Here is a 57671-nt window from a genome sequence, read left to right as displayed (position 1 = left end):
AGGCATCCCAGGGCTTGATGAGCAGGCTCCGGGGATCGGGAGAGGAAATGGCGGCCACCTGGTTGATGGGGGTGGGGCTGCCGTAGTAGTCCACAGTGATCTTATCCAGGACGGCGGCGTTGGCGCGACCGGCCCGGACGCTGGCGAAGTCGGAGATCACTACCTCCACGGTCTTCTGCATCTTTACGTCGTATTCCTTCAGGATCTCGTTCATCTCACTTCTCCTCCTTGACGATGGTGCCCACCTTCTCGCCCATGACCACCCGGTAAATGTTCTCGGGGTCCTTCAGGGCGAAGAGGATGACAGGGATCTTGTTATCCATGGACAGGGATGTGGCGGTGGAGTCCATCACCTCCAGGTGCTGGGCCAACACATCATCGTAGCTGATGCTGTCGTACTTTACCGCCGTGGGGTCCTTTCTGGGGTCGGCGCTGTACACGCCGTCGATGTTCTTGGCCAGCAGGATGGCGTCGGCATCGATCTCCGCCGCACGCAGCACTGCCGCGGTGTCAGTGGAGAAGAACGGATTGCCGGTGCCGCAGCCGAAGATGACTACCCGGCCCTTTTCCATATGGCGAATGGCCTTAGAGCGGATGTAGGGCTCGGCCACCGAGCGCATCTCGATGGCAGTCTGGACCCGGACATCCACGCCCTTCTGCTCCAGCACGTCGGCAATGGCCAGGGCGTTGATGGCGGTGGCCAGCATACCCATGTGGTCGGCCCGGGTGCGCTCCATCCGGTCGCCGCCGTCCTTCACGCCGCGCCAGAAGTTGCCGCCACCCACCACAATGCCCACCTGGACACCGGCTTCATTACATTTTTTGATCACGTCGCAGACTCTGCCGATGACGTCAAAGTCCAGCCCACGGCTGGCGTCTCCGGCCAGGGCCTCACCGCTGACTTTCAGCAGGATGCGCTTATACTGCGGTTCAGGCATAGAGAATATCCCCTTCCGTATCCTTATATTCCTGGGCCGCGTCCGGATTCGTCCCGGCACGGCGCAACAGCCCACGGACAGAGCCGCGGCGCAGTTTACTCAGTCGTACCTATTTTAATATAACTTTTCCCTTTTGCATAGGGGGGCAGTCAGATTTTTTAAAATTTATACACATATCAAATCTCTCTGCCATTTCCCTCTTTCCCACCGCTGCAATCTATATTATAATGGTCTTGGTCAAACCGTTCGTGTGCAGGAAAGGAGGCAAACTCTATGCTGATTGGTATCCCTATGGAAGTCAAGCCCCAGGAGTTCCGCGTCGCCCTCACCCCTGCCGGTACCGATGCCCTGGTACGGGCAGGCCATCGAGTGGTGGTCCAGAACAGTGCCGGTCTGGGCAGCGGCTTTACTGACGAGGAGTACATCGACGCCGGAGCCCAGATCTGCGACGACCCGGAGGAGATCTTCCGTATGGCTGACATGATCGTCAAGGTCAAAGAGCCCCAAGAGGAGGAGTATGCCCTTCTCCGTCCCGGACAAACGCTGTTTACCTACCTTCACCTGGCTCCAAATCGTGCACTGACCCGGGCCATGCTGGAAAGCCGGGTAACCGGCATCGCCTATGAGACTGTCCAACTCGCCGACGGCTCCCTGCCTCTTTTGGCCCCAATGAGCGAGGTTGCCGGGCGCATGTCCATTCAGGTTGGTGCCCGTCTGCTAGAGCAGACCACCGGCGGCCGGGGCGTGCTTCTGGGCGGCGTCCCCGGTGTGGAGAGCGCCCATGTGGCGGTCATCGGCGGCGGCACCGTAGGAACCAACGCTGTGAAGATGGCCGTGGGCCTAGGCGCTCAGGTAACGGTGGTAGACGTGTCCATCGAGCGGCTCACCTACCTGGATGACCTCTTCCAGGGCCGTGTTATCACTTTGGCCTCCAACCCCTACAACATCGCCAGAGCCACCCAATGGGCCGATCTGGTGGTGGGCGCGGTCCTCATTCCCGGCGGTGCCATCGCTCCCCGGCTCATTACCGAGGAGATGGTACGGCAGATGCGACCCGGCTCTGTCATCATCGACGTAGCCGTGGACCAGGGTGGCATCGTGGAGACCATCGACCACACCACCACCCACCAGGACCCAACCTACGTCAAGCATGGGGTCATTCACTACGCGGTGAGCAACATGCCTGGCGCTGTCCCCCGCACCTCCACCTTTGCCCTCACCAATGCCACCCTGCCCTACATCCGGTCCATCGCCGACCACGGCGCCGAAGAGACCATGCGGCTGGACCCCACCCTCCGCAAGGGCTTGAATACCTACATGGGCAAGCTGACGCTTCCATCCGTGGGAGAGATCCAGGGACTTCCCTCCATCCCCTCTGAAGCGCTGTTCTGAACAAAAATCCCCGTGTCGGGACACGAAAAGGGCCGGGCACCTGTGGTGCCCGGCCCTTTCACGCGCCGAACGGTGCGGACAGCCCACGGACAGGAACAGGAGGACTTCGCCGCAAGTGGTCTTCTTTATACAATAAGGCACCCGTCTGCCTAAGACAGACCAGTGCTTCTATATAGCAAAAGGGCTTTGGACGCCATCGCCCAAAGCCGACCCGCTGGTAATAAATTGTCTCTATCAGCAAAAAAGCCACACCTTCCGGTGCGGTTTTCTTGGTACAAGGCTTACCGCTCACTCACGGTCCGCTCCTCGCTGCCGCCAAAGATCAGATCATCCACATCCAGGGGCTTCACGCGAACATTTTCCACTGCACATACCTCCTTCCCGGTTGTTTGAAGTTAGTATAGCAGTCCGATGGTAAAAAAGCAAGAGAACTATGTGGATATTTCATAAATTTTATGTAAATAAATTGTTAATTATGCCGAATTTCATCAACCAACTCTGGAAAATCCCCTCTTGCAAAATATGAGTGCCCATGTTATAATAATAAAGTCCCTCTGAGATGCAGGTGTAGTTCAATGGCAGAACGTCAGCTTCCCAAGCTGAACACGAGGGTTCGATTCCCTTCACCTGCTCCATTCAAAAAATCCCGCAGCCGTAATGGCTGCGGGATTTTTTATTCCCAACGGTTTCATAACCTCAGCTTATCTGCATTTCCGTCTCCGCCAGAGATGACCCAGAGGTCAAGAAGACGGACAAATACACACGGATTACACTCAGAAAGTGCACAGCGGAATAATGCTGTATTTCGCCATGTCACAAAGACACCTCATCTCCCTTAGGTCTCCAAAAAATAAGGAGCCCAGGGTAATCATTACGATTACCTTGGACTCCTTCGAGTCATGATTGAGTGGTCAATAAGGCTAAGATGCAGGGGATGGCCTCAACAATTACTTGCCCAGCTGCTTGGCGATCTCCTCAGCGAAGTTCTCCTGCTTCTTCTCGATGCCCTCACCCTTCTCGAAGCGGACAGCATTCTTGAAGGTGATGGTGCCGCCCAGAGCCTTGGCGGAAGAAGCGATATACTGTTCCACGCTCATGCTGTTGTCCTTGACGAACTCCTGCTGCAGCAGGCAGTTCTCAGCGTAGAACTTGTTGAGCTTACCCATGACGATCTTCTCACGGACCTGCTCGGGCTTGGAGGCCATCTTGGGGTCGTTGGCCATCTGGACCATCATGATCTTCTTCTCCTCGTCCAGCACGTCCTGGGTGACCTGAGTCTTGTCCCAGAAGCGGGGATTCAGAGCGGCGATCTGCATGGCCACGTCCTTACCCACGGTCTCCACCTGCTCGGCAGAGAGGCTGGTCTCCAGGTTCACCAGCACGCCGATCTTGCCGCCGGCGTGGATGTAGGGCACGCACACACCCTCGGTGAAGAAAGCAAAGCGGCGGACCTTGATGTTCTCGCCGATGACCAGAACCATCTCCTGCTGCTGCTGAGTGACGGTGAGATCGGTGCCGGCATACTTGCACTCCATGAGGGCGTCCAGGTCGGCAGGCTTGTTGGCCACGACGGTGGCGGCCACACCCTTGACGAAGTCCACGAACTTCTCGTTCTTGGCCACGAAGTCGGTCTCGGCGTTGACCTCGACCACCACGCCCACACCGTCGATAACGGCGGCGTAAGCCATACCCTCGGCGGCGATACGGCCAGCCTTCTTCTGGGAAGCGGCCAGGCCCTTCTCACGCAGCAGCTCCACAGCCTTGTCCATGTTTCCGTCGGCCTCGGTGAGGGCCTTCTTGCAGTCCATCATACCCACGCCGGTCATCTCGCGCAGAGTCTGCACGTCTTTTGCAGTAAAAGCCATATCAATAACCTCCATATATTTCTTTTCTTCTGTAAAAAAGCGCCCGCCGCGCGCCGGCGGGCGCTAAAAGCCCAATGTCAGGATCTCGGATCAGGCGTTGGCGGTCTCCTCAGCCTTGGCAGCCTCATCAGCAGCGTTGTCCTCGCCCTGCTTGCCCTCCATGATGGCGTTGGCCATGACGGAAGAGATCAGGCGGATGGCGCGGATGGCGTCGTCGTTGCCGGGAATCACGTAGTCGATCTCATCGGGATCGCAGTTGGTGTCCACGATGGCCACGATGGGGATGTTCAGCTTGCGAGCCTCGTTGATGGCGTTGCGCTCCTTGCGGGGGTCGACCACGAACAGGGCGCCGGGGAGCTTCTTCATCTCGGTGACGCCGCCCAGGTACTTCTCCAGCTTGGCGATCTCGCCCAGGTGCTTCATGACTTCCTTCTTGGGGAGCATGTCGAAGGTGCCGTCCTCCTGCATCTTCTTGAGCTGGTTCAGACGGTCCACACGGCCGCGCATGGTCTTGAAGTTGGTGAGCATGCCGCCCAGCCAGCGGGCGTTCACATAGTAACCACCGCAGCGGGAAGCCTCTTCCTTGATGGCCTCCTGAGCCTGCTTCTTGGTGCCCACGAAGAGCAGGGTCTGACCACCGGCGGCCAGATCGCGGACGAAGTTGTAGGCCTCCTCCAGCTTTTTCACGGTCTTCTGCAGGTCGATGATGTAGATACCGTTACGCTCAGTGTAGATATAGGTGGCCATCTTGGGGTTCCAGCGGCGGGTCTGGTGACCGAAGTGGACACCGGCCTCCAGGAGCTGCTTCATAGATACGACTGCCATAGTTTTGTTTCCTCCTTTAATTGTTATTACCTCCACCCCGTTCATCTGCGGCACGTCCACCCCGAAGGGCACCGGACGCCGTATCCCGGACGGTGTGTGTAATACTGTGCCTTTTCGCACAGCTAGGGTATTTTATCACAGTTGCAGCTGAAATGCAACCATTTTTTCCTGTTTTTTACCATCCAGGTTCAGGCGTCCTCCGCCCCATCGATGGCGGCGGGGGACCCGCCCTCCACCAGGATGATATCCTCCCCGAACCGGCGTACCGACGACCAGGGAAAGACGTGGTCCTTCTCCCGGCCCAGCAGGCCGAAAAACCGCAGGCGCCCCGGCACCACCAGGGCCTTCACCTGCCCGGTCTCCAGGTCTACCTCCACGTCCCCCACATAGCCGAAGCGGCTGCCGCCGCTGATGTCGATGACCTCCTTGTCCCGCAGCTCCGAGACGGTGCTCTCCATCTCCGGCGCCCCCTTTCCCGCGGTGTGTTCCGCTCCCTGCCACCCTATGCGGAAAAAGGCATCGGTATGCCACCTTTATAGATCCCGACGGATCTGCTTGAGGGCGCTCTTCTCCAGTCGGGAGACTTGAGCCTGGGAGATGCCTACCTCGGCGGATACCTCCATCTGAGTCTTGCCCTGAAAGAAACGCAGATCCAGGATGTGCCGCTCCCGCTCGGAGAGCCGGGCGATAGCCTCCTTGAGGGCGATATGCTCCAGCCAGCTCTCATCGGTGTTCTTGGCGTCCTTCACCTGGTCCATGACGCAGATGGTGTCCCCCTCATGGTCGTACACTGGCTCGTAGAGGCTCACCGGGTCCACGATGGCGTCCAGGGCGGCCACCACCTCCTCCCGCTTCACCCCCATGGCGGAGGCGATCTCCTCCACGCTGGGCTCCCGCTGGTGCTCGGATAGAAACTTTTCCTTGGTCTGGAGCACTTTGTAGGCCGTATCCCGCATGGACCGGGACACCCGCATGGCGCTGTTGTCCCGGAGGTAGCGGCGGATCTCCCCGATAATCATGGGCACGCCATAGGTGGAAAAGCGCACGTCCAGGTCTACATTGAAATTATCGATGGCCTTGATAAGGCCGATACAGCCCACCTGAAAGAGGTCGTCGGCGTTCTCTCCCCGGTTGTGGAAGCGCTGGATCACCGAGAGCACCAGCCGCAGATTGCCGGCGATGAGCTCCTCCCGGGCCGCCATATCCCCCGCTTTGGTCCGCCGGAGCAGCTCCAAAGTCTCTTCATTTTTCAATACCTTCAGCTTGGCGGTGTTGACGCCGCAGATCTCTACTTTTCCCTGCAATCCGGCTGACCTCCCCGCACTTTACTGCTATCAGTATCTCCAGGCGGGAATGGTACATACCTCGGGGAGGCAGCCTATATTTTTTATCGTTGGACCGATTTCGATGGATTTTTGCCGTCCTGCATCACAACATCCGCAGGATCTCCTTTTTGAGCCGGGAGATGATCCGCTTCTCCAGGCGGGAGATGTAGGACTGGGAGATGCCCAGCAGGTCAGCCACCTCCTTCTGGGTCCGCTCCGGTCGGCCGTCTAGGCCGAAGCGGAGGGTAATAATCCGCCGCTCCCGGTCGGAGAGCTTCTCCAGTGCCAAGGAGAGGAGCTGACGGTCCACATCGTCCTCGATAGGCTTCATCACCAGGTCGTTGTCGGTGCCCAGGATGTCGGAGAGCAGCAGCTCATTGCCGTCCCAGTCGGTGTTCAGAGGCTCGTCAAAGGAGACCTCCGTCTTCTGGTTGGCGGTCTTACGCAGGTACATGAGGATCTCGTTTTCAATGCACCGGCTGGCGTAGGTGGCCAGCTTGATGTTCTTGGCCGGCTTATAGGTCCCCACCGCCTTGATGAGTCCAATGGTCCCAATGGAGATCAGATCCTCAATATTGATGCCCGTGTTCTCGAACCGCCGGGCGATATAGGCCACCAGCCGTAGATTGTGCTCGATGAGGATCTCCCGGGCCCCCTCTTCCCCCCGCTCCAGCCGCAGCAGGATGTCGGCCTCCTCCTCCCGATTCAGTGGGGCGGGCAGCGTGTCGCTCCCCCCGATATACATGATCTTCCCCGGCAGGCACAGCCCCAACCGGGCCAGCAGACGCCACAGGAGTATCCGCCCCCGCACCATCATCACCATCATTTTACCCATCGCTCCCTTCCCCCGTTCTGTCTATGACTCCATAGCGCCCACCAGGGCACTGTATGTACCGCCGTCGGAGAGCCGGGTGGGCGAGAGGGCGGCCAGCACCCCCTGGTACTTCCGGCCCCCTATCCTGGCCTCATCCAGCCGTACCGCCAGCAGCAGGCCACACTCCACCCCCACCGCCTGGTAGGGCAGGAGTCGGAAGCGGCCATCTCCCTCCATCCGGGACAGGGTGCCCACCGGGTCCCGGAGCTGAGCCTCCCCAAAAGGGCGGTCTAGGAGGGGCGCCGCCTTCTCGCCCTCCACCACCAGCACCCCCCGGCCGGTGGCCGGATCAGTGAGGGTGTTGCCCGTGTCCAGCAGGGCGGTGACTGTCACCTGCCGCCCTTCCAGGGTGAGCACCGCCTCCACCAGCTCCCGGGAGCCGTGGCCGGCGCTACGCCGGAAGACAAGAGAGGCCGCCGCGTAACATCCGGCAGAGGCCAGGAGGAGGACCCCCAGGTCCACATGTGGAGAGAGGACACCCCGCTCCAGGCCCACGCCCCGGGCACCCAGCAGGCTCAGCGCCAACACGCCGCCCCCCAGGGCGCAGGAGAGGGCCAGGAAGGCCAGAAAACTGCGGAGGAGCCGCCGTCCGCCACCGTAGGCGATGAGGGCCATAGCCACGGCTACGGCCAGCTCCACAGCGGGATGGGTCAGAAAGCCCAGCCCTGGCAGAAAGACAGCGCAGGCGTAAGCCGCCCCCAGAGCGGCCCCCAGGGCCAACCGTGGCCGGCAGAGTACCGCCCCGGACAGCCGTGCCGCCCCCAATAGTAGCAGATAGTCCACGATCAGATTGAGCAGAAACAGGGAGTCTATGTAAACGACGGTCACACCCAGCCCTCCTTCCCCAGTCCGGAAACCGGCAGAAATCATTATTATAATGTGTACCGAAAAAAGCTGAGTCCCTTGGAAATCAAGGTTTTTAAGGCCAATTGGCTTTGTTCAAGCGTAGGGGGTTTGGGGCAGTTCCGCCCCAAACTCCTGCACCTTCCACCGGAACATGTGAACATTCCAGCGGAAAAACGCATTACAATCTCTATTTCACAAAAAAGCGCACTTCGGCTGTTTTATGAGATTGTACGGCTCTGACCGAATGAATGGACCACTCGGCGATTCATTCAGCAGACATTATTATAGGGCTTGCCCGCCACAAAAAAGGTCAAACCGGGGCCGCAAATAGGAACCCCCTAGTCTAGCCTGAAAGCAAACCACAAATAAGAACGCCGCCCATGTTGTAACATGGGCGGCGCTGTGCTCATTCCGCAAAGGTCAGAGTGACCGGTCCGGTATACATCCGGTAGGGTACCTGGGTGGCGGGCAGTGTGGCGGTGCTTCCCAGCAGAACTACGGCGTTACCTGGCGTCTGGGAGAAGAGGCGACCAGTATCGTCCATCTCTACCACTGCGTCTCCACCAATCTGGAGGAAGCAGTCAGCATTGACCGTCTCGCTGCCACACCGGGTCCGACGAACCACCTGAAGGGCACCGCCTCCCTCCTGGCCGCTCTGGAAATCGGCCTCAGTCTGGACAGCCTCCGCTCCGGTCAGATAATAGGAGGCGTAGTCAGGATGGTCGGTGGTGATGCCGTGGTAGCCGTCATAGTACTTCTGCTCAAAGAGCTCATACTCGTCCACGGTCCAGGGGTGGATCAGGATGCCACGGTGCCGGGCTGCCCGGGTGAGGGCAGTGGTCTGGGCCTCCTGGGGACAGCTGTAAAAGGCGCACAGGGGGTCCAGCACCTCCGCCATGGCCTTCAGATTGGCGGCGGTATCCGCCCCGCTTTGGGTGCAGGCGGCCAGATAGCCCACCGCCGCCTCGGGCATCCGGGCCCGAATTCTCTGGAGCTGCTCTGTGCTGTAAGAGAGAAAGACCACCCGGTCAGTCATACCAGCAGTATACACCGTCTGGACCAGGGGTTCGATGATAGCCGGGTCCTCGCTCTTGATCTCCACCAGGAAGACGGTGTCCCGTCCCTGGACCGCCTGGAAGAGCTGGGCCAGGGTGGGCATCCGGTCCCCGGCCAGGGCCTTATCCCGGAATGTCAGGCTCTGGAGCTGGAGCCGGGTGGCGGCGGCGATCCACAGGTTCTGGTTCGTCAGGGCGCCGGTGGTGGAGTCGTGGTTCACCATCACCACCCCGTCGGCGGAGAGGTGGACGTCGCACTCAATGGCATCCGTCCCCGCCTCCGCCGCTAGGATGGCAGAGCGCTCCGTGTTCTCCGGTGCCGTCTCGTGAAGACCGCGGTGGGCGGTGATGACAGGGGTGCGGGTAAGAGTCCGTTGGCCTGCCGGGAAGGACTCTATGGCGTCCATGACCCCCTCCCAACCGTCGGTGACCAAGCCGTCTGCCCCGGAGAGAATGGCGGTATAATAGGCCGCCTCCCCACCGTCGGTGCGGACCCAGACCGCCACCCCTCTGGTCTGGATGGCCGCCACCGTCTCAGGCGAAGCGTCAGCCTGGTCCAGGACCACCACCCGAGCCCCCGCCCGACCAGCCAGGGCGGCGGCCGACCTGGGGTCTGCAAGGTCCATGTCGGAGCAGTCCAGGATGGCTCGGACCCCCGGTTTCCCGGCACAGGCCGTCTGGAGGACCTGGAGCTGGCTGGAAAAGACGTTTACGTCCACGATGCCGTTGACGGAAACGTATTGGGCAAAGGCAGCCGCGGTGGTCAGGTCCTCGATACGGAACCCCGCCAGCACCCGCTTGTCCAGCCGATCCACGTAGCTGTTCAAAGAGATTCTGGTACCGCGGTCTACTACGGTAAGGTCAGAGAAGACCTCCTTGATCAGCGTGGCCGGGCGCCGCTCTCCCGCCGCGATGTCAGAAGCGGACAGGCTGTCCCCTTCCGCCACAACCGTGGGAGACATGACCAGCCCCGTTTTGGGCTCATAGATCTGGGTATCATAGCCGTTGGCGGTGAGGGGCTCCTCCGTAGGAAGGTCGGGCAGCTGGTCGGTGACCGACAGGGAGAGGAGCTCCGCCGTGGCACCGTCAAAGGTGAAGGCCACCTGGCCATCTACTGTGGACTGGTCGGCCACGTCGGCCCGCAGCACCAGGGCTCCGTCCACATACTGGCAGACCACCCCGTTCTGATAGAGAATTGTGAGGGTATAGACCTGGCCCTCCTCCATAGCCGTGCTCAATGGAGCGGCACACTGGGTGCTCCAGGCCCCGCCGGGCAGCATCCGGGCGCATTCCACCCCGTTGGAGGCGGTGGGGTCCTGCCGCAGGGCCAGCTGCCAGAAGGAATATTTGGAGTTGGTATCCGTCCCGCCGGCAGCTTGGACGCCGAAGGCCAGGCCGCACCAGCGGCTGCCGCTCATGGCATCATTGATCCGGACCTCTGCCTGGATGCAGAAATCCCGACCGTAGTTCCAGATGGGAAAGACCACCGCCTCGTAGCCATTCCCCGCCACCCCCACAGTATTGAGGGTGCCACCAGCCACATAAACGTCGTCAGCGACGGCCAGCCGGATACCGCAGCGGTTCAGGAGCGCAGGGCTGTCAAAGGCCAGGTCCACCCGGCTGTTGAGGTAAAGGGGGGCCTCCAGTTCCTGGCCCTGGCGCTTGAGGGCCACATACCAGCAGCCCTCCTCTTCGTTCCAGCGGGCGGTCACCGTTGTCTTCTCGTCTCCAACCATGGCGGCTGCCTGGTTAGCGATGGACTCTGCCGTGATCTCCTCTGCCGTCTCAAAGGAGAAGTCCCCTGTCAGAATGGCTTTCAGCTGGTTTTCCAGCACCTCCTGGCCAGAGGCGTCCCGGCGGTAAATGCTTACCTTGGTGGGCAGGGTCACCATCTGTCCCTCGCCGGTGAGGGTAATGGAGAAGCCCTTCTGTTCCTCCCCCGTGACCCGGACCTTCCCGCCGGCAGCGGTGAAGCCGGAGGTGGCGATGCTCTTCTCCACCTGCTCCGCGATGGCGGTGCGAACGGCAAAGGCGGAGGCGTCCTTGGATACCGACACCGTTATCCGGTCGGGCACCAGAGACCGAGCCTCTTCCAGAGCCGAGACCACCTCCAGGGATACAGTACCCGTCCGGCCACCAGCCTCCAGGCTCAGGGCATAGTTCCCCACTGCCCCGCCCATCACGGGCAGCGCCGCCTCCCCCTTTTCAAACTCCAGGGTGATCTGGGTCTCGCCGTCGGCCTCCAGAACCTGTCCTCCTACCGTGAGGGCGGGGACCGTCCCATCCTCCTCCAGATAGCCGGAGACTGTTACAGTCTCAGCTCCATCTAGATTGCGGGTGCCGCCATCCAGCTCTAGCACCTGCTCCGCCCCCAGAGGAAGCCGGTCCGGCGCCTGGATCTCCAGCCGTCCCGCTGCCTGGGCTCCCACAGGCAAAAGAAGCAGGGCCAGACAGCTCCCGCACAGTAAATTTGTCAACGCTCTGACTTTAGACATGGGTATCCTTTCCGCGCTCACTCGCTTTTCCGACTTTTACGGATCTCTCTTAGCATGACCAGGTAAAAACAAAAAAACTCGCCGCAAGCCTTTTCACGCTTGCGGCGAGTTGGCGCAGAAGGAGGGATTTGAACCCTCGCGACGGTTTCCCGCCCTACTCCCTTAGCAGGGGAGCCCCTTCGGCCACTTGGGTACTTCTGCATGCCGAATCATTCTGTCCTGATTCACTTTTTAACCCCGCCGCGGGGGAAAAATATGGCGGAGAGAGTGGGATTCGAACCCACGGCTCTTGCGAGTCACCGGTTTTCAAGACCGGCTCCTTAAACCACTCGGACATCTCTCCACGACCCGAGCGCCACCATCATATCAAACGCGAGTGTTATCATATCACAACATACCGGGCTTGTCAACACCTTTGGAGAAAAAAACCGGGGCCCGCAGGCCCCGGTGGATTTCACTCAACTGAAGAAGGCGTGAGACCCGATGGTGGTCACATAAGTGCGGTTACGCTGGGCCCAACTGTTGGGAGATGTGGTGGGATTGACAAAGTAGAGGCTGCTACCGCCTACCCGGACGCCCTCCAGAATCAGCTTAGCCGCCACCACGCTCTCGGCGTTGGGCTCCCGATAGAGGCTGCCGCTGCTGGCGGGGGTAAACTGGTTGGGGGCAAAGATCACATCATAGATGGTGTTGGGGAACAGGGAACTGTCCACCCTGTTCATGATCACGGTACCCACGGCCAGCTTACCGTCAAGGGGCTGGTTTCCACTCTCCGCGTTGATGATGCGGGAGAGCCAGTAGAGGGATTCGCTGTCGTAGTAGCTATCGCCGGAGGCAATGGGACTCTCGCCGCTGTACACCTCCACCACGCCGCTCTCCTGGTTCCAACTCACCCAGCCGCCCATGGCCTGGGCGATGGTGCGGACGGGCACCAGCACGCGGCCACCGCCGTCGATGACACCGTTGAGGACGTACAGGCACCGGCCGTTGGCCTGGATATACTGGTCGCCCACCCGGGCCCGGATGTCCAGACCCTCGGCGGTGACCACCACGTACTCGCCCTCCCAGCCAATGACGGCGTCGGGCCGCAGGGCCAGCACCGCGTTGACCAGGGAGACATAGGTGATCCCGTTGTACACCGTGAGGCCAGGGTCCTCACAGGCATTGCCGTCCACCAGGAAGTAGCTGCCCGCGACGGGTTCCTCCGCCGCCAGAGCCCAACTCCCCATGGGAAGAATCGTCGCCAGACAGAGCATCAGGCACAGGATACGCATGCGCATGTCGTATGCTTCCTCCTCGCTGTTGTTGTAATCTTGTCGTTTCTTTTGTAACCAGATTGTAACCGATTTGAAGGAGAATTGCAAGACTTATTTTTTGACGAGGGCTGTCACATCTTCTGAACCCATTGGGGCGCAACGGTTTTGTCTATTCTGTCCGCTTTGACTTTTCGGAATTTTTGGATCACAAAAGCGATTACAAAGTCGCTCTCACCCACCGCTCTACGGGGACCAAAATCGGCATCCGGCCGGCATAAAAAAATCGGAGCAAGCGATAAACGCTTGCTCCGATTTTGGCGGAGAGAGAGGGATTCGAACCCTCGAGACGCTATTAACGCCTACACGATTTCCAATCGTGCGCCTTCGACCAGCTCAGCCATCTCTCCATGGCCGGGACAACGTTGCTTATTATAACCACTTTCCTCCCATTCGTCAAGAGGTAAAATGCAAAACTTTGAAAAAATTTGACATCGTTGCAATCCCACCACAACTGTGCTATAACAGTAACATCCTAAAGCTGTAATTTTATAAGGAGTGTTTGACCATGGAACTGACCCGCGCCCAGGCTTTGGAGCTGCTGAAAGAATATAATAAGGAGCCCTTCCACATCCGCCACGGCCTTACCGTGGGGGCAGTTATGGAGTGGTTCGCCAAAGAGCTGGGTTACGGCGACAACGCCGAATTCTGGTACCTCGTGGGCCTCCTCCACGACCTGGACTTTGAGCAGTGGCCCGAGGAGCACTGCATCAAATCCCAGGAGCTCATGCGCCAGGCTGGTCTGGATGAGGCCCTCATCCACGCCACCGCCAGCCACGGCTGGGGCGAGGTGTGCGACATCCAGCCCGAGCATGAGATGGAAAAGGTCCTCTTCGCCTGCGACGAGCTCACCGGCCTCATCGGCGCCGCCGCCCTCATGCGCCCCTCCAAGAGCTGCTCCGACATGGAGCTCAAGTCCCTGAAGAAGAAGTTCAAGGATAAGAAGTTCGCCGCCGGCTGCTCCCGGGAGATCATCCAGAAGGGCGCCGAGCTGCTGGGCTGGGACCTGGACAAGCTGCTGGACATGACCCTCCGTGCCATGCAGGCCACCGAGGCCGATATTGAGGCCCAGATAGCCTGACACCCACCACATCACCCAAAAGGAGTTTTTTATGAACGGGAATTCCCCCCGCAAGCCCATGGGCAAGGCCGCCCGTATACTCATCAGTCTAGTTGTCACCTTGGTGTTCGGCCTCATTTATTTTTACCTCTCCCTCCCTGCCCTGAACCTCCAGGACGGAAATTTCTATACCTTTATCTTTATCCTCTGCATCGTCTTTGTTGTAGCCTCCCTCTTCACCTCTGGCTTCCGCATGGCCCCTGGCTCCGGCGTGAAGGAATACTTCCGCTTTGTAAAGACCCAGTGCCTCCCTGTGGGTATCCTCATGGTGCTGCTCATCGCCGTGGGTATCATCGGCACCCTGGTCTCCATGCCCATCTTCCGGGCCGCCGCCTATCGGGACCTGCTCACTGTGGAGGACGGCAACTTCAACCAGGACATCACCCAGATCTCCTTCGACAAAATCCCCACCCTGGACCGGTCCTCCGCTGAGTACCTGGGGGACCGCCAGATGGGCACCCTCAGCGACATGGTGAGCCAGTTCGAGTACTCCAACGACTCCACCCAGATCAACTACCAGGGCCGGCCCGTCCGGGTGGCCCCCATCGATTACGCCGACCTCATCAAGTGGTTCACCAACCGGGGCGAGGGCCTGCCCGCCTATGTGCTGGTAGACATGGTCACCCAGGAGGCCAACGTGGTGCGGCTCCAGGAGGGCATGAAGTACTCCTTCTCCGAGCCCCTCAACCGCAACATCGTGCGCCACCTGCGCTTCCACTACCCCACCTACCTCTTTGACACCCCCCAGTTCGAGATCGACGAGGAGGGCACCCCCTACTGGATCGCCCCCCGGATCGTGCGGACCATCGGCCTCTTCGGCGGCACCGACATCCAGGGCGCCGTGCTCTGCAACGCCATCACCGGCGAGTGCCAGTACTACGACATCGCCGACGTCCCGGCCTGGGTGGACAACGTCTATACCCCCGACCTCATCATGGAGCAGTATGACTACCACGGCACCTTCATCAACGGCTTCCTCAACTCCATCCTGGGCCAGAAGGGCGTCACCATGACCACCGAGGGCTACAACTATATCGCCCTCAACGACGACGTGTACGTCTACACCGGCGTCACCTCCGCAAACGCCGACCAGTCCAACCTGGGCTTCCTCCTTTCCAACCAGCGCACCAAGGAGACCCGATTCTATGAGGCCCCCGGCGCCACCGAGTACGCCGCTATGAGCTCCGCCGAGGGCGAGGTCCAGGACCTCAAGTACGTGGCCACCTTCCCCCTCCTCCTCAACATCGCCGGAGAGCCCACCTACTTCATCCCCCTCAAGGACGCCACCGAGCTGGTGAAGAGCTACGCCATGGTCAACGTGGCTCAATATCAGCTGGTGGCTGTGGCCGGCTCCGTGTCCCAGTGCGAGCAGGTGTATATCGACCTGCTCTCCCAGCGGGGCATCGTCTCCGAGGAAGAGCGGCCCGAGACCCAAGTTTCCGGCATGGTGGACGATATCCGTTCCGCCGTCATGGACGGCGGCACCTACTACTTCCTCCGCCTGGAGGGCGGCGAGGTCTACTACGCCGTCTCCGCCGCCGAGAACCCGGTGGCGGTGCTGCTGAACCTGGGCGACAAGGTCACCATCGGCCACGCCGTCCAGACCGGTGAGGAGGAATCCTCCATCCTCAGCGCCTACTCCCTCACCATCGACGGCAAGGCGGCTCCAGCTGAGCCCCTGGTCACCCCCGAGGGACCGGCGGACACGGCCGCCCCGGAGGATGCCGGCAACGCCGAGACCCCCGGCGCCGTCACCGTGCCCATCTACGGCTGACCGTCCCAAGACAAGGAAAAGCGTCTCCCCTCCTGCCCTGGAGGGGAGACGCTTTTTTCAATCCGCTGCGGCCTTTCGGGGAATGTGTCCGCTTTCTTCCCCCCGCTCGGTCCAGGCCCGAAGCAGGCGGAAGGCCTCCGGCGACAGGAGCAGCAGGGCCACCAGATTGGGTAGGGCCATCATCCCGTTGCAGATGTCGGCCACCTGCCACACCGCTCCCACGTCCCCCACGCTCCCCACCACGATGAACAAGAGGAAGCACAGCCGGTAGAGGCCCGTCCAGCGGCGGGTCCCGGTGAGAAAGGCCAGACTCTGCTGGCCGTAGTAGCTCCACCCCAGTAGGGATGAAAAAGCAAAGAGGAGGAGACACACCGCCACAAAGGGTCCTCCCCATCGGCCCAGCACCGTGGAAAAGGCGGCAGCCGACAGGGCGGCCCCCACCATGGCGTCCTCCACGGTTCCCGCCTCCAGGGTTGCCAGGGCGACCTGGGGGTCGTAGACCCCAGAGGTCAGGATGGCCAGGGCAGTGACAGTGCAGACCAGGCCGGTGGCCACAAAGACCTCAAAGATGCCCCACATGCCCTCCTCCGCCGGGTGGTCCACGTCGGCGGCGGCGTGGGCCATGGCGGAGGATCCCAGCCCCGCCTCGTTGGTAAAGACCCCCCTAGCCACCCCGTAGCGCATGGCCGCCGCCATAGAGTAACCTAGGCCGCCGCCGACGGTGGCTTTTGGGGCAAAGGCGCCCTGAAAGATGGCGGAGAATGCTTCCGGTAGGGCGTGGGCGTGGCCGAGAACCACGGCACCTCCGCCCGCCAGGAACAGGAGAGCCATGGCAGGCACCAGCCGCTCGCTGACCCGTCCGATGCGGCCGATACCCCCCAGGATGACCGCCCCGGTGAGCACGGCGGTGACCATCCCCACCGCCAGCCGGTTCCAGCCGAAGGCGTGCTCCAAAGCGGCGGCAATGGAGTTGGCCTGGACCAGGTCGCCGCCGCCGATGGAGGCGGTGACGCAGAAGAGGGAAAAGACCAGGGCCAGAGGCCGAAACCCCAGGCCCTGGGTCATGTACACCATAGGGCCCCCTTCCCAGCCGCCCTCCCGGCTTTTGCGGCGGTAGCGGACGGCCAGGGTCTTTTCCACACAGCCCGTCATCATGCCCAGGAGGGCAGAGACCCACATCCAGAAAACGGCGCCGGGTCCGCCGTAGAAAATGGCGGTGGCCACCCCGGCGATACTGCCGGTGCCGATGGTGGAGGCCAGGGCGGTGGAGAGAGCCTGGAGCTGGGTGAGGCCGTCCCCCTTCTTCCGCGCCTTGGGGCGCAGCAGGGCCCCCACGGTGGCCCCCAGCCACCGCCGCCACCCGAAGAGCTGGAAGAAGCCGGTGCCCACCGAGCACCACAGGCCCAGCAGCAGGAAGCCCCCCAGCAGCCACGGGTCCCAGATCCAATTGCCCAATCGCTCCAAAAAGGTCATGCACCCCGCCCCCTTCTCCAAAGGGGTATGCGCCCGGAGCGGAAAACATGCTCTTCCCTTTACACCTCGGAGAGCAACTTCAGAAAGTCCCGACCGATGAAACCGTTGGCGGCAGCGATGCCGCCCCCCGCGGACAGGGAGGGCTCTCCCCCCTCCGGGGTGGCCGCCATGCCGCCGGCCTCCCGGACCAACAGCATGCCCGCAGCGTAGTCCCAGGGTTTCAGGCCGTCCTCCACGTAGGCGTCCAGCCGCCCAGCGGCCACATAGCTCAGGCACAGGGAGGCCGCCCCCATGCGCCGGACGTCGTGGCAGTGGTCAAAGAGGGCACGCATCCAGTGGAACGCCCGGTCGGCCTTCTCCCGCTGGCTGGGATTGGTGCCCACGTCCACCAGAGCGTCGGCCAATCTGCGGGCACTGCTCACCGAGATGGGCTGGCCGTTGCAGAAGGCCCCCCGTCCTGCCAGGGCGGTGAAGAGCTCCTCGGCGTAGGGGTTATACACCAGGGCCATGGTCACCCGCCCCTCCTCCGCCAGGGCCAGGGAGACGGCGCTGTGACGGAATCCGTGGATGAGGTTGGTGGTGCCGTCCACCGGGTCCAGGATCCACACCGCCCCGCTCAGGTCCACGCCGCTATTGTCCTGCTCCTCCCCCATGAACTGCACCTCCGGCGCCAGTTCCTTCAGTCGGCCCCGCAGCTGTTCCTGGACGGTGATGTCCACCTGGGTCACAAAGTCCGTGGCCCCTTTTCGGCGGATCTGCTCCGCCATCTCCTGGTGCCCAAACAGACGCCCCGCCTGACGCACCGCCTCCGATACCTGTTTCAGCAATTCCTCTCGCTCCGGCAGCATAGCCGTTCCTCCTTTTCCGGGCAACGCGCCCTTCCTTTCCCCTCGATGATACCACCTTCCGCCCCGCTCCGCAATCGCCCCCCTTTTTCTCATTTTAAGAAAATCCTCATCTTTTCTCTATGGTCCCGGCGAGCACGGTGTGGTAAGCTATGGTCAGAGACAGAACAAGGAGATCTTTCCGCATGAAAAAATACACCTGGTTCCTCACCCTGCTCATCACCGTCCTCCTGCTGGCTGTCGGCGGCGTCCTGTTGTGGCGGACCGGCTTCTTTCAGGCCGCCACCTCTTTGGATGGCCTCCAGACCTACATTGAGACCTTCTCCCCCTATTCCCACCTGGTGTTCTTCCTGATCCAACTGGCCTCCGTGGTGCTGGCTCCCATCCCCAGCAACCTGACCGCCATGGCCGGTGCCCTCCTCTTCGGCACCCTGCCCGCCTTCCTCCTCACCTGGGCGGCGGTGGTGGTGGGTTCCACCGTGGTCTTTCAGCTGGCCCGGCGCCTGGGGCAGACCTTCGTGGACCGCTTCGTCAGCCAGACCATCTCCGACCGCTATCTGGAAATCATCCGCCGCAAGCGGGACGTTTTCCTGGCCATAGCCTTTCTCTTTCCCTTCTTTCCCGACGACATCCTGTGCATCCTGGCAGGGCTCACTGAGATCAGCTTTCCCCGCTTCCTGGTCCTGGTCATTCTCTTCCGACCCTGGGGGCTGTTGGTAGCCAGTGCCGTGGGAGGCTCGGTAGTGGCCATCCCCCTGTGGGCCATGGCCCTGCTGGGCATGGTTGGTCTGGTCATTTTCCTCCTGGGTATGAAGTACGGCGACCGACTGGAGGAGGCCCTTCTCCGCCGCTTCCGGCACAAATAAAAAGGAAAGCGCCCGGCCCCAGCGAATAAACCGCCGGGGCCGGACGTCTCTTTTACTGCGGGACTTCGAGTCACTTCCGGCAACAGCCGGGCAGGTCGGGCTCCCGCTTGCCGCCATCGGTGCAGCCCATGGCGTTGGGCGGGAAGAACTCGTTGACGGGGAACTTGACCTGGCGGAAGAGCTCGCAGGGATCCTCCTCGCAGCAGGAGCCGCAGGCGCACTCCTTCTCCGGCATACAATAGTCGTATACCGGCATGAGGAGCTGAGTCTCCCGCTCCAGGCGGATAATGGAGAACTGGCCCAGGGTCACATAGACCCGTTTGCCCTCGCTGCCAAAGTTGAGATCGCTGCCGAAGCAGGAACAGATGCAGGGGGGGATCTCGGTGAGCTCGCAGTCGCAGGGACGGCACTCGCACACATCCACCAGCTTCATGTTGAGCACGATGGGGTCCACCGCCTCCACCACGGCGGAGGGCAGACCGCTCTTGCGGAGCTCCTGCTCATCCATCTCCCCAAAGCAGGCCTGGGAGCTGAAGGTCTTAGCACCCCCCTCGCTGCCAAAGAGAATGACCCGCTTGTCAAAGACACACAGGCCACTGATCTCCACCGGCCGGGCGGCACCTACAAAGGCGTCGGCGGTGACCCGGTAGAAATAGCGCACGTCCACGGTATAGAAACCGCGGTTAAAGCTCACAGGCTCCACGTCGATGTATACATGCAGCAGTTCCGCACTGCCGGGCTTGATACTCACGGCCCGGTCGATGGCACACTGAGAACTCTGCGTGGGGTAAAGGCGAAGGTCCTCGATACAGTCTTTGTCCTTACAGCTATCGAAGATCTTTTTGGTGTGTATGCACACGGCCTCCCGGATGCAGGCGCTGTCCTGCACGGGACCGGGCACGACCTTTTCAGGCATTGCAATACCTCCTAAAAATGGCGTTGGGAAAAGGCGGACGGCGGTTCCGCCTCCACCCCATTCTATGTGCCCGACCGGGTTTGGTGCCGCTGCCGGAAAGCAGAAAAACGCCCGGACCTAAGTCCGGGCGTTTTTCTGTTTCGTTGGGTTTTGGAGCTTAGAAGAACATGCCCCAGACCAGGAAGCCGCCGCAGGCGACCACACCGGTGAAGATCAGGACAATGACCAGGTAGCCCATGATGTTGCGGGCGGACAGGCCGGCGACACCCAGAGCGGGCAGAGCCCAGAAGGGCTGGATCATGTTGGTCCACTGGTCACCCCAGGCAATGGCCATGGCGGAACGGCCATAGTCGATGCCCATCTGGGTGGCAGCAGGCATCACGATAGGAGCCTGCACGGCCCACTGGCCACCGCCGGAGGGAACGAAGAAGTTGATGATACCGGCGGACAGGAAGGTCAGCATGGGGAAAGTGATGTTGTTAGAGATATTGGTGAAGAAGTTGGCGATGATGGAAGCCAGGGAGACACCGGTCTCGGGGTTGGTGGCCACCATCAGGCCCATGATGCCGGCGTAGAAGGGGAACTGCAGCAGGATGCCGGCAGCGCCGCCAGCGGCCTCACCGATGGCGTCAACATACTTGCGGAGATCGCCGTGGAGCAGGATGCCCAGGAACATGAAGATCATGTTGACGATATTCAGGTCCAGGTTGAAGCCCTTAGTGACGAAGTAGTAAATGATGTACGCAAAGCCCAGGACCAGAGTGATGACCCAGAGGACCTTGTTGTGCTCGATCTTCTCAGCAGGGGTGTTGATGGTGTAGGTCTTCTCCTCTTCCTCCACCAGCAGGGCAGGGTCCACGGTGAGGGTGTGGGCGGCGTCGGGGTGCATGGCGTAGTTGATGAGAGGCATCAGGATCAGGATGATCAGCACCATGCCCAGGTTCACAGGATGGAAAATGGTCTGGGTAATGGGGGCGTAGTAGTTGACACCCAGGATCTCAGTGCCGCCCTCAGCGCCCATCTGCAGGGGGATGGAGCCGGAGAGGCCGGCGTGCCAGATCACGAAACCGGAGTAAGCGGAAGCAATCAGCAGGGGGTAGTCCACGTCCTTCACGCGGCGGGCGACCTCCTTGGCCAGCAGGGCGCCGGCGATGAGGCCGAAGCCCCAGTTGAGCCAGCAGCAGATGGTGGACACGAAGGTGGTGACCAGGATGGCGCCCTTCTTGTCCTTGGCGATGGAAGCAATGGCGCCCAGGATCTTCTTGCAGATCTTGGCGGAAGCCATAGCGGAACCCAGCACCAGCACCAGAGCCATCTGCATGGAGAATGACAGCAGACGCCAGAAGCCGCTGGAGTTACCCCAGGAATTGACCAGAGCGATGGGGCTCTGCTGGGTGCCGATCAGCGCAGCCACAAAGACCACGATGGTCAGGATGATGGCGAACAGGAACGGATCAGGCAGCCACCGGTTGACTACGCGTACGCAGCCATTGGTAAACTTTTTGAACATGCGTTTCCCTCCTTATAATGTACAACCATGAACAAACCCCAACACAATTTGTTCACAATTTCGGTTCTCATTATATATACGAAAAAACCGTTTGTCAACCGACGCCTCTCGCATGTGTCAAAAAATCCTTTAACCTCTTGTCTCCCAGTCATTTCCCGTTTTTTTACTTTCTGTTTTTTTCATCTTTTCCGTCCATTTCCCTCTTTTCGTTCCGCTGTATAGAACAGTTGTTTGTATATAAAGTAAGTGAAAATTTGCAACTTTTCCAGGCAAAAAGTGCCCAAAATCTCTCTCTTTCAAGTGGCCCCACCAATTATTGAGTTGTCCCGCTTTCGGCACTGTAACCAATTTACATTTTTACCGTTGAAACAGAAAAAACGTGCAGAGATTACTCTCTGCACGTTTCGAACGAAGGTATATTTAGCGCCGATGCGTAATTTCGTGGCGTTTGGGGCCGGTGGAGACAATGGTGATGGGTACACCGATCTCTTTCTCCAGGAAATCCACATAGCCCTTGGCCTGACTGGGCAGGCGGTTGTAATCGGTCTCGCCCCGGATGTCGCACTTCCAACCGGGCAGAGTGGTATAGACCGGCTTGGCCCGCTCCAGCAGGGGGGTGACCGGGAAGTCCCGCGTGATCTTACCGTCGATCTCATAGCCGGTGCAGACTTTGATCTCATCCAGATAGCCCAGAACATCCACGGCGGTGAGGGCCACCTCGGTAGCTCCCTGGACCTTGCAGCCGTAACGGGTCGCCACGGTGTCAAACCAGCCTACCCGACGGGGACGCCCGGTGGTGGCGCCGTATTCGCCGGCATCGCCGCCCCGGTGGCGCAGCTCCTCAGCCTCGTCACCGAAGAGCTCGGACACGAAGGCGCCGGCGCCCACAGCGCTGGAGTAGGCCTTGGTGATGGCCACGATGCTCTTGATGTCCTGAGGTGCCACACCCACGCCCATACAACCGAAACCGGCCAGGGTATGAGAAGAGGTGGTGAAGGGATAGATTCCGAAGTCGGGGTCCTTCATGGCGCCCAACTGGGCCTCCAGCAAGACCTGCTTACCCTCGGCCAGCGCCTCCTTGACGAAGCTCATGGCGTCGCCTACGTAGGGAGCGATCTGGTCCCGGTAACCGGTGACCTCATCGAAGATCGCCTTCGGGTCCAGCTTGGGCTTGTGATAGAGGTGCTCGAAGAGCACGTTTTTGATGGCGCAGACCTGCTCCAGCCGTTCCATCAGGCGGGGCTCATCGAAGAGCTCACAGATCTGAATACCATATTTGGCGTACTTGTCGGAATAAAAGGGGGCGATGCCCGACTTGGTGGAACCGAAGGCGTGACCGCCCAGCCGCTCCTCCTCGTACTGGTCCTGCAGGACGTGATAGGGCATCAGCACCTGGGTGCGCTGATCGACAATAATGTGGGGCGCGGGTACACCTCCCTCCCGCAGGTGGTTCAGTTCCTCCAGAAATTTGGGTACGTTGAGCGCCACACCGTTGCCGATGATATTGGTGATGTGGGGGTAAAAGACACCGGACGGCAGCTGGTGCAGGGCAAATTTTCCATAATCGCAGATGATGGTATGGCCCGCATTTGCGCCGCCCTGGAACCGGACGACAACGTCAGATCCCTCCGCAAACAGGTCGGTGATCTTTCCCTTGCCTTCGTCGCCCCAGTTGGCTCCGACGATCGCTTTGACCATAGTTAATTCCTCCCGTGTGTTCAGTGTTCCGAGGACTGAAGTATTATATTCCATCCATTCTTGAGATGCAAGAAAGAATTTCCCATTTTTAGACTTTTTCAGGATTTTTCTGGCCGTCCAAAGTCTGGTTTTCTCCCTCCAGCGGCAATAAAAAATCTATGATTCCGCTTTCGTTTGGGCCCAATGCTCCTGTGGGATAATAGATTCCAAGCCCATCTGGCAGAAGAAAAAAACGGCTGGCGGAAAATCGAACCGCCGCCAGACGCTCCGCATCCTTCCACAGGATCACGCCCTCCTCCCGCATTGGTTGAATCTGCTCACGCACCCGTTCCAGTACCTGTCCCCGCCACCCTCGCTCATGCCGGAACAAGTCCGCCATGGGCAACGGATATCCTGTTTTTCTGGTCCATGTCATGGCGGTACGTATGACATGCCCCTCCTCTCTCCCCCGCCGTTCGCTTGCCTCCATCCACATGCTGCACAGCCGGTCGTCCTCAAAGGTCTCCTTTCCTTGCAGCCTGACCCTCCATGGCCAGAAAGGCCGTGCGTTCTCCCTGGCGTCCGAACAGGCAATGCAGGCCTCCCGATAAAACGTTCCTGTCCATCGCCGGTACCACACCGCTGCCAGCCTTGCGTAATAACGCCCCATCCGCACCGCTCCACGCTCACACTCCACCGGCAATGGTACGGAGAACTCCAGTTCCACCACCGGTTCTCCCTCCCAATCCAGGATTTCCTTCCAGCAAATGTATCTCCACACCGTAAATCACCTCCATTTCAGTATATGCACCATGAAAAAGTGCGCTTATGCACAAAATTCCCTTTACTTTCATACTTCAGTGTAGTAAAATTGTAAGGACCCGGCCCGTTTAACCACCGGGCCAAGGATAATGAAAGAGGTGTCTTCCCCCTATGACAAAGAAAACCAAGGAGAACGGCGACCTGCTCTATGAGAGCATCCTGACTCTGAGGGACCTAGACGAATGCAAGCGCTTCTTTGAAGACCTGTGCACCGTGGCCGAACTGCGGGCCATGGAGCAGCGGTTCGAGGTGGCTCTTCTGCTCAACGACGGAATGATCTACAACGACATTCTGGAGCGCACCGGCGCCAGCAGCGCCACCATCAGCCGGGTGAACCGGGCGCTCAATTACGGCGCCGACGGCTACAAGCAGGTGCTCCCCCGTGCCAAGGAGCTTCGGCAGAGGACCGAGGAGGAGGCATGAGCAGCTACGAGTCTCTGGCACTCCGATATGACGCCCTCACCGCCGACGTGGACCATGAGGCCTGGGCAGACTATCTGGAAAAGCACTTCTCTCGCAGTCCGATCCCCATCCACACCGTCCTGGACCTGGCCTGCGGCACCGGCGCCATGACCTGCCTGCTGGCCCAGCGGGGCTATGAGATGATCGGCGTGGACCTGTCGGCAGAGATGCTCTCCGTGGCCTCGGAGAAGGCCCAGAGCCTTACCGGCGTCATTCCCCCCATGTTCCTTCAGCAGCCCATGGAGGAACTGGATCTCTATGGCACCATCGACGCCTGCGTCTGCTGTCTGGACAGCATCAACTATGTGACCCGGCCCAAGGCCCTGCTGCGCGCCTTTCAGCGGGTCCATCTCTTCCTGATGCCCGGCGGCCTCTTCCTCTTCGACGTCAACACCCCGGAGAAGCTGGAGGGGCTGGACGGCGGCATGTTCATCGACGAGACCGACGACACCTACTGCGTCTGGCGGGCGGACTATGCCCGGCGGAGCAGAATATGCACCTACGGCTTTGACCTCTTCTTCCGCCAGGACGACGGCCTCTGGCGCCGGGAGGAGGAGGTCCACCAGGAGAGGGCCTACACGCCGGAGGAGCTCACCGAGCTCCTCCGGACGGTCGGCTTCACCCACATCAAACAGTACGGCGACCGGAAGATGCGGCCGCCCAAGTCCGGCGAGGACCGGATATTTTTTGCAGCCCGAAAGGAACTATAATATAGTATGGATGAGATCGTACGCATGATCACCGGCGACGGCGCGGTAAAGGCCATCGCCGTCACTGGAAAAGACCTGGTGGAGCGCGCCCGCCAGATCCATAAGCTCGCTCCCCTGGCCACCGCCGCCCTGGGCCGCAGCCTCATGGGCTGCTCCATGATCGGCGCCACCCTAAAGGAGGAGAAGGGCTCCGTTACCCTGCGCATCAAGGGAGGCGGCCCCCTGGGGAGCATCATCGCCGTGTCCGACTCCCAGGGAAATGTGCGGGGTTACCTGCAAAATGGCCAGGTGGAGCTGCCCCTGAAGGGGCCCGGCAAGCTGGACGTGGGCGCCGGTGTGGGCACCGATGGCTTTTTGACCCTCATCAAGGATATTGGCCTCAAGGAGCCCTATGTGGGCAGTGTCCCCCTTGTGAGCGGCGAGATCGCCGAGGACCTCACCGCCTACTTCGCCGCCAGCGAGCAGATCCCTACCGCCTGCGGCTTGGGCGTGCTGGTGGACACCGACCAGTCCGTCCTCTGCGCCGGCGGCTACATGCTCCAGCTGCTGCCCGGCGCCGACGACGCCGTCATCGATCGTCTGGAGGAGGCTGTCCGCAGGCTGGGCCCCGTCACCGAGGTCCTCCGCCAGGGCGCTGACGCCGCCGAGGTGCTGAACCGGCTGCTGGAGGGCATGGAGCCCGAGCTGCTGGAGCGCACCCCCGTCTCTTACAAGTGCTACTGTGACCGGGACCGAGTCTCCCAGGCCATCATCAGTCTGGGCAAGGAGGAGCTGCGGGACATGATCGACAAGGAGGGCTCCGCCGACCTCACCTGCCAGTTCTGCGACAAGGTATACCACTTCTCCAAGGAGGAGCTGGAGGCGCTGCTGGCCTCCGCCACGGAGGACTGAGTTTCTCCCCTTTCCGCTCCGGGAGGGCCCAAAAGGGCCCTTCCAGGGGGCTGGAAAGAAAAAATGAAAAAATTTGATTTTTAGTGTTGACAGATCGGGGTCGGCTTGCTATAATAATTTTCGCCGTCTGACGAGAGCGGCCAACAGGGGAGCATAGCTCAGCTGGGAGAGCGCATGCCTTACAAGCATGATGTCACAGGTTCGAGCCCTGTTGTTCCCACCATAGGTCCTGAACCCAAAGCAAAATGGCGTGGTAGTTCAGTTGGTTAGAACGCCGGCCTGTCACGCCGGAGGTCGAGGGTTCAAGTCCCTTCCGCGTCGCCATTTGCCTCTGTAGCTCAGTTGGTAGAGCAGGGGACTGAAAATCCCCGTGTCGCTGGTTCGATTCCGGCCGGAGGCACCAGAATTTCTCCGGAGGATACTTCGGGTATCCTCCGGAGAGATTTCCTTCTTTTCTAGCATGAAACGCAGATCATCAGCATAACATGTACTGTGATTTGCAGGTGTAGCTCATCTGGTAGAGCGCCACCTTGCCAAGGTGGAGGTAGCGAGTTCGAGCCTCGTCACCTGCTCCAGCAAATGATAACAGAAGCAAGCGATTGCTTCTGTTATCCATATGGCGACATAGCCAAGTGGTAAGGCAGAGCTCTGCAAAAGCTCCACCCCCAGTTCGAGTCTGGGTGTCGCCTCCAAAAAGAAACACCAGCCATCGGCTGGTGTTTCTTTTTGGATACTCCGGGGATTTCCCTCCTCGACGGAAGTGAATTCCACCCGTGCTCTCCTCCACCCACACCATCACCAGGAAAGGAGCCGCATCATGCCCACCCTTGACCAGATTCGTGCCTGCTTCTCCGGCGACCGCTTTGCCACCGAGACCGTCGGCATACACATCGATGTGGCCGAGCCCGGCCGAGCCGTCTGCTCCCTGCCCATCCTCCCCGCCCACCTTAACGCCAACTATGCCCCCATGGGAGGCGCCATTTTTACCCTGGCAGACTTCGCCTTTGCCGTGGCTGCCAACGGACACAGCACCCGGGTCACCGTCACTCAGCAGGTGGCCATCACCTTTCTCGCCGCCTCACGGGGCAAGGTCCTTACCGCAGAGGCCCGATGCCTGAAGGCCGGCCGCACCACCTGCCTCTACGCTGTGGATGTCACCGACGACCTGGGCACCCAGGTGGCCCATCTCACCATCAACGGCTTTACGACTGACCCTCCCCCGCTGAAAACCAACTGATCGATTGACTCTATCCAGAAGGCGTCCGCAAAAGCGGACGCCTTTTTTATATTTCCGCCCCCTCCCATTTTTTCTGGGGCAAATCTGCTGTGGCTGGGAAAAAGGTATGATAAAACATCATACTTCCCAAGACAAATATCTCCACTATAATAAAGATAACGAATGAGAAGCCTTTCCCATTGCGCCAAGGACGCGGCTGACAGCCCGCGTGTTGAGACAAGAAGGAGTGACCTGAAGGATGGACAATGAGAAAAAGACCTCCCTGGCCAGCCGCATCCCGCCAAAGGTGTGGCTGTTGATTTCCTTTGCAACGGCGATTGTAGTATGGTATATCCTGTCAATCCTGCCCGCTACTGACCGCGGCTTCCCCAATGTGGTGGTGACCACCCAGGGTCTGCTCACCATGATCGAGCGCGGCGTGTTCTGGACCGACCTCTCCAGCAGTCTGATCTCCGTATTCGCCGGCTACGCTCTGGGCTTCGTCATCGCCCTCCCCGTGGCCATCCTGATGGCCTGGTACATGCCGGTGCGCAACATTCTGGAGCCCTGGATCCAGTTCATCCGCAACATCCCCCCGCTGGCCTACGTGCCCCTGATCGTCATCTGCGCCGGCGTGGGCCGGCGGCCCCAGATCATCGTCATCACCATCGCCTGCTTCCTCATCATGTGCGTGACCATCTACCAGGGCGTCATCAACGTGGATGAGACCCTCATCAAGGCCGCCCGGGTATTGGGCGCCACCGACCGGGACATCTTCGTCCGGGTCATCGCCCCCGCCACCCTTCCCTTTATCCTCACCGCCGTGCGGCTGGGCGCCTCGGTGGCCCTCACCACACTGATCGCCGCCGAGTCCACCGGTGCCCAGGCCGGTCTCGGCATGAGAATTCGTTCCCTCAACAACACCTTTGAGTCGGCCCCCATGCTGGCCTACGTCATTATCATCGGCATCATCGGCATCACCATGGAGACCGTCATCAAATACTTGGAAAGGAAGCTGACAGGATGGCAGGAGAAGAGAGAAATCTGATCTTAAAGATCGATAACGTCCGCAAGGTATACAACACCCGCAACGGCGAGATGGTGGCCCTCAATGGCGTAGACCTGGATATCTATGAAAACGAGTTCATCTGCGTGGTGGGCCCCTCCGGCTGCGGCAAGTCCACCCTCCTCAACATCATCGCCGGCCTCCACGACGCCACCTCCGGCGCCGTCTACTGCAAGGGCAAGAAGGTCACCGGCACCGGCACCGAGCGCGGCGTGGTCTTCCAGCAATACGCTCTCTTCCCCTGGCTCACCGTGAAGAAGAACGTCATGTTCGCCCTGGAGATGAAGGGCATCAAGGGAAAAGAGGCCGAGGCCCAGGCCATGAAATACCTCGAGAAGGTGGATCTGGTCAAGTTCGCCGACCACTTCCCCAAGGAACTCTCCGGCGGCATGAAGCAGCGTGTGGCCATCGCCCGCGCCTACGCCGCTGACCCTGAGGTACTCCTCATGGATGAGCCCTTCGGCGCCCTGGACGCCCAGACCCGCACTCAGCTCCAGACCGAGCTGCTGGAAACCTGGGAGAAGGACCGCAAGACCTGCTTCTTCATCACCCACGACGTGGAGGAGGCCATCATCCTGGCCCAGAAGGTCATCATCATGTCGGCCCGTCCGGGACGGATCAAATCCATCATCGACATCGACATCCCATACCCCCGTACCCAGGAGACCAAAATGACCCCCCGCTTCCTGGAGCTCAAAAACGAGATCTGGAGCCAGGTCTATCAGGAGTACCTGGAAGTGCGGAAGTAACCCGGATTGGAACGGCCTTGCCGTTGCAATAGAAGAACGTGATCCTACATACACCAAATCATAGGAGGAATGAATGTGAAAAAGTTTCTTGCCACACTCCTGACTGTAGCCATGCTGGGCGGCGTTCTGGCCGGCTGCGGCGGCGGCACCACCAGCACCCCCGCCCCCGCTCCCGAGACCTCTGCTCCCGCCGAGACCGGCACCACCGAGACCACCCCTGTGGAGACCGTCAACCTGAACATCGGCTACATGGCCAACTATGGCAGCATGTGGAGCCTCCTCACCGCCCGTGAGCTGGGCTACTTCGCCGAGGAGGGCATCGAGGTCACTCTCACCCAGTTTGACTCCGGCCCCAACATCATCGCCGCTATGGAGAGCGGTTCCGTCAACTTCGGCTACATCGGCGACGGCGCCCATAAGCTCTGCGTCCAGGGCAACGCCACCATCATCGCCCTCTCCCACATCTCCAACGGCGACGCCGTCATCGGCGGCCCCAACGTCAAGACTCTGGAGGACCTGAAGGGCAAGACCGTGGCCTACTCCTCCGGCACCTCCAGCGAGACCATCCTCACCAACGCCCTCAACAGCGTGGGCCTCACCATGGACGACATCACCGCCATGGACATGGACGCCTCCGCCGTGGTAACCGCCATGCTCTCCGGCGGCGTGGACGCCTGCGCCATCTGGTCTCCCCAGACCCTCACCATCCTGGATCAGATGGAGGATGCCACCAAGCTGGCCGACAACATGACCTTCTCCGACACCAGCATCTCCCTGGCCAGCTGGATCGCTCTGCCTGAGTACCTGGAGACCAACCGCGACGTGGCCGTCCGCTTCGTCCGTGCCCTCTTCAAGGCCATGGACTACGGCGCTCAGGAGGAGAACTACTCCCAGATCGCCCAGTGGGTGGCCGATGAGCTGGCCCTGGACTACGACAGCGTGTACAGTCAGCGCGGCGACGCCCAGTGGCTCACCGGTAAGGAGGTCGTGGACGGCATCGCCGACGGCACCGTGGAGGGCTACTATCAGCTCCAGCAGGAGATCATGGTGGCTTCCGGCGCCATCACCGCCGAGGAGCAGTGCCCCGTCTCCGACTATGTGGACATGGAGCTGATGACCGAGGCTGGCGCTTACTGAGAGACAGCCCCCAAATAACCGGACAGACAGCCCGGAAGGGGCGGCGGCTGAAGCGCCGCCGCCCCTTTTTCCTGTGCCATGATTTACAGATCCCAGCCCGCCGAGTACAATAGAGATCAGATTATGGTACCGGAAGGAGGAGATGGATTTGCTGTTGCTGCTCGCGGCCGGTCTGCTGGTCGGCTCTCTGCCGGTCCTTCTCACAAAAAAGAACCGGGAGTCCCTGCTGCTTTCCGGCATGTGTCTGAGCCTGACCCTATTTTTGGCCGGGGTGATGATCCTCATCGCCAAAAAAGGAGGTATCTCCAAGGAGCTGGAGCTCTTCCTCTTCTTCTCCCACGATCTGCGCCTCTGGATTCAGTACCGACTCATCACGCTGGGGCAGTTGGGCTATCTCATCGCCATTGGGCGGCACCTCTTCCCCCTTTTCCTGCTGGAGATGGCCATGTGTTACTCCATGCTCCCAGCCGTACGGAAACACCCCATACTGCGCCGGCTGGCCCTGGTGCTGCCGGCGGTTTCCCTGGTGCTCTACTGGCCAGCGATCTACCGGCTCATGCTTCCTCTGGGCGAGGGTTTCCGCACCGCCCTCTACTACTTCTCCTATTTCTGGGTGGTGGGCTATGTTCTTTTGGCCCTCTTCCTTCTCGTTTATGAGTTTCTCTCCATCACCATGAACTTCTGCCGCCAGCAGTTTTTGCAGATCTTGGTCTGTATGGTGGCCCTCTCTCTTTTGTACCTGCTCTACTGCGGTCAGGACCCGGGCCAGGTCTACCAGTTTTACAGCTACGACTACCTGTGGATCAAGGGTGCCGGCTACCTCCAGTACACCCTGAGCGTGGGCGGCTATGTGCTGCTTGTGGTCGGCAATATCATCTGCGGCGTCCTGGGGCTGGGCAGCCTGCTGCGCTACACCCAAGACAGCCTGATCAACGACCGGGACGAGGTGGTGCTGGAGCGGAAATTCGACGTGGCCCGCACCGGTGCCTCCGTCTTCGTCCACAGCATCAAAAATCAGCTGCTGGCCAACCGGGTGCTCCACAAGCGCATCCGGGCCGAGCTGGCCCAGGCGGAACCCGACCTGGACAAGGTCCGTGCCTGGGCGTCCAGCCTGTGCGAAAACAACGAGCAGCTCATCGCCCGCTCGGAGGAGCTCTACCGCACCGTCAAAGCCAAATCCGTGCGGCTGGTCCCCACCTCTCTGGGACAGCTTTCCGACCTGGCCGTCTCCCGCTTCCACCACAAGTACCCCGACGGCAGCCTGCTGGTGGAGGTGGACCGGGACGTACAGGTCCTGGCCGACGAGAACTACCTCTCCGAGGCCATCTACAACCTGCTCACCAACGGCTGGGAGTCCAACCTCCTGGCCAACCGCGCCAACTGCGCCGTCACCCTCTACAGCCACCAGGAGCGGCTCTACACCGTGCTGGAGGTCCGGGACCACGGCACCGGCATCCCCCACGCCGCCCTCAAGCACATCTGTGAGCCCTTCTATTCCAGCAAGAACAGCAACTACAACTGGGGCATGGGCCTCTACCACGTGCAGACCATCATCCGCAGCCATCTGGGCAGCCTTCGGGTGGAGAACCGGGCCGGAGACGGCGCCTCGTTCTTTCTTCTCCTCCCCCGCTATGACCAGCGCAGCATCAGAAGGAGGCGTATTCCATGATCCGTATTCTGGTCGCCGAGGACTTTGACCTCATCCGGGAGGACCTGTGCGACACCCTCGAGCAGCAAGAGGACATGACCGTAATGGGCAGCGCCTCCACCGGCGCGGACATCCAGGCCCTGGCCCTGGAGCGCGACTTCGACCTCATCCTCATGGACATCGAGATGGAGACCACCACCGCCGGCATCCGAGCCACCGAGCGCATCCTGGAGCAGAAGCCGGCGGCCAAGATCCTCTTTCTCACTGCCCACGAGACCGACAACATGATTCTCACCTCCATGGGCGCCGGCGCCGTGGACTACATCGTCAAGGGCTGCGACGATGCCGAGCTCTTCCGCCACATCCGCAGTGCTTACGCCGGGCAGCCCCTGCTGGACGGCAAGATCCAGAACCTGCTTTTGAAGGAGTACTCCCGCCTGCGCACCTCGGAGCGCTCCCTTCTCTTCTTTATCAGTACCGTCTCCCAGCTCACCACCGCCGAGCGGGAGCTGGTCCGCCTCCTGCTGGAGGACCGGAAGATCAAAGAGATCGCCGCCATCCGCTGCGTGGAGGTGGTCACCGTCAAGACCCAGATCAAGAGCCTTCTCCATAAGTTCGGCTGCACCCGGACCAAGGAGATTGTCAATACCATTCGGGAGCTGAACGTGACCCATCTGTTCTGACCCCCACACCGCCATAGAAAGGAAGATCCGCATGGACTACTATCACATTTCCGCCCAGGACCTGGGCAAGGACGCCAAAATCCCCGTGGTCAAGCTGGGGGACTCCGGAGAGGTCTTTTATGAGATCGCCATGGAGATGGTAAACACCATCAAGGCCCACAATGAAAAGGGTGAAAAGACCGTCTTCATCTGCCCCGTGGGTCCTGTGGGCCAGTACCCCATCTTCGTCCGCCTGGTGAACCGGGACCGGATCAGCCTGAAAAACTGCTGGTTCATCAACATGGACGAGTACCTCAACGACGACGACACCTACATCGAAAAGGAGAGCCCCCTCTCCTTCCGTGGCTTCATGGAGCGCACCGTCTACACCAAGGTGGACCCCGACCTCCTCATGCCCCCCGAGCAGCGGGTCTTCCCCGACCCCGCCGACCCCGGCAAGGTGGACCGGCTCATTGAGGAGCTGGGCGGCGTGGACATCGCATTCGGCGGCATCGGCATCAACGGCCACCTGGCCTTCAACGAGGCCCGGGAGGACCTGACCGCCGAAGAATTCGCCGCCCTGGGCACCCGGGCCCTCACCCTCACCCCCGAGACCCGCACCGCCAACGCCATCGGCGACCGCTGCGGCGCCATAGACGCCATGCCCCACCGGGCCGTCACCATCGGCATCAAGCAGATCCTGGTCGCCCGGAAGGTCCGCCTGGGCGTCTTCCGGGAGTGGCATCGCTCTGTGGTCCGCCAGGCGGCCTACGGCGAGGTGACCGCCCACTTCCCCGCCAGCCTCCTCCAGAACCACCCCGACGCCATCATCTTTACCAACGCCCTGGCCGCGGGGCAGCCCTTCTGAGGCCCGCCATGAAGAGAACCCGCTTTACCAATGGCCGGGTCTACGTGGACGGCCGCTTTCAGGACACCGACCTGCTGGTGGAGGACGGCCGAATCGCCGGCTTTTCCGGCAAGGCCGATGAGACCGTGGACCTGGGGGGGCGGATGCTGGTCCCCGGCTTCCTGGACCTCCACACCCACGGCGGCGACGGGGTGGACGTAAACGCCGCCACGGCGGAGGACCTGGCAAAAATCGGACGGTTCTTCGCCCGCAACGGCACCACCGGCTGGCTGTGTTCCATCCTCACCGACACCGAGGAGCAGACCCTCTGGTGCATCGGCCAGGCCAGGGCGGCCATGGCCGCCCCCGTCACCGGCGCACAGCTCATGGGCGTCCATTTGGAGGGCCCCTTCCTCTCCACGGAGTACAAGGGCGCCATGCCGGAGCACCTGCTCCAAAAGGGCAATGCGGAACTTTTCCGAAAATACCAGGACGCCGCCGACGGAGCGGTGCGCTATATGACCGTCTCCCCCGAGGTGGAGGGGGTAGTGGACATGATCGGCCAGCTCTCCGGCCATGTCACCATCGCCATCGGCCACTCGGGGGCCGACTACGAGACGGCCTGCGCCGCCATCGACGCCGGGGCCGCCGCCTGTACCCACACCTTCAATGCTATGGGCCTCTTCCACCAGCACCGGCCCGGCATCATGGGGGCGGTGCTGGAGCGCCCGGTGATGTGCGAGGCCATCTGCGACGGCCGGCACCTCCATCCCGGCTCGGTCCGGATGCTCCTGGCCTGCAAGGGTTATGACCGGGTGGTGGCCGTCACCGACTCCATCCAGGCCGCCGGCCTTCCCGACGGCCACTACAAGCTGGGGGTCAACGACGTGGTGGTGGTGGACGGCGACGCCAAGCTGGCGTCCAACGGCGTCCGGGCCGGGTCCACCCTCACCACCGGACAGGCCCTCAAAAACCTGGTAACATTCACCGGGGAGAGCGTGGAAAAAGTGCTCCCCCTGCTCACCGTCAACCCCGCCCGCCTCATCGGCATGGACTACCGCAAGGGCTCCATTGCCCCCGGCAAGGACGCCGATCTGGTGGTGCTGGATGATAAACTGAACGTAACCGCAACCTATGTGGCGGGACAATGCGTCTTCGCCGCCGAAAAATAAGGAGGAAATCACTATGCCGCTGGTACCCCTGAGACCTTTGATGGAAGCCGCTGAGCAGTACAACTACGCCCAGGGCGCCTTTAACGTCAACGCCGTGGCCCAGGCCAAGGCCGTCATCGAGATGCACGAGACCTTCCGCTCCCCCGCCATTCTGCAGGGCGCCGACCTGGCCAACGCCTTCATGGGCGGCCGGGTGGACTTCGCCAACGGCACCCTGGAGGACAAGAAGAAGGGCGCCCGCAACATCGCCGCCGCCGTGAAGAAGTACGGCGAGCACTCCCCCATCCCCGTGGTGCTCCACCTGGACCACGGCAAGGACTTCGACTCCTGCGTGGCCGCCATCGAGGGCGGGTACACCTCCGTCATGATCGACGGCTCCTCCCTCCCCCTGGAGCAGAACATCGAGCTCACCCGTGAAGTGGTCAAGTATGCCCACGCTCGGGGCGTATCCGTGGAAGGCGAGCTGGGCGTGCTGGGCGGCCAGGAGGACCACGTCTTCGCCGCCGCCTCCACCTACACCACCCCCCTGGACGCCGTAAAGTTCATCCAGGACACCGGGGTGGACGCCCTGGCCATCTCCTATGGCACCCAGCACGGCGCCAACAAGGGCAAGAACGCCAAGCTCCGCCGGGAGATCCCCATCGCCATCAAGGAGTGCATCAACCGTCTGGGCATCTTCTGCGCCCTAGTGTCCCACGGCTCCTCCACCGTGCCCCAGTACATCGTCAAGGAGATCAACGACCTGGGCGGCGATATCCAGAACGCCTACGGCATTGACGTCAACGAGCTCATGGCCGCCATCCCCTGCGGCATCCGCAAGATCAACGTGGACACCGACATCCGTCTGGCCGTCACCCGCAACATGAAGGAGCTCTTCGCCCAGAAGCCCGAGCTCCAGAAGAGCCCCTCTATCGGCGGCGTGTACGCCCTCCTGGAGGAGAAGAAGTCCGCCTTCGACCCCCGCGTCTTCTTCCCGCCCATCATGGACACCGTCCTCACCGGCAACGTGCCCGACGACGACGTGGCCCTCCTCATGAGCCGGGTGGAGGCCGGCGTGAAAGAGGCCGTGGGCTCCCTCATTGTGGGCTTCGGCTCCTACGGCCGGGCCCCCCTGGTGGAGCAGAAGTCCCTGGAGGACATGATCGCCTTCTACAAGAAGTAAGGGGGAACGGACATGAAGCATCTCTATCTGAACCTGAAGCGTTTTGACGTACCCGTGGAGTACGGCGGCGTCAATCGCATCGCCCCCGTGGCCGACTGGGGCAAATACATCGTGGAGCACACCCAGGAGGGCCTGAAGCACTATGACCCCGCTGAGGTGGAGTTCGTGCAGTACTTCCCCGAGGCCCACATCCTGGGGGCGGTGGCCGCACAGTGTGAGAACAGCCCCGTGCAGGTGGGCTCCCAGAGCGTCTACCGCATGAACACCGCAGTGGGCGGCAACTTCGGCGCCTTCACCACCAACCGCCCCGCCTCCATCGTCAAGGCCATGGGGTGCACCTCCACCATCATTGGACACTGTGAGGAGCGCAATGACAAGGCCGGCATCCTGGCCGAGGCGGGCGTCACCGACACCGCTGCCGTCAACCGTCTCCTCAACCAGGAGATCAAACTGGCCATCGAGCAGGGCCTCACCGTCCTCTACTGCATCGGCGAGAAGACCGAGGAGCAGGCTCATTGGGAGCAGGTCCTGGGGGATCAGCTCTCCATCGGCCTGGACGGGGTGGACACCTCCAAGGTGGTCATCGCCTACGAGCCCATCTGGTCCATCGGTCCTGGCAAGACCCCCGCCGACAAGCCCTACATCACCAAGATCGCCCGCTTTGTGAAGAAGTGCACCGGGGGTCTGGATGTGGTGTACGGCGGCGGCCTGAAGGTGGACAACGCCGAGATGCTGGCCTCCATCGAGGAGATCGACGGCGGTCTCATCGCCCTCACCCGATTCCAGGGGGAGATCGGCTTCTACCCCGACGAATACCTGGAGATCATCAAGACCTATCTTGGAAAGTAAGGAGACAGCCCATGAAGCTTGATTTTGAATACGGCCACGGCCTGATGAGCGCCGAGCTGCCCGACAACACCGACGTCTTCATCCCCGGCACCACCGTGCCCGATCCTCCCTGCCTGCCCCAGGACTGGGATAGCCTGTACGCCGCCACCTTGGACTCCATCCGCCACCCCATGGGCATGCCCGCTCTCAAAGAGCTGGCCGGCCCCGGCAAGACAGTGGTCTTCGTCATCCCCGACATCGTCAAAGGCGGCTGCCAGGCCACCAGTCATCGGAAGGTGTCCATCAAGGCCTGCCTGGATGAGCTCTACGCCGCCGGTGTGGAGAAAAAGGACATTCTTCTCCTCTTCTCCAACGGCCTCCACCCCCGGGCCACCGTGGCCGAGATGAAGCAGATCCTGGGCGAGGACCTCTTCAACGAGTTCTACTGGACCAACCAGATCACCAGCCACGACTCCGAGGACTACGAGCACATGGTGGACCTGGGCACCACCAGCCGGGGCGACCCGGTGCTCATGAACAAGTACGTCTATGACTGCGACCTGCCCATCCTCATCGGCCACACCCAGGGCAACCCCTACGGCGGCTACTCCGGCGGCTACAAGCACTGCGCCACCGGCATCACCCACTGGCGGAGCATCGCCAGCCACCACGTGCCCAAGGTCATGCACCGGGGCGACTTCACCCCCGTGTCCGGTCACTCCCTCATGCGCACCAAGTTCGACGAGATCGGCATGCACATGGAGGAGAAGATGGGCCACCCCTTCTTCTGCTGTGACGCCGTGCTGGACACCTACTCCCGCCAGATCGCCGTCTACTCCGGCTACGCCAAGGTGATGCAGCCCGAGTCCTGGAAGATCGCCAACAAGCGCACCTACGTCCCCTTCGCCAAGGAGAAGTACGACGTGATGGTCTTCGGCATGCCCCAGAACTTCCACTACGGCAACGGCATGGGCACCAACCCCATCCAGATGATGCAGGCCCTCTCCGCCCAGGTCATCCGCCACAAGCGGGTCATGAAGGAGAACTGCGTCATCATCTGCTCCTCCATCTGCAACGGCTACTTCCACGACGAGCGGTGGCCCTACCTGCGGGAGCTCTATGAGATGTTCCAGCACGACTACATGAACATCCTCCCCGACATGGACCGCTACGGCGAGTATTTTGCCACCAACCAGGAGTACATCCGCAAATACCGCTTCTGCAACGCCTTCCACCCCTTCCACGGCTTCTCCATGATGAGCTGCGGCCACATCGCCGAGATGAACACCTCCGCCATCTACATCGTGGGCGCCCAGGAGCCCGGCATCGCCCGGAGCATGGGCCTCAAGACCCGGGCCACCTTCGAGGAGGCCCTCCAGGACGCCATGAAGAAGTATGTTGGCCCCAACCCCAACATCCTGGCCCTGCCCCAGACCTTCAAGCTGGGCGCCGTCCACCTCTGCATGGCCGACGACGACCTGAGCAACGTGTAAGGAGGGTTTTGCGTGCTGAAAGGTAACATGCTCATCGCCCATGGCGGCGGCCCCACCCCAGTCATCAACTCCTCCCTGCTGGGCGCTGTCCGTGAGGCCAAAGCCCACAGCGAGATCGAGACCATCTACGGCGCCCGCTTCGGCGCCGAGGGCATCCTGGCCGGGGACCTCATCGACCTGGGCAAGTTCTCCGACGAGGACCTCTCCCTCCTGGCCCGCACCCCCGCCTCCGCCCTGGGCTCCTGCCGCCGGAAGCTCACCGACACCGACTACCCCGCCGTGCTGGAGTGTTTTAAGAAGTTCAACATCCGCTATTTCTTCTACAACGGCGGCAACGACTCCATGGACACCTGCAACAAGATCTACCAGCTCTCCGTACAGACCGGCTATGAGCTGCGGGTCATCGGCATCCCCAAGACCATCGACAACGACCTGGACGTCACCGACCACTGCCCCGGCTTTGGCAGTGCCGCCAAATACGCCGCCGTCTCCGCCCTGGAGCTGGCCCAGGACGCCTCCGCCCTGCCCATCCACGTGGTGGTCATGGAGCTCATGGGCCGCAACGCCGGCTGGATCACCGCCGCATCCGCCCTCTACGCCGACCTCATGCCCTGCGAGCATTTGGTATACTTGCCCGAGGTGGCCTTCGACAAAGAGCAGTTCCTCTCCGCCGTCAAGGAGAAGTTCGCCAAGGGGAAGGGCCTGCTGGTCACCATCTCCGAGGGCATCCACTACGCCGACGGCACCCCCGTGGCCGACTCCGGCCTGGTGGACGGCTTCGGCCACAAGGTCCCCGGCGGCGCCGCCCAGGCCCTCAGCGACATGATCATGCAGGAGACCGGCCTCAAATCCCGTTCGGAGAAGCCCGGCCTGCTGGGCCGGGTCAGCGTGGGCCTCATGTCCGACGTGGACCAGAAGGAGGCCGAGGAGGCCGGCGCCTGCGCCGTCCGCTCCGCCGTGGAGGGCAAGACCGGCTTTATGGTGGGCTTCGAGACCACCCGGGACCCCTACACCTCCAAGACCATCCTCATCCCCCTGGAGCAGGTGGCCAACGCCGAGAAGAAGTTCCCCCTGGACTGGATCGGTGACGACGGCGCCAGCATCAAGCCGGAATTCAAGACCTACTGCCTGCCCCTTCTGGGCGACTACGACAACCGCTTTATCTCTCTTAGGTAGACAATAAAACGGCTCCTCCGCGCCACGCGCGGGGGAGCCGTCGCTCCATATCCCAAAAGGAGGATATTCCGTGCTCTACGAAATGGAAAATGAGGATCTCCATGTAACCGTATCCAGTCGGGGGGCCGAGCTGTGGGCCCTGGAGGGGGCGGACGACACAGCCTGCCTCTGGGACGCCCGGCCGGAGGTCTGGCCCTGGCACGCCCCCGTCTGCTTCCCCTGGTGCGGCGCACTGGAGGACGGCTGGTCCCATGGCGGCCACCCTGTCCCCGCCGGCCGCCATGGCCTGGTCCGAGATTTGGAACACACCCTGGTGGAGCAATCCGCCGACCGGCTCCGGTTCCGGCTCCGGTACGACGGTCCGGACTGGCCATGGCCCTTCACCTTTGAGACCGTCCACGCCCTGGAGGGAACCAATCTGGTCACCACCTGCACGGCGGTAAACGACAGTCCGGAGCCCATGCCGGTGCAGCTAGGCTTCCACACCGGCCTGCGCTGCCCCTTCACGCCGGGCCGTCGGGCAGAGGACTACCTGGTCCGCTTCCAGCGCCCGGAGGCCCCCGGCAGCGTCGATATTCTCCCCCTCTCCCCCCCTCTCTTTACCGGCGATACCGTTTGTCTCGCAGGTCTCACCTCTCAGTGGCTCCAGCTGGAGGAGCGGGACACGGGCCGGGCCCTACGTCTTTGGGTTGAGGGCTATCCCTATGTCCTGCTGTGGAGTCAGCCCGGCCTGCCTGGCTTTCTGTGCATCGAACCCTGGAGTGGCTACATTGGCCCAGGCCGGGACCTGACCGACCGCCCCGGTACCGTTCTACTCCCTCCCGGTCAGACCTTCTCCCGGACCCAGCGACTCACCGCCCTGCTGTAAAGTAGGAATGCAGGCCGCAAGCTGGAACAGATTCTTGTTTTGCTGGCTGAGTTTTCTCAAAATTTGAGAATATCATGCTTCAGCTTTTGCAGCAGCGGTTGGTCCGTACTGGCCGCATTCTCTTCATAAAGCACTTCCCGGGCTTGCTCCAATGATGGGAATATACCCAGGCGGACCAACTCCTGTAACTTTGTCTCATCAAAATTCTGCTTGAGCACCAGATAGCGGTGGGCCTGAGCACGGTGGCGCAGATACCGTTCCTCCAGGCGCAGTGTCTTCACGTTTTCATTCATCGCGCCCCTGGGGTGAAAATGGATGACACACGCCTCCACTGGCACAGCCTCCATATTGACGCCCATAGGAAGATCGGGGCAGAGTCTGGTGCAGGACTCAATCTCCGGTTCAAACGGACTCATGCCCAGGCTCTCCTCCAGCTTGATCCCGTTGCAGGCCTGTCCGCTGGGGACCAGGTTATAAAAACACATGGCCAAAGCCGGATACTTTTTCTTAGGGAAAAAGTGGTCCAGTTCCAATGTGCGCACGGTCTTTTGGTCACGGCTTTCCAGGACGTGCAGGTATTCCTCGTCACAATAGGGGCACACCGTCACCCCCAGGTTTTGGATCAGGGAATAGGAATTGTAGCATGTGCTCGCATCTACATATATATCCGCACCATGGCAGAAACGATTCTGGTACAGTCTCAGAAACTGTTCAAATTGCAGAGCTTCCGGTTTCTCCTGTGTCAATCTCCGAAGGGTCGGCACATCGGCAAGCAGGAACCGCTCCAGCCACGACCAGTCATCCCGACGGCATGCCCCTGCAAAGTCATACCGGACCGGACAGACAGCGGTCACCGCTTCAAACAGGTCCTGCTGATAGCATTCCCCCTTCGCTTGCACATAGTTCCGGACCGCCTGAACGTGGGCAGCTCTGGCCTCCTCCATATTTCTATCTGGTATCTTTCTCACAGCCCAGGCTCCTCTCTTTCCGGAAATCTCTGAAGTGTGATCTCAAAGGCCCTACGGATAAGATCGTCTCCGATGTGCGGAACAAACTCCCGCATGGTGGCAATAAATCGCTTCTCTGTGTCCGGGAGCGCATCGATCCGCTCCATGTCCTTTTGGAGACGATCAAAGGACGTCTGCAAAAATGCCCGTGCAGACTCACCGATGGTATAGTCCAGGAAAAAGCTATCGGCCAGGATGGTATGGATGTTCGCCCCGAAATAGGCCTTGTCCGACCCCGTCATGACCGCCGCATTACCGGTCCGTCCATCGATATCCAGCCGGGTCACCTCCTCCGGAAGCACGTCGGAAAGCAGGAAGGGAGAGTGCGTGCCAATGATGACCTGAGAGGCGCAGTCTGTGTATTTTGAGGCAATATGGCAGAGTTCAGAGAAGAAGTTCCTGGCCAGCTCCGGGTGCATGTATGCCTCCGGCTCGTCCAACAGGATAATCTTGTCCCCTTTCGTCCGCGTTCCATCCTGAGATATCCGGCTGCGTCGGAGACAGTCCTCCAGGCCGCCCAGGATCTTTGCATATTGATATTCCCCGGTACTCATATGAGTGAACTGATAGGGGAGCAACTGGCTGGTAAAGATCCCGGCGTTATCCGGAATGTATCCTTCCATCCGCTCAAAGAGCTCCTCGAACAGTTTCTGATGTTCCAGCAAAGCCATATCCGCAACCGGAACAGTGCAGGTGTCGATGGTGAAATAGCGGTCATCCAGTTGGGAGAGCAGTTCCACAATATCCTTGATATCGTCTGTGATCTGCCAGAGTACGCCATGAGGGTCCCCATTGTCCACCCGATCGATGTACTCCGCCAGCCAGACGCATCGCTTGACGATGGCCATACTACGTCCGTCCGGAAGCTCAGAGGGCTCGCAGCGATCCTGATATTCCTTGCTGGTATAGTAATCTATGAACTCCTGATAGTCATCACTGAGCCCGGAATCGTCCATATGCTCCTCCGGAGGCTTCTCCTCCGCACGATAGCTGAGAATCTTTTCGACCCACTTTCGGAGATAGTGGGCATAGTCAGCCCACAGGTCGTGCAGAAACATCTGCTTGTTGGAAAGGTTATCTCTCTTGCGACGTCTGGACATGCGCCGCTTGGCGTCCTCATCAAACTCGGCCCGCTGCTCGTCTTGCTTGATCTGATAAAAGGTCCAGTATTCCCCCTCTTCCAGAGCTTCTGGCAGCTTGATGGGATAGCTTTCCGCAAAGTTATGGGTAGACAGCACAAAAGATACCTGCCGCTTGACCTTACCGGACTCGATGCGCTCCATATAGTCCCAGATATAATCGCAGACATGCCAGAGAGAGGTTCGGTGGTAAGGCGCCGCGATGCGCCCCACCCAGTCGTTTCCAAAGTCCCGATAGTCCTCCTTGTCGTCCGGATAGGGCGGCGTGAGAAAGGCGTTTTTATCATAACAGTTGACGATCTCACAGCGGGCTGACGCAGCCTTCTGACCTGAACCCTTCCCTCCCCTATCCACCTTAGTCTGTTCAAATACCTGATAGGTCTTTCCCACGGTCAGATCTTCCGGGATAGAAAACCGTACCGTCCTCACGGTATCCATTCTGGCCGCGGCCGGACGAATCCACTCCGGCATGCTCAGATCTTCCGGCAGCCGTTCCACCGGGAACTGCTTAAACTCCAGATCACAGATTTCCAGGAAGTATTCCCTTTTGTTTATAGAGTAGAGGAAAAAGTATGCATCCTCCTCCCCATCCCACTTCCGCTGCTGGCGCAGATCATGTTTCATGCCAATCAACTGGAGAAGATTGGTCTTACCCGACCCGGTCTTACCTACCACAAGATGCAGACGATCCGGCTTTTTCCCCGCTCTGAGCACCCTGGATGGAGCCGAGTGCCCTCGGTAGGTAAACGACAGGCTGCCATCCCGGAAGGTGACCGTATAGGCGGGATCGAAGAGAACCTCCTGATTTACATAGTTTTTATACTTTGCAATATAGGCATAGATCAGGAACATTTCTTTTCTCCCCCTCGGCAGTCAGGCTATGCTTCTATTTTACAATAGGATTTGAAATTTGCAATTCCTCACATACGATCGTCCATGCACCACATCTACTCGAATATGCTCCACCATTCTTTGTGCTGATTTTGCGAATATCAAAGGTCATGGTTCCAGCAGAGGCAGCAGTTGATTTTTAAAGATCCACTGGGGATGATACCTGTTGCGTATCATGGTTTTGGCGCGCAGGCTTCGATCCTCACGCATGAGATCCGCGATCCTGCTCCCGTGCTCCTCATAGTACGCCTTTTCTGACGGGAGGTATTTCTCATGGGTGTCGTAGCCAAAGTTTCTGGCGTCCCACCGCATAAAATAGGCCCCCAACGTCTCACCCAGCTCCTTCAGCGCAGGCACCGCCTCATTCAGCACCAGGAAATTTCCTCTGCTCCCCGCCTCCAGTACCGTCAGCCCAAAGGATTCGGAATAAGATGGGCAAACAAACAGATTGGACAGTGTAAACAGCTCAAAGACGCCTTTTCTTGGAAAACCGTCCTTGTAACCAACATCAGACGTGAACAGCATATCCGCCTCGTCCAGACCGTATTTCTTCCCTTCCATCCGTATCATGGCCTTGTAGACGCCGCTTGGGATATCCGCACTGGGAAAATCGCAGAACACGACCTTACTGGTTTTCTCCGTCGTGACTTTGATGGCCCCGGTAAGGGCCGCCACCTTTTCAAACTGCTTACCAGTCGTCAGCCTGGCCGGATAAACCGCCAGAATCTCCGCACCCATGAGATCGATGTTTTCCGCGATATGCTGCACATCCGCACTCATAGAGGAGAGCAGAGGGAGGGCATTGTATACCACCGCACACTTTCCCTCGGGGACATCGTACTGCCTCGCCAGGGCTGGAATACCGGAATGGGTGGGATACACGAACCTGGTCCTGGGCATATCGGTAAAGCGTGCTGAGAAGGGGTACTCCACGTTGTTGGGCCGGTTGAACGGGAGGGAATGGGTAAAGGCCAGAAAGCGGGTATGGGGTAGCCGCTCCTGTGCCATTCGGATGGCAACGTTGTGGACCAGATGCCACCCCTGATACAAAATATCATGCAGGATGCAGACGTCCACATCCCCCAAATACCGCACAAAATCTTCCGCAAACAGTTTGGCCTCTTCAAAAAACGACGCATGCACACCGCCCGATGTATTTGTGTAATCATGCCACACGATATTTTTTCCGCCGCAGGTGTTGGTGATCTTGACCCATTCGATGCGGTCATCCGCAAACACTCCCGTCCGCTCCCCATCGGGACAAAGCTCACTCACCAAAACCTTGACGGAAATGTTGGCGCGCAGCAGCATCTCGATCTGATCCGCCACCACATTCACCAGGGAATAGGTGGAGGACAGGCCGGTAAACATGGTCAATATGGCGACTTTCATGCAGAATACCTCTCTTCCCTGTTTGTAATTTTGGCGCAGCAAATATTTGCTGCGCCAAAATTTTTACGCTTATCCTAATGTCTCAACACATTCGCACCCGTCAAACAGCTCCAGCTTCAGCTTCAAAATGCTCTCCAGATTTGCTACGGCGTTCACCATAGACTCCACCGACTGGTTGGTCTGCAAAATCACATCCTGGGAGATTTCCTCAAACGCAAGGACCCTCTGCAGCTTCTCCCCCTCGGCGTTCAGGATATGCGCCAGCGCCGTCTGCTGTAGCGCAACGGATTCAAAAAGATCCGAGATGGCCTGGCTTCGGCGGTCGGGCGCTACCGTCGTGGTGGTGGTCGTAGAGGTGGTGGACGTAGTCGTGGTGCTGGTAGTGCTTGTTGTGCTGGTGGTGCTCGTGGTCGTCGTTGTTGTACTGGTTGTACTTGTAGTCGTGGTACTGCTTGTGGTACTGGTGGTGGTTGTCGTGCTGCTGGTGCTGCTGGTGGTACTGGAGGTAGTCAGCAGGCAGATCGTCGGCTCCGGCAGCTCTCCGGCAAACAGCTCGTTGTGGCTCTCCGAGTTTCCGGTAAACGAATCGAATACGATAAGCGGAGGCAGGGTTTCCAGACTCCGCTGTGTCCTGTCCGGGATTAGGCGTAGGTGGTAAATGAGGACGTCCAGGGCGTCGCATGGAGCCATTTTCCCGCATACATCAGCACACGTAGCCATGCGGTCTCCAAAGCCTCCCGCCTGGGCAGTTTTCATAAGAAGGAACCTCAGATCCGACGGGATTTTCACTTGACAGCCGGCGGGAAATGTTGTATCATACTACTCATGTAAAGTCAGCGTGCTTTACAAGACGGAACGGAGGTGCCGCGATGAAGAACCAGGCCTACCGGATGGCAATGCTCTACGATTTCTACGGCGACCTGCTCACCGACCGTCAGAAGGAGTTTTACGACCTCTACTACAATGAGGACCTTTCCCTGGCCGAGATCGCCGAGAACTACGGCATTACCCGCCAGGGCGTCCGGGATGTCATCGTCCGGGCGGAGGCCTACCTCACCGAGATCGAGGACAAAACCGGCCTCATCCGCCGGTTCCACACCATGCAGGGCCAGCTCCGCGAGGTGGCCGACTGTGCCCAGAAGGTCCTGGACCTGAACGACGCCAAGCTGGGCAGCGACGAACTGGAGACGCTGGCCGGGCGCATCAAGTCCCTGGCCGACACCCTGATTCAGGAGTGACCTATGGCATTTGAAGGACTGACCGAAAAACTCTCCAACGCGTTCAAAAAGCTCCGGGGCAAGGGGCGCCTCTCCGAAAACGACGTCAAGGACGCCATGAAGGAGATCCGCATGGCCCTCCTGGAGGCCGACGTCAGCTACAAGGTGGTCAAGGAGTTCACCAAGACGGTGACCGAGCGGGCCATCGGCGCCGACGTGCTGGAGAGTCTGACCCCCGCACAGATGATCGTCAAGATCGTCAACGAGGAGCTCACCACCCTCATGGGCGGCGAGAGCGCCAAGCTCAACATCTCCTCCAAGCCGCCCACGGTGGTGATGGTGGTCGGCCTCAACGGCGCCGGTAAGACCACCAACTGCGCTAAGCTGGCCGGCTTCATGAAAAAGCAGAACGGCAAGCGGCCCCTTCTGGCCGCCTGTGATACCTTCCGCCCCGCCGCCATCCATCAGCTGGAGGTAGTGGGCGAGCAGCTGGACATCCCCGTCTTCCAGATGGGGCAGGCCGACCCGGTGGACATCGCCAAGGCCGCCATTGAGCATGCTCGCAAGCACGGCAACGACTTGGTGTTCCTGGACACTGCCGGCCGCCTCCACGTGGACGAGGAGCTAATGGATCAGCTCAAGGTCATGAAGGCGGCGGTAAACCCCGACGAGATCCTCCTGGTGGTGGACGCCATGATCGGCCAGGACGCGGTGAACGCCGCCAAAGTCTTTGACGAGGCCCTGGACATCACCGGCGTCATGCTCACCAAGCTGGACGGTGACGCCCGGGGCGGCGCGGCCCTCTCCATCAAGGCCGTCACCGGAAAGCCCATCAAGTTCGTGGGCGTGGGCGAGAAGCTGGACCAGGTGGAGATCTTCCACCCCGACCGCATGGCCTCCCGCATCCTGGGCATGGGCGACGTGCTCTCCCTTATCGAGAAGGCCCAGCAGACCTTCGACATGAAGAAGGCCGCCGAGCTCCAGGAGAAAATGAAGAAAAACCGTCTCACTCTGACGGATTTTTATGAGCAGATGCAGCAGTTCAAGAACATGGGCTCCATCGCCGATTTGGCGGGGATGATCCCCGGTATGGACGCCAAAGCCCTGGAGGGGGCCGACCTGGACAAGAACGCCCTGGGTAAAACCGAGGCCATCATTCTGTCCATGACCCCCGCCGAGCGGGAGAACCCCTCCATCCTCAACAGCAGCCGGAAAAAGCGCATCGCCGCCGGCAGCGGTACCCAGGTGGTGGACGTCAACCGGCTCCTGAAGCAGTTCGAACAGATGCAACAGCTCACCAAGCAGATGGCCGGCATGGCCGGCGGCAAGATGGCCCGGCGCATGGGCCGGCTGGGGAAGTTCAAGGGCTTCCCCTTCGGATAAGTTGGTCCGTACCCGTCGGGTACTGCCATATAAGGAATTTGGAAAGATCATTTGGAGGTGACGATACATGGTTAAAATCAGACTGCGTCGCATGGGCGCCAAGAAGGCTCCCTTCTACCGCATCGTGGTGGCCGACTCCCGCTATCCCCGTGATGGCCGTTTCATTGAGGAGATCGGTACCTACAACCCCACCACCGATCCCGCCGAGCTGAAGGTGGACGTGGAGCGGGCTCAGGCTTGGATCAAGACCGGCGCTCAGCCCACTGAGACCGTGAAGGCTCTGCTGAAAAAGGCCGGCGTGTAAGCCGGCGGGAGGCGCACATGAAAGAGCTTCTTACCTATGTGGCCCAGAACCTTGTGGAACACCCGGAGGCCGTTTCGGTCACCGAGACCCAGGGAGACGGCGAGACCCTGCTGGAGCTTCGGGTAGCCCCCGAGGACATGGGTAAGGTCATCGGCCGTCAGGGCCGCATCGCAAAGGAGATCCGCACCCTGATGCGCTCTGTGGCCCAGCGGAAGGGAACCAGGGTTTCCGTCGAGATCGTCGACTGAAAAGCGGCGGGACTTGCTCCCGCCGCTTTTTCTTTCATTGGGCCGTCAGGCCGGAAAGGACAACACCATATGAAAAACAAATTTCTGGAGGCCGGGCAGATTGTCAACACCCACGGCATCCAGGGCGAGGTGAAGATCGTTCCCTGGTGCGACTCCCCGGAGTTCCTCTGCTCCTTCTCTACCTTATATATAGATGGCGCTCCCATCAAGGTCCTGGCTGCCCGGCCCCACATGGGCAATGTGTTGGCCCGGCTGGAGGGGATCACCGACGTGAACGCCGCCATGCGCCTGAAGGGCAAGACCCTCTCCATCGACCGCACCGGCGTAGAGCTCCCCGACGGCCGCCACTTCCTGGCCGACCTCATGGGCCTGGAGGTCCGGGATGCCGAGACCGGCGCCGTCCTGGGCACCATCCACGACATCCTCACGCCCCCCGCCCACGAGGTCTATGTGGTCCGCGGCGGCGGAAAGGAGTATATGATCCCCGCCGTGGACGAGTTCGTCAAGGAGATCGACGTGGACGGCGGCTTCATCCGGGTCAAGCTCATCGAGGGGATGGCTAGCGATGTATAGTATTGACATCATGACCCTCTTCGACGAGACCGTGGGCGACATGATGAACGAGTCCATTCTGGGCCGGGCCCAGGAACGGGACATCCTGCGCATCGAGGCCCACCAGATTCGGGACTATACCTTAAATAAACAAAAGCAGGTAGACGACTACCCCTACGGCGGCGGCCACGGCGCGGTGATGCAGGCCGACCCCCTCTACCAGTGCTGGAAGCACATCACCGACACCTACGGCCCTGGCCATACCATCTTCCTCTCCCCCGCCGGTAAGACCTTTACCCAGACCGAGGCCAAGCGCCTCCTCCGGGACTACGACCACCTGATTCTGGTGTGCGGCCACTACGAGGGCATTGACGAGCGGTTCATCGAGGAGTGCGTGGACGAGGAAATCTCCATCGGCGACTTCGTCCTCACCGGCGGGGAGCTGCCCGCCATGGTGGTAGCCGACGCGGTAGCCCGGATGGTGCCCGGGGTTCTCTCCGATCCGGAGTGCTTTGAGGAGGAGAGCCACTGGAACGGCATGCTGGAGTACCCCCAGTACTCCCGTCCTGAAACCTGGCACGGCCGCACTGTTCCCCCCATCCTCCGCTCCGGCGACCACAAGAACATCGCCCGTTGGCGGCGGAAGCAGAGTATCCTGCGGACCTGGCGGCGGCGGCCCGACCTCTACCGGAAGCTGGAGTTCACCTCCAAAGAGGAGAAAAAACTCTTCGCCGAGCTCCAGTCCGAGGTGCCGGAACTGCCCCTTCCAGAGGAGGAAGACTGAACTTTTTCCGTCCCCTTGCATAAAGTTTTTGTCGACGGCAACCCCTCTTTTTTTACAGGAGCGCCAAAAATATTTTCTATATTTTTGTATTAAATCCTTAATTCTGGATAAAGATTGACTAGAATATGGGAATTGTGGGGAGAAGATCTGGAGCCAGTCCCCAGTTCTCTCCCCTTTTCCCCTCCCAGGGCCGACGGCATTGGAGCCAAGGGCGGGACCCCCTGGGCCGCAGGACTTTGAGCTTGTTACTATTTGTAACCTTTTGTTTCTTTTCTCCGTCCCGGGCGACGGCAAACGACGGAAAAAAACGGCTCCATTTTTGCATATACCTTCTGAAAGTTCCCGGTTGATTTGACTTTTGCGGAAAAAGTGGCTATAATCCCACCTGTTCCACGCAGCGCAAATGATTACAAAATCAACGGATACATCCTTCAGGAGGAATTTTTCTATGTTTGACCGATCATCCAGGGGCGGCCGCACCGCCGCCCTGCTGATCTCCGGCCTACTGGCTACCCTGTTCATCACCGGCTCCGCCAGCCCCCAGACCACTTACCACATCACCGACGGCGAGGCCGTCTACACCGTTACCGGCAAGTCCGGCGACACCGAGGCCGCCCTGGCCCAGGCCGGGGTAGCGGTTTCGGAGCGGGACCGTGTCACCTCCGCCGTCCGGGATGACGGCTCGGTGGCCGTCACGGTGGAGCGGCCGGTGACCACCTATGAGGAGCAGGTGGTAGACCTGCTGCCCTACGACACCGTCCGCCAGGCCGACCCCAACCTGCTGCTGGGCCAGGAGCAGGTGGTACAGACCGGCGCCCAGGGCACCGTGTCCGCCAAGAGCCGGGTGGTCACCGACCCCGACGGCAGCCTTTGCATCACCTCCATGGGCACATATGTCTCCCAGGAGCCGGTGGACGAGATCGTGGCCTACGGCACCCGTGTTGCCCCCGCCGCCCAGTCCTGGCTCAGCGTCACCGACGACGTGCTCACCCATATCGACGCTGACACTGACGGCGGCGGCACCCTCACCACCGCCTCTGGCACAGAGCTGACCTATACCCAGGTCATCAGCTGCAAGGCCACCGCCTACACCACCCAACTTCAGTCCTGGAAGCGGACTGCCACCGGCACCACCGCCCGGGTAGGCGCCATCGCCGTAGACCCCAGGGTCATCCCCTACGGCACCCGGATGTTCATCGTCTCCGCCGACGGCTCCATCACCTACGGCGTGGCCACCGCTGAGGACTGCGGCGGCAACATCAAGGGCAACCGCATCGACCTCTTTTTCGACACCTACAATGAGTGCATCCATTTTGGGGTCCGGACCTGCGACGTCTACCTGCTGGCCTGATCCCCTCTGTCCTCTTCCGGCAAATCGGAAGGGGACCTTTCTTTTTCTTTTCCCCTCTTTCGGTTGACTTTTCCCATGGCCTATGGTAGAATCTGATTCACAAAATGAGATTAGGAGATTGTCAGCATGAGTTTTAAAGTCATCGTGGACAGCTGCTGTGACCTGACCCCCTCTCTCCTGCGGGAGGACGCCTTTCTCAGCGTACCTCTGACCATCCGCGTGGGAGACAAGCACTTCGTGGATGACGCCGGGCTGGACCGCGCAGAGCTGCTGTGGCGGATGAAGGAGTGCGAGAGCGCCCCTCAGACTGCCTGTCCCTCCCCCGCCCAGTATCTGGACGCCTTCGACTGCGGCGCTGACGATCTGTATGTAATTACCCTCTCGGCCCTGCTCTCCGGCTCCCACAACAGCGCCCAGCAGGCCCGGCAAATCTGGCTGGAGGAGCATCCCGACGCTCACGTCCACATCTTCAACTCCTGCTCCGCCTCCGCCGGCGAGGTGCTGCTGGCCCTGAAGGTTCGGGAGCTGGCCGCCGCCGGTCACCCCTTCCATGAGGTGGTCAGCCAGGCTACCGCCTTCTGTGGTGGAATGAACACCCTCTTCGTGCTGGAGACGCTGGAAAACCTGCGGAAGAACGGTCGGCTCACCGGCCTTCAGTCGGTGGTTACCGCTGCGCTGCGGATTAAACTCCTCATGGGCTCCACCCCTCAGGGCGAGATCTGCAAGCGGGGTCAAGCCATGAGTATGAAGCAGGCCCTGAACAAGATGGTGGAGATCATGGAAAAAGACCCAAATCACGTGGGCAAGCTGCTGGTCCTCTCCCATTGCAACTGCCTGGAGCGAGCCTTCCAGCTCAAGGAGATGGTCCAAAAAAGCTGCCGCTTTTCCGAGGTCTTTATCTGTGAGACCGGCGGCATCAGCACCGTTTACGCCAACGACGGCGGCATTGTGGCCGCCTACTGAATTCAATACGATCTGTCAGGGGCGCCCTTTGGGGCGCCCCTGCTTTTTGCCCCTATTGCCGGAACGGACCGTCTATGCTACAATATGATCATTCTACCGTCGGTTTTATTTTCTTTTTCAGGATTTTTACACCGAATGGGGGTATGGCCCGTGGTCTTCAGCAGCGTGACCTTTCTCTTCGTCTTTCTACCGCTCCTGCTGGCAGCCTACTATCTTCTGCCCACCAAATCCAGAGCCTGGCGGAACGGTGTGCTCTTGGCCTTCAGCCTCTTTTTCTACGGCTACGGAGGCCCCCGCTTTCTGCTACTTATGCTCCTCTCCATTGCCGTCAACTATGTGGGCGCCCTGTGCGCCGCACCGGGGCGGCGGCACGCCAAGGCCGCCATGGTAGTGACCACAGCGGTGAATTTGGCCCTGCTGGGCTGGTTCAAGTACGCCGGCTTTTTCTTCTCCAACCTAGCCAAGGTGTGGACCGGCCTTCCAGTGCCCCAGGTCACTCTCCCCATCGGCATCTCCTTTTTTACCTTCCAGGGCCTCTCCTACGTGCTGGATGTCTACCGGGGCCAAGCGGAACCCCAGCGTAATCCTTTCCACGTGGCCCTCTATATCTCCCTCTTCCCTCAACTGGTGGCCGGCCCCATCGTCCGCTACACCACCGTAGCTGAGGAAATCCTCACCAGACGGGAGACGGTCTCCGACTTCTCCGCCGGGGCAGTGCGTTTCCTCTTCGGTCTGGCCAAGAAAATGCTGCTGGCCAACCAGCTGGGTCTCATGTCCGACGAGATCTTCGCCGTCCGCCCGGAGTTTCTCACCGTCTCCCTCACCTGGCTGGGCGCCATCGCCTACACCGGCCAGATCTACTTCAACTTTTCCGGCTACTCCGACATGGCTATCGGTCTGGGACACATGTTCGGTTTCCACTTCCTGGAGAACTTTAATTACCCCTATATCTCCCGCTCGGTGACCGAGTTCTGGCGGCGGTGGCACATCTCCCTGTCCACCTGGTTCCGGGACTATGTCTACATCCCCCTGGGGGGTAACCGCTGCTCCCCCGCCCGCCACATCCGGAATATCCTGGTTGTGTGGGCCCTCACCGGCTTCTGGCACGGGGCGGCGTGGACCTTCCTGGCCTGGGGCCTCTACTACGCACTCCTGCTCCTGAGGGAGAAGTACCTCTGGGGCCGGGCCCTGGAGCATCTCCCCTCCTTTCTGCGCCACGTCTACGCCCTGGTGCTCATCCTGCTGGGCTGGGTGATCTTCCGGGCCGAAACGCTCTCCTATGCGGGACAGTTCATCGCCGCCATGTTCGGCGCCGCCGCCGGGGGCTGGACCGACGGCCGCAGCCTCTACTACCTGCTCCAGTTCCGCTGGGAGCTGCTACTGGCCATCCCCGCCTCCCTTCCCCTGCGGGACTGGGCCCTCCAGCGCCTGGAGGCCAGGGACACCGCCCTCAGCGGTCTGGTCCTCACCTGGGGTCCTAAAGCGGCGGCCCTGGGGCTCTTTGCCCTCTCCTTCCTGCGGCTGGTGAGCTCCAGCTACAACCCCTTCATCTATTTCCGGTTCTGAGAGGAGGCACAGCAGTTGAAACGCTTTTCCGAGGTCTGCTTTTCCATCCTTTTTGTGGCCGTCTTGGTAGCCGTCCCTCTGCTCATCCTCTTCCACGGCTCCAAGATCCAGGCGCTATACTACGAGAACCGTGCTCTCTCCTCCGTGCCGGAAGCCAACGCAGAAGATCTGCTCAGCGGGGAGTACTTCAGCCAGTGGGACAGCTGGCTCACCGACCACGTGGCCGGTCGGGAACGGCTCCTGAAGCTCAACACCTAGTTGGACTACCGTCTCCTGGACCGGCCGTCGGTCAACGGCATCGTAGAGGGAGAAGGCGGCGTTCTCTTCCCCTTCCAGGCCTACGGCACCTGGGACCTGGATTACCTCTCCGGGGACGCCGCCGCAGTGTGTGACGACCTGGCACATTTGGACGAGCTGGTATCCTCCTACGGCGGCCGCTTCTACTATGTGGGCCTCCCCCTGCAAAACGCCTTCTACTACGACCGCTACCCCGACTACCTGGAAAACCGCTACTGGCACATCTCCGCCATGACGGAGGCCTTCGCCGGCGCCATGGAGGATCGGGGGCTGGCCTTTCTGGACATGGAGCCCGTCCTCCGGGCGGCCCAGACCGAGGAGCAACCTCTCTACGCCGCCTCCGACCACCACTTCAACTACTACGGTGCCTACCTCACCTACCGCACCGTCATGGAGCGCATCACCGCCGACCTGGACCGGGACCTCCCCGTCCTGACCGCCGATACCCTCACCTTTCAGGCGTTGGAGAATCCCTTCCTGGGCTCCCGGAACCGAAAGCTCTACGGCCTGTGGCCGGGCTCCGAACCCCTGACCGTCGGCGTCCAGCGGGAGCCGGTGGCCTTCGACCGAACGGACAACGGCCTTCCCGTCCCCGCCCAGCTCTTCCGGCTGCCCGCCACCCCCACGGAAACCGTAGACTACAACGTCTACATGGGGGGCGACGTGGCCGAGACCGTGCTCTCCACCCACCGCCCGGAGCTCCCCGATCTGCTCATTTTCGGGGACTCCTTCACCAATCCCCTGGAGACCCTCCTCTACACCGGCTTTGACGAGACCCGGTCCCTGGACCTGCGGTACGCCGACGTAAGCCTCCTGGAGTATGTGGCGGAGCACCATCCCGACGTAGTCCTCTGCGTCCGGGACGACACGTCGTACCTCTCCACAGAAGGAAACGGCAACATTCACTGAGAAACAATATAAAAATGGACCCGCATGTTTAGACATGCGGGTCCATTTTCATTTTCTTCAGCTAAACCAGCGCTCCAGGCAGTCACGAACGGCGCCCTCGTCGTTGGAGCAGACCACGGCGTCGGCTACTGCCTTCAGCTCGAGGGCGGCATTGGACACCGCCGCGCCGATGCCGGCCAGCTCCAGCATCTCCTTGTCGTTGGGGGCATCTCCCACAGCCACTACCTCCTGGGGATCGATGCCCTCCATCTCCAGGATCACCGACAGAGCCGCCCCCTTGGAGACACCCAGGGGAAGAATCTCCAGATAGGTTCCCTCGGAGAATACCGTCCGGCCCAGGCCAGAGAGCTGGGGGTCCAGCCACGCCTTGACCTCCAGCAGGGCTTCGTGGTCCTGGGTCATAAGGGTCTTGTTCCAGGGCCGTGGAGAACCATCCACCGTGGTGGGCAGGGCGGGCCGCTTCTCCTTGGCGATGAGGCCCTCCACATAGGGGGTCATCCGGAAGGAACAGAAGCCATCCAGGTCGTAGTAGGCCACGGCGCCCATCTCAGGGAACCGGGCGATGGCCTCCTTCATGATGGGGCAGACCTCCTTGGGGAGGACCCACCGGCGCAGGATACGGTCGCCCCCCACCAGGTCCACCACCTGGCCACCGTTGCCGGTGACCACCGGGAGGTTGATGCAGGACAGCAGCTCAGGGAATACCCGGATGGCCGCCGGTGCCCGGCCGGTGGCCACGGTGAAGAGTCCGCCTTTGGCTACGTGGCGCCGGATGGCCTCCAGGTTCTCTCTGGAGAGCTGGGATTGTTCGTTCAGAAGGGTATGGTCCATATCCGAGACCAGCAAACGTCTCTTCACAGACCTGCGCCTCCCATCTCGGCCTTCTGGGCATACCGCCTGGCCAGCTTGACACCGGAGAGGAGGATGGCGAAGAGGAACCAGAAGATGACCATAACCCGGGGATAGTTCCACAGGTAGTCGGCCAGACAGTCCACCAGAATGCCGGCCACCGCTGCGGCGGCGCCGATGGTGATGAGCCGTACCTCATGGGGGCAGTGGAGCTTGCATGCCTTGGCCGCGGACTTGAGGCCGCAGATCATGGCCGCCACGTAGGAGACCACACCGATAAGTCCCGTCTCCAGCCAGATCTGGAGGTACAGGTTGTGGGAGTGGACGAAGGGCGCGGTGCCGTGATAGAGGTTCATATCCTTGATGGCCAAGCGCACCGTATCGGTTCCCAGTCCAGCGCCCCGGATGGGACGGGTCTTGATCATCTCCAGCGCCGCCGCGTACAGGGGGAAGCGGCTGGAGGTGGAGGAGTCCTCTAGATTAAAGATGGTGAGGATACGGTTGAAGATGGTGTCGGGCAGGAAGGGAATGGCGCACAGGGCCAGCAGCAGAAAGCCGGGGATGAGCTTCCGATTCCACAGGAACACAAATACCGCGGCGGCAAAGGCGGCGCCGATCCAACTGGCCCGGGAGTAGGTCATGCCCAGGGCAGCCACGCCCACGCCGGCGGCACACAGGGCGCCGATCCGCCCCCACCAGGAGCGGCTGCACAGCACCAGGGCCACCGCCAGGGGGAGGAGCATCACCAGCACCTCGGCAAAGGCGTTGGGGTTTCCAAAGACGGAGAAGACACGGCCGGGCATGCCCTCGTTGAGGAGGGGGTCCACATAGGAGTAGTTGACCTCCACGCCCTGGATGCGCTGCACCACGCCATAGGCCGAGGTGCCGAAGAGGGCCAGGCTTGCAAAGCCCGCCAGACGCTTGAGGTCGTCGACGTGCTCCACGGCGCTCACCGTCACCCCCACACACAGCATAGCCGTGATGTGGAAGAAGAGAAAGCGCATAGAGGCGCTGGAGGAGTAGGACACTGGCCAGGCCAGGCACACAGCACCGGCGAAGATGAGGGGGTAGGGGCCCACGCTCTTCAGGTCCACCCGCAGGGACCGGTTCCCCATACCTCCCACAATAAATAGCAGCGCCATGAGGATAAAGCCCAGGAGGGAGTACCGGTTGTCCCAGTGCTCGTAGGGGTAGATCATAATGCCCACCATGAGCCAGCCGATGGCGGCAGGGGTCTGGCTGCCCATGGCAAAGCCCAGTTGGGCAAAGAAGCTGTTGTCAAAGAGGGGCTTCCCCTTCCGATAGATCCAATGGAGGATGGCGGCGGGAAGGTTGATGATGGTCTCGGCCAGGGCACAGAAGAAGCTGTCCCGCCAGGCTTTGGGGAAAATGCCTTCCCGGACCAGCAGGTTCATGAGGGCGCTGCCGTGGAACCAGCGGGTCCATACCCGGGAAATGCCCCGGAGGAGCCTGCACACGCCGCTGCCCTCATACCAGCGGTACACCACATACCAGATGGAGAGCAGAATGCGCCCCACCACACTGTTTTCCATAACTTCCAAACAGAATACGCCTCCTTACCGCCGGTTCTTCACGGCGTACATCAGGGCCAGGAGCCCAAACCACCGCCGGCGGACCAGTCCGGCCACCAGCTGCTTGTTCCGCCCCATGCCCTGGGGATTCAGGTCCCGGATGGCCTCCTCCATGCCGGGCTCCCGGGTGAAGCCCTCCACCCGGCGGCGCTTCTCCGCCAGAGGGGCGGGATTGCCGGGGGCGAACTCGTTGCCGATGGCGATGAGGAGCCCCGCCCAGCAGGTGCTCTGCCGCCACCGGGAGTCATCCCCCTCCAGGCCGTACCGCTCCACCACGGCCTCCTTGGCCGCCAGGAAGCGGCGGAAGGTGTCCATGTAGTCGGGCAGATAGTTCCGGGTCACAGAGGCGGGGTTCTGCAAATAGTAGTAGAGGGGCTCGTCCACCATGGCCAGCTTCCGGGCCAGGCAGAAATATTCCATCAGGAAGAGCTCGTCCTCCAGATAGGCGCCGGAAAAGCGGATGGCGTGGTCCGTGATGATGGACCGTGAGAAGAGGAACCGCCAGATGAAGCCGTTGAGGACCTCTCCGGGCTTTCCCAGACGCTGGCCCAGGAGCCGGTCCACGATACCCTTCCGGATGGCACCGGCGTCATACACGCCGGTGGGCAGCGCCCCCGGCTCGGCCCACTTCTCGCCGCCGGGCTGGATATTCCAGTGGGCGCAGCCGGCGGAGTCGGCCCCCGCCCCCTCCAGGGCTCCCAGCAGGGTCTCACAGGTATTGGGCTCGATCCAGTCGTCGGCGTCGATGAAGAGGATGTAGTCCCCCTTCGCCTCCTCCATGCCCAGATTGCGGGCGGAGGAGACGCCGCCGTTGGGTTTATGAAAGACCCGGACCCTGTCGTCCTGGCCGGCGTAGTCGTCACACAGGGCGCCGCTGCCGTCGGGAGAGCCATCGTCGATGAGGAGGAGCTCCCAATCGGCAAAGGTCTGGGCCAGAACGGAGTCCACGCACTTGGCTAACACGTTCTCCGCCTTGTAGACGGGGGCGATGATGGAGATTTTTGGCATACGCCGCCTCCTTGCCTGATTTTATCGTTTCATTATACCGTTCTTTCCCGGGAAATGCAACAGCAGCCGCAGTTTGAGGGGCAAAAAGAAGTGTAGGACTACAATACATATTGGACATCTGAATAAAAAAGGATGAAGGACAGGGCCTCATCGGTTATAGTTGAAGTTGCGGACAACAACCGAACGAGAGGAGACCATATC

The 57671-nt window shown here is 60.7% G+C and carries 54 protein-coding genes and 9 tRNA genes (1 of these 63 running past the window's edge); 37 read left to right on the top strand and 26 right to left on the bottom strand.

The window, feature by feature from the left end; translation table 11 throughout:
* Together frr and pyrH are read right to left on the bottom strand one after the other, a co-directional pair.
* Positions 1–214, bottom strand: the 5' end (the start) of a protein-coding gene (frr, locus tag ACTNBK_RS01935; protein ID WP_441143115.1) for a ribosome recycling factor. Its footprint begins 341 nt before the window's first position; the window shows 214 of its 555 coding nt (coding positions 1–214); its start codon is at positions 212–214; the stop codon falls past the left edge of the window.
* A 1-nt stretch (position 215) separates the two neighbouring features.
* Positions 216–938, bottom strand: a complete 723-nt coding sequence (gene pyrH, locus ACTNBK_RS01930) for a UMP kinase (RefSeq protein ID WP_227604578.1) — start codon at positions 936–938, stop codon at positions 216–218.
* Positions 939–1211: 273 nt separating this feature from the next.
* Between pyrH and ald the strand changes: the two genes are divergently transcribed.
* Positions 1212–2330, top strand: coding sequence for an alanine dehydrogenase (gene ald, locus ACTNBK_RS01925; protein ID WP_441143112.1), 1119 nt, complete (start codon positions 1212–1214; stop codon positions 2328–2330).
* A gap of 561 nt (positions 2331–2891) precedes the next feature.
* Positions 2892–2965: transfer RNA gene (locus tag ACTNBK_RS01920), tRNA-Gly, on the top strand.
* A 312-nt stretch (positions 2966–3277) separates the two neighbouring features.
* Here ACTNBK_RS01920 and tsf read toward each other — a convergent pair.
* From tsf to ACTNBK_RS01865, 11 genes are all read right to left on the bottom strand, one after another.
* Entirely contained in the window at positions 3278–4195 is a 918-nt protein-coding gene (gene tsf, locus ACTNBK_RS01915) for a translation elongation factor Ts (protein WP_441143110.1), read from the bottom strand.
* Between the two features lie 90 nt (positions 4196–4285).
* Complete coding sequence (rpsB, locus tag ACTNBK_RS01910; protein WP_441143108.1) at positions 4286–5020, bottom strand: 30S ribosomal protein S2; 735 nt, start codon at positions 5018–5020, stop codon at positions 4286–4288.
* A gap of 188 nt (positions 5021–5208) precedes the next feature.
* Entirely contained in the window at positions 5209–5478 is a 270-nt protein-coding gene (locus ACTNBK_RS01905) for a YlmC/YmxH family sporulation protein (RefSeq protein WP_441143106.1), read from the bottom strand.
* A gap of 75 nt (positions 5479–5553) precedes the next feature.
* Positions 5554–6324, bottom strand: a complete 771-nt coding sequence (sigG, locus tag ACTNBK_RS01900; protein WP_130850629.1) for an RNA polymerase sporulation sigma factor SigG — start codon at positions 6322–6324, stop codon at positions 5554–5556.
* A gap of 124 nt (positions 6325–6448) precedes the next feature.
* Positions 6449–7159 carry an RNA polymerase sporulation sigma factor SigE gene (sigE, locus tag ACTNBK_RS01895; protein WP_441143206.1) on the bottom strand — a complete coding sequence of 237 codons (711 nt, stop codon included), beginning with the start codon at positions 7157–7159 and terminating at the stop codon, positions 6449–6451.
* 42 nt (positions 7160–7201) lie between these two features.
* A complete protein-coding gene (locus ACTNBK_RS01890; protein ID WP_441143104.1) occupies positions 7202–8047 on the bottom strand; it encodes a sigma-E processing peptidase SpoIIGA in 846 nt (281 codons plus the stop codon).
* A gap of 424 nt (positions 8048–8471) precedes the next feature.
* Positions 8472–11615 (bottom strand): glycerophosphodiester phosphodiesterase, encoded by a 3144-nt coding sequence (locus ACTNBK_RS01885; RefSeq protein ID WP_441143102.1) that lies wholly within the window; start codon positions 11613–11615, stop codon positions 8472–8474.
* A 110-nt stretch (positions 11616–11725) separates the two neighbouring features.
* Positions 11726–11816: transfer RNA gene (locus ACTNBK_RS01880), tRNA-Ser, on the bottom strand.
* 55 nt (positions 11817–11871) lie between these two features.
* Positions 11872–11958: transfer RNA gene (locus ACTNBK_RS01875), tRNA-Ser, on the bottom strand.
* A gap of 115 nt (positions 11959–12073) precedes the next feature.
* Positions 12074–12895 carry a cell wall hydrolase gene (locus ACTNBK_RS01870; RefSeq protein WP_441143100.1) on the bottom strand — a complete coding sequence of 274 codons (822 nt, stop codon included), beginning with the start codon at positions 12893–12895 and terminating at the stop codon, positions 12074–12076.
* Positions 12896–13186: 291 nt separating this feature from the next.
* Positions 13187–13278: transfer RNA gene (locus ACTNBK_RS01865), tRNA-Ser, on the bottom strand.
* A gap of 158 nt (positions 13279–13436) precedes the next feature.
* Between ACTNBK_RS01865 and ACTNBK_RS01860 the strand changes: the two genes are divergently transcribed.
* Entirely contained in the window at positions 13437–14009 is a 573-nt protein-coding gene (locus tag ACTNBK_RS01860; RefSeq protein ID WP_441143098.1) for a hydrolase, read from the top strand.
* Between the two features lie 31 nt (positions 14010–14040).
* Entirely contained in the window at positions 14041–15822 is a 1782-nt protein-coding gene (locus ACTNBK_RS01855) for a CvpA family protein (RefSeq protein WP_441143096.1), read from the top strand.
* 57 nt (positions 15823–15879) lie between these two features.
* Here the strand turns inward: ACTNBK_RS01855 and ACTNBK_RS01850 are convergent, their stop codons facing one another.
* Both ACTNBK_RS01850 and ACTNBK_RS01845 read right to left on the bottom strand, forming a co-directional pair.
* Positions 15880–17295, bottom strand: a complete 1416-nt coding sequence (locus tag ACTNBK_RS01850) for an alanine/glycine:cation symporter family protein (RefSeq protein ID WP_441143094.1) — start codon at positions 17293–17295, stop codon at positions 15880–15882.
* Positions 17296–17354: 59 nt separating this feature from the next.
* Positions 17355–18143, bottom strand: coding sequence for an inositol monophosphatase family protein (locus tag ACTNBK_RS01845; protein ID WP_441143092.1), 789 nt, complete (start codon positions 18141–18143; stop codon positions 17355–17357).
* 182 nt (positions 18144–18325) lie between these two features.
* Between ACTNBK_RS01845 and ACTNBK_RS01840 the strand changes: the two genes are divergently transcribed.
* Positions 18326–19006 carry a TVP38/TMEM64 family protein gene (locus ACTNBK_RS01840; protein ID WP_441143091.1) on the top strand — a complete coding sequence of 227 codons (681 nt, stop codon included), beginning with the start codon at positions 18326–18328 and terminating at the stop codon, positions 19004–19006.
* A gap of 70 nt (positions 19007–19076) precedes the next feature.
* On the opposite strand, the gene ACTNBK_RS01835 is transcribed toward ACTNBK_RS01840, so the two are convergent.
* From ACTNBK_RS01835 to ACTNBK_RS01820, 4 genes are all read right to left on the bottom strand, one after another.
* Entirely contained in the window at positions 19077–19922 is an 846-nt protein-coding gene (locus ACTNBK_RS01835; protein ID WP_294515823.1) for a hypothetical protein, read from the bottom strand.
* Between the two features lie 157 nt (positions 19923–20079).
* Positions 20080–21432 (bottom strand): short-chain fatty acid transporter, encoded by a 1353-nt coding sequence (locus ACTNBK_RS01830; protein ID WP_441143089.1) that lies wholly within the window; start codon positions 21430–21432, stop codon positions 20080–20082.
* Between the two features lie 420 nt (positions 21433–21852).
* Entirely contained in the window at positions 21853–23130 is a 1278-nt protein-coding gene (locus ACTNBK_RS01825) for an adenylosuccinate synthase (RefSeq protein WP_441143087.1), read from the bottom strand.
* 88 nt (positions 23131–23218) lie between these two features.
* On the bottom strand, positions 23219–23839 hold the full coding sequence (locus tag ACTNBK_RS01820; protein ID WP_441143085.1) for an RsiV family protein: 621 nt from the start codon (positions 23837–23839) through the stop codon (positions 23219–23221).
* 203 nt (positions 23840–24042) lie between these two features.
* On the opposite strand from ACTNBK_RS01820, the gene ACTNBK_RS01815 reads away from it, so the two are divergent.
* The 21 genes from ACTNBK_RS01815 to ACTNBK_RS01715 all read left to right on the top strand — a co-directional run bounded on the left by ACTNBK_RS01815 (position 24043) and on the right by ACTNBK_RS01715 (position 40018).
* Positions 24043–24354, top strand: a complete 312-nt coding sequence (locus ACTNBK_RS01815) for a YerC/YecD family TrpR-related protein (RefSeq protein ID WP_294515751.1) — start codon at positions 24043–24045, stop codon at positions 24352–24354.
* Positions 24351–25103: a class I SAM-dependent DNA methyltransferase gene (locus ACTNBK_RS01810; RefSeq protein ID WP_441143083.1), complete on the top strand. Its 753-nt coding sequence runs from the start codon at positions 24351–24353 to the stop codon at positions 25101–25103. The genes ACTNBK_RS01815 and ACTNBK_RS01810 overlap by 4 nt, the downstream gene beginning before the upstream one ends.
* A gap of 6 nt (positions 25104–25109) precedes the next feature.
* Positions 25110–25994 (top strand): Hsp33 family molecular chaperone HslO, encoded by an 885-nt coding sequence (hslO, locus tag ACTNBK_RS01805; RefSeq protein WP_294515753.1) that lies wholly within the window; start codon positions 25110–25112, stop codon positions 25992–25994.
* Between the two features lie 147 nt (positions 25995–26141).
* Positions 26142–26217: transfer RNA gene (locus tag ACTNBK_RS01800), tRNA-Val, on the top strand.
* A 24-nt stretch (positions 26218–26241) separates the two neighbouring features.
* Positions 26242–26318: transfer RNA gene (locus ACTNBK_RS01795), tRNA-Asp, on the top strand.
* Positions 26319–26321: 3 nt separating this feature from the next.
* A tRNA-Phe gene (locus tag ACTNBK_RS01790) sits at positions 26322–26397 on the top strand.
* Positions 26398–26493: 96 nt separating this feature from the next.
* A tRNA-Gly gene (locus tag ACTNBK_RS01785) sits at positions 26494–26569 on the top strand.
* Between the two features lie 43 nt (positions 26570–26612).
* Positions 26613–26686: transfer RNA gene (locus ACTNBK_RS01780), tRNA-Cys, on the top strand.
* A gap of 125 nt (positions 26687–26811) precedes the next feature.
* Entirely contained in the window at positions 26812–27231 is a 420-nt protein-coding gene (locus tag ACTNBK_RS01775; protein ID WP_441143081.1) for a PaaI family thioesterase, read from the top strand.
* A 238-nt stretch (positions 27232–27469) separates the two neighbouring features.
* Positions 27470–28258: an ABC transporter permease gene (locus ACTNBK_RS01770; protein ID WP_294513237.1), complete on the top strand. Its 789-nt coding sequence runs from the start codon at positions 27470–27472 to the stop codon at positions 28256–28258.
* Positions 28234–29025 carry an ABC transporter ATP-binding protein gene (locus ACTNBK_RS01765; RefSeq protein ID WP_294513240.1) on the top strand — a complete coding sequence of 264 codons (792 nt, stop codon included), beginning with the start codon at positions 28234–28236 and terminating at the stop codon, positions 29023–29025. The genes ACTNBK_RS01770 and ACTNBK_RS01765 overlap by 25 nt, the downstream gene beginning before the upstream one ends.
* A gap of 75 nt (positions 29026–29100) precedes the next feature.
* Positions 29101–30162: an ABC transporter substrate-binding protein gene (locus ACTNBK_RS01760; RefSeq protein ID WP_441143078.1), complete on the top strand. Its 1062-nt coding sequence runs from the start codon at positions 29101–29103 to the stop codon at positions 30160–30162.
* A 148-nt stretch (positions 30163–30310) separates the two neighbouring features.
* Entirely contained in the window at positions 30311–31831 is a 1521-nt protein-coding gene (locus ACTNBK_RS01755) for a sensor histidine kinase (RefSeq protein ID WP_441143076.1), read from the top strand.
* Positions 31828–32493 carry a response regulator transcription factor gene (locus tag ACTNBK_RS01750; protein ID WP_441143075.1) on the top strand — a complete coding sequence of 222 codons (666 nt, stop codon included), beginning with the start codon at positions 31828–31830 and terminating at the stop codon, positions 32491–32493. Before ACTNBK_RS01755 ends, ACTNBK_RS01750 begins: the two co-directional genes overlap by 4 nt.
* 31 nt (positions 32494–32524) lie before the next feature.
* The gene (locus ACTNBK_RS01745) at positions 32525–33340 is read left to right on the top strand and encodes a glucosamine-6-phosphate isomerase (RefSeq protein ID WP_441143074.1); all 816 of its coding nucleotides are present in this window, start codon (positions 32525–32527) and stop codon (positions 33338–33340) included.
* 8 nt (positions 33341–33348) lie between these two features.
* Complete coding sequence (gene nagA, locus ACTNBK_RS01740) at positions 33349–34491, top strand: N-acetylglucosamine-6-phosphate deacetylase (RefSeq protein ID WP_441143072.1); 1143 nt, start codon at positions 33349–33351, stop codon at positions 34489–34491.
* A gap of 13 nt (positions 34492–34504) precedes the next feature.
* On the top strand, positions 34505–35653 hold the full coding sequence (locus tag ACTNBK_RS01735; protein ID WP_441143070.1) for a class II fructose-bisphosphate aldolase: 1149 nt from the start codon (positions 34505–34507) through the stop codon (positions 35651–35653).
* 12 nt (positions 35654–35665) lie between these two features.
* A complete protein-coding gene (locus ACTNBK_RS01730; RefSeq protein ID WP_441143068.1) occupies positions 35666–36502 on the top strand; it encodes a triose-phosphate isomerase in 837 nt (278 codons plus the stop codon).
* 11 nt (positions 36503–36513) lie between these two features.
* Positions 36514–37974 carry a lactate racemase domain-containing protein gene (locus ACTNBK_RS01725; protein ID WP_441143066.1) on the top strand — a complete coding sequence of 487 codons (1461 nt, stop codon included), beginning with the start codon at positions 36514–36516 and terminating at the stop codon, positions 37972–37974.
* 12 nt (positions 37975–37986) lie between these two features.
* Complete coding sequence (locus tag ACTNBK_RS01720; protein ID WP_441143064.1) at positions 37987–39150, top strand: 6-phosphofructokinase; 1164 nt, start codon at positions 37987–37989, stop codon at positions 39148–39150.
* Between the two features lie 70 nt (positions 39151–39220).
* Entirely contained in the window at positions 39221–40018 is a 798-nt protein-coding gene (locus ACTNBK_RS01715; protein ID WP_441143063.1) for an aldose epimerase family protein, read from the top strand.
* A 56-nt stretch (positions 40019–40074) separates the two neighbouring features.
* Here ACTNBK_RS01715 and ACTNBK_RS01710 read toward each other — a convergent pair whose 3' ends face one another.
* The 4 genes from ACTNBK_RS01710 to ACTNBK_RS01695 all read right to left on the bottom strand — a co-directional run bounded on the left by ACTNBK_RS01710 (position 40075) and on the right by ACTNBK_RS01695 (position 45137).
* The gene (locus ACTNBK_RS01710) at positions 40075–40764 is read right to left on the bottom strand and encodes a hypothetical protein (RefSeq protein WP_441143061.1); all 690 of its coding nucleotides are present in this window, start codon (positions 40762–40764) and stop codon (positions 40075–40077) included.
* Positions 40765–40982: 218 nt separating this feature from the next.
* Complete coding sequence (locus ACTNBK_RS01705) at positions 40983–43016, bottom strand: AAA family ATPase (RefSeq protein WP_441143059.1); 2034 nt, start codon at positions 43014–43016, stop codon at positions 40983–40985.
* A 147-nt stretch (positions 43017–43163) separates the two neighbouring features.
* On the bottom strand, positions 43164–44384 hold the full coding sequence (locus ACTNBK_RS01700; protein ID WP_441143057.1) for a glycosyltransferase: 1221 nt from the start codon (positions 44382–44384) through the stop codon (positions 43164–43166).
* A 132-nt stretch (positions 44385–44516) separates the two neighbouring features.
* Entirely contained in the window at positions 44517–45137 is a 621-nt protein-coding gene (locus ACTNBK_RS01695; RefSeq protein ID WP_441143055.1) for a hypothetical protein, read from the bottom strand.
* Positions 45138–45316: 179 nt separating this feature from the next.
* Between ACTNBK_RS01695 and ylxM the strand changes: the two genes are divergently transcribed.
* From ylxM to ACTNBK_RS01640, 11 genes are all read left to right on the top strand, one after another.
* Complete coding sequence (ylxM, locus tag ACTNBK_RS01690; RefSeq protein ID WP_130850674.1) at positions 45317–45685, top strand: YlxM family DNA-binding protein; 369 nt, start codon at positions 45317–45319, stop codon at positions 45683–45685.
* Between the two features lie 3 nt (positions 45686–45688).
* Entirely contained in the window at positions 45689–47047 is a 1359-nt protein-coding gene (ffh, locus tag ACTNBK_RS01685) for a signal recognition particle protein (RefSeq protein WP_441143053.1), read from the top strand.
* 67 nt (positions 47048–47114) lie between these two features.
* Entirely contained in the window at positions 47115–47351 is a 237-nt protein-coding gene (gene rpsP / locus ACTNBK_RS01680) for a 30S ribosomal protein S16 (RefSeq protein ID WP_130850676.1), read from the top strand.
* Between the two features lie 17 nt (positions 47352–47368).
* Positions 47369–47599: a KH domain-containing protein gene (locus ACTNBK_RS01675; protein WP_130850677.1), complete on the top strand. Its 231-nt coding sequence runs from the start codon at positions 47369–47371 to the stop codon at positions 47597–47599.
* A 69-nt stretch (positions 47600–47668) separates the two neighbouring features.
* A complete protein-coding gene (gene rimM / locus ACTNBK_RS01670; protein WP_441143050.1) occupies positions 47669–48172 on the top strand; it encodes a ribosome maturation factor RimM in 504 nt (167 codons plus the stop codon).
* Positions 48165–48935, top strand: a complete 771-nt coding sequence (trmD, locus tag ACTNBK_RS01665; RefSeq protein ID WP_441143048.1) for a tRNA (guanosine(37)-N1)-methyltransferase TrmD — start codon at positions 48165–48167, stop codon at positions 48933–48935. Before rimM ends, trmD begins: the two co-directional genes overlap by 8 nt.
* 448 nt (positions 48936–49383) lie before the next feature.
* Positions 49384–50286: a 3D domain-containing protein gene (locus ACTNBK_RS01660; RefSeq protein WP_441143047.1), complete on the top strand. Its 903-nt coding sequence runs from the start codon at positions 49384–49386 to the stop codon at positions 50284–50286.
* Between the two features lie 126 nt (positions 50287–50412).
* Positions 50413–51249 carry a DegV family protein gene (locus ACTNBK_RS01655; RefSeq protein ID WP_441143045.1) on the top strand — a complete coding sequence of 279 codons (837 nt, stop codon included), beginning with the start codon at positions 50413–50415 and terminating at the stop codon, positions 51247–51249.
* Between the two features lie 150 nt (positions 51250–51399).
* A complete protein-coding gene (locus tag ACTNBK_RS01650; protein WP_441143043.1) occupies positions 51400–52815 on the top strand; it encodes an MBOAT family O-acyltransferase in 1416 nt (471 codons plus the stop codon).
* Positions 52816–52830: 15 nt separating this feature from the next.
* Positions 52831–53073, top strand: a complete 243-nt coding sequence (locus tag ACTNBK_RS01645; protein WP_441143041.1) for a hypothetical protein — start codon at positions 52831–52833, stop codon at positions 53071–53073.
* Positions 53074–54021 carry an alginate O-acetyltransferase AlgX-related protein gene (locus ACTNBK_RS01640; protein ID WP_441143040.1) on the top strand — a complete coding sequence of 316 codons (948 nt, stop codon included), beginning with the start codon at positions 53074–53076 and terminating at the stop codon, positions 54019–54021. It abuts the gene before it with no gap.
* A 57-nt stretch (positions 54022–54078) separates the two neighbouring features.
* On the opposite strand, the gene ACTNBK_RS01635 is transcribed toward ACTNBK_RS01640, so the two are convergent.
* From ACTNBK_RS01635 to ACTNBK_RS01625, 3 genes are read right to left on the bottom strand one after another with little or no spacing between them, the layout of a single operon-like run.
* Entirely contained in the window at positions 54079–54879 is an 801-nt protein-coding gene (locus ACTNBK_RS01635; protein ID WP_441143038.1) for an HAD family hydrolase, read from the bottom strand.
* On the bottom strand, positions 54876–56423 hold the full coding sequence (locus ACTNBK_RS01630; RefSeq protein ID WP_441143204.1) for an O-antigen ligase family protein: 1548 nt from the start codon (positions 56421–56423) through the stop codon (positions 54876–54878). Before ACTNBK_RS01630 ends, ACTNBK_RS01635 begins: the two co-directional genes overlap by 4 nt.
* 24 nt (positions 56424–56447) lie before the next feature.
* A complete protein-coding gene (locus ACTNBK_RS01625) occupies positions 56448–57470 on the bottom strand; it encodes a glycosyltransferase family 2 protein (RefSeq protein ID WP_441143036.1) in 1023 nt (340 codons plus the stop codon).
* Positions 57471–57671: the final 201 nt, after the last annotated feature.

Origin of the sequence: Intestinimonas sp. HCP28S3_D6, assembly GCF_052065695.1 — a bacterium.
In the GTDB taxonomy this organism is placed as follows: domain Bacteria; phylum Bacillota; class Clostridia; order Oscillospirales; family Oscillospiraceae; genus Intestinimonas.
Note: the sequence above shows the minus strand (reverse complement) of the source record. Positions and strands in the feature narration are given on the sequence as shown.

Excerpts from the sequence above, each read along its gene's own strand:
- ffh (WP_441143053.1), top strand. The coding sequence starts at position 45,689 with ATGGCATTTGAAGGACTGACCGAAAAACTCTCCAACGCGTTCAAAAAG.
- ylxM (WP_130850674.1), top strand. The coding sequence starts at position 45,317 with ATGAAGAACCAGGCCTACCGGATGGCAATGCTCTACGATTTCTACGGC.
- ACTNBK_RS01885 (WP_441143102.1), bottom strand. The coding sequence starts at position 11,615 with ATGTCTAAAGTCAGAGCGTTGACAAATTTACTGTGCGGGAGCTGTCTG.
- ACTNBK_RS01675 (WP_130850677.1), top strand. The coding sequence starts at position 47,369 with ATGAAAGAGCTTCTTACCTATGTGGCCCAGAACCTTGTGGAACACCCG.
- ACTNBK_RS01815 (WP_294515751.1), top strand. The coding sequence starts at position 24,043 with ATGACAAAGAAAACCAAGGAGAACGGCGACCTGCTCTATGAGAGCATC.
- ACTNBK_RS01750 (WP_441143075.1), top strand. The coding sequence starts at position 31,828 with ATGATCCGTATTCTGGTCGCCGAGGACTTTGACCTCATCCGGGAGGAC.
- ACTNBK_RS01765 (WP_294513240.1), top strand. The coding sequence starts at position 28,234 with ATGGCAGGAGAAGAGAGAAATCTGATCTTAAAGATCGATAACGTCCGC.
- ACTNBK_RS01630 (WP_441143204.1), bottom strand. The coding sequence starts at position 56,423 with ATGGAAAACAGTGTGGTGGGGCGCATTCTGCTCTCCATCTGGTATGTG.
- rimM (WP_441143050.1), top strand. The coding sequence starts at position 47,669 with ATGAAAAACAAATTTCTGGAGGCCGGGCAGATTGTCAACACCCACGGC.
- ACTNBK_RS01825 (WP_441143087.1), bottom strand. The coding sequence starts at position 23,130 with ATGGTCAAAGCGATCGTCGGAGCCAACTGGGGCGACGAAGGCAAGGGA.
- rpsP (WP_130850676.1), top strand. The coding sequence starts at position 47,115 with ATGGTTAAAATCAGACTGCGTCGCATGGGCGCCAAGAAGGCTCCCTTC.
- ACTNBK_RS01695 (WP_441143055.1), bottom strand. The coding sequence starts at position 45,137 with ATGGCTCCATGCGACGCCCTGGACGTCCTCATTTACCACCTACGCCTA.
- ACTNBK_RS01660 (WP_441143047.1), top strand. The coding sequence starts at position 49,384 with ATGTTTGACCGATCATCCAGGGGCGGCCGCACCGCCGCCCTGCTGATC.
- ACTNBK_RS01830 (WP_441143089.1), bottom strand. The coding sequence starts at position 21,432 with ATGTTCAAAAAGTTTACCAATGGCTGCGTACGCGTAGTCAACCGGTGG.
- ACTNBK_RS01735 (WP_441143070.1), top strand. The coding sequence starts at position 34,505 with ATGCCGCTGGTACCCCTGAGACCTTTGATGGAAGCCGCTGAGCAGTAC.
- hslO (WP_294515753.1), top strand. The coding sequence starts at position 25,110 with ATGGATGAGATCGTACGCATGATCACCGGCGACGGCGCGGTAAAGGCC.
- ACTNBK_RS01775 (WP_441143081.1), top strand. The coding sequence starts at position 26,812 with ATGCCCACCCTTGACCAGATTCGTGCCTGCTTCTCCGGCGACCGCTTT.
- rpsB (WP_441143108.1), bottom strand. The coding sequence starts at position 5,020 with ATGGCAGTCGTATCTATGAAGCAGCTCCTGGAGGCCGGTGTCCACTTC.
- ACTNBK_RS01730 (WP_441143068.1), top strand. The coding sequence starts at position 35,666 with ATGAAGCATCTCTATCTGAACCTGAAGCGTTTTGACGTACCCGTGGAG.
- ACTNBK_RS01850 (WP_441143094.1), bottom strand. The coding sequence starts at position 17,295 with ATGACCTTTTTGGAGCGATTGGGCAATTGGATCTGGGACCCGTGGCTG.
- ACTNBK_RS01655 (WP_441143045.1), top strand. The coding sequence starts at position 50,413 with ATGAGTTTTAAAGTCATCGTGGACAGCTGCTGTGACCTGACCCCCTCT.
- pyrH (WP_227604578.1), bottom strand. The coding sequence starts at position 938 with ATGCCTGAACCGCAGTATAAGCGCATCCTGCTGAAAGTCAGCGGTGAG.
- ACTNBK_RS01855 (WP_441143096.1), top strand. The coding sequence starts at position 14,041 with ATGAACGGGAATTCCCCCCGCAAGCCCATGGGCAAGGCCGCCCGTATA.
- ACTNBK_RS01810 (WP_441143083.1), top strand. The coding sequence starts at position 24,351 with ATGAGCAGCTACGAGTCTCTGGCACTCCGATATGACGCCCTCACCGCC.
- ACTNBK_RS01835 (WP_294515823.1), bottom strand. The coding sequence starts at position 19,922 with ATGCCTGAAAAGGTCGTGCCCGGTCCCGTGCAGGACAGCGCCTGCATC.
- ACTNBK_RS01705 (WP_441143059.1), bottom strand. The coding sequence starts at position 43,016 with ATGTTCCTGATCTATGCCTATATTGCAAAGTATAAAAACTATGTAAAT.
- tsf (WP_441143110.1), bottom strand. The coding sequence starts at position 4,195 with ATGGCTTTTACTGCAAAAGACGTGCAGACTCTGCGCGAGATGACCGGC.
- ACTNBK_RS01745 (WP_441143074.1), top strand. The coding sequence starts at position 32,525 with ATGGACTACTATCACATTTCCGCCCAGGACCTGGGCAAGGACGCCAAA.
- ald (WP_441143112.1), top strand. The coding sequence starts at position 1,212 with ATGCTGATTGGTATCCCTATGGAAGTCAAGCCCCAGGAGTTCCGCGTC.
- ACTNBK_RS01770 (WP_294513237.1), top strand. The coding sequence starts at position 27,470 with ATGGACAATGAGAAAAAGACCTCCCTGGCCAGCCGCATCCCGCCAAAG.
- ACTNBK_RS01725 (WP_441143066.1), top strand. The coding sequence starts at position 36,514 with ATGAAGCTTGATTTTGAATACGGCCACGGCCTGATGAGCGCCGAGCTG.
- ACTNBK_RS01860 (WP_441143098.1), top strand. The coding sequence starts at position 13,437 with ATGGAACTGACCCGCGCCCAGGCTTTGGAGCTGCTGAAAGAATATAAT.
- ACTNBK_RS01905 (WP_441143106.1), bottom strand. The coding sequence starts at position 5,478 with ATGGAGAGCACCGTCTCGGAGCTGCGGGACAAGGAGGTCATCGACATC.
- ACTNBK_RS01870 (WP_441143100.1), bottom strand. The coding sequence starts at position 12,895 with ATGCGCATGCGTATCCTGTGCCTGATGCTCTGTCTGGCGACGATTCTT.
- trmD (WP_441143048.1), top strand. The coding sequence starts at position 48,165 with ATGTATAGTATTGACATCATGACCCTCTTCGACGAGACCGTGGGCGAC.
- ACTNBK_RS01840 (WP_441143091.1), top strand. The coding sequence starts at position 18,326 with ATGAAAAAATACACCTGGTTCCTCACCCTGCTCATCACCGTCCTCCTG.
- sigE (WP_441143206.1), bottom strand. The coding sequence starts at position 7,159 with ATGGTGCGGGGGCGGATACTCCTGTGGCGTCTGCTGGCCCGGTTGGGG.
- nagA (WP_441143072.1), top strand. The coding sequence starts at position 33,349 with ATGAAGAGAACCCGCTTTACCAATGGCCGGGTCTACGTGGACGGCCGC.
- ACTNBK_RS01845 (WP_441143092.1), bottom strand. The coding sequence starts at position 18,143 with ATGCTGCCGGAGCGAGAGGAATTGCTGAAACAGGTATCGGAGGCGGTG.
- ACTNBK_RS01625 (WP_441143036.1), bottom strand. The coding sequence starts at position 57,470 with ATGCCAAAAATCTCCATCATCGCCCCCGTCTACAAGGCGGAGAACGTG.